The organism is Enterococcus sp. AZ177, from assembly GCF_050544585.1.
Classification (GTDB): Bacteria; Bacillota; Bacilli; order Lactobacillales; family Enterococcaceae; genus Enterococcus_L; species Enterococcus_L plantarum.
The window spans coordinates 2,363,331-2,416,225 of the sequence record NZ_CP172944.1 but is presented as its reverse complement, the minus strand read 5'-3'; the positions used below and the strand labels follow the sequence as shown (position 1 = coordinate 2,416,225).

Below are 52,895 nucleotides of genomic sequence, written 5' to 3'. Positions count from 1 at the left end.
AACAATTAAACAACTTTGAATATGTGAAGGAATTTTCCAAAAATAGCCGGGCTCGTATCAAAGTGGAAAAACTTGTTGAGAATACATCTTACCATTTTCGCACCTCTACAACAAAAAACGACTTTTTAGTGCAGTATGATATCAAGCCGTTGGATGAAAAGTCTTGTGAGATTCGTTATAATGAGAAGATGGAATCATATGGATTTTTACAGAAAATGAATGATGCAGTACTTGGGACTATTCTTATGTTTTTCAAAAAGCGTCAATTTACTAAAATGTTAAAAATGATGGAAGAGTCATTTTGAGGAGAGTGTCATAGAGGCACTCTTTTTTTCATGCGTTTTTACACACAAAACGCACAGTGCAACCACTGTGTATTCATCTGTGTAAAGAAAGCGCTTCATAACTCTTGGTTTTGGTCTAGATCAATTTGGCATAGTTTTTGCTTATTATAAGAATGTAAGATTATATTGATGCTATGTTTAGAGAGGCTATTTATTGTATTTAGATATATAAATCTGTTTTAGAAAGTAAAAACTTTTTAAATAAATAAATTATTAGGAGGATAAAAAATGAATGGATTAACAGCTTGGATGGAAAGGTACATCTTGCCTGTAGCTGCGAAGATCGGAGCACAAAAACATTTAGTTGCACTTAGAGATGCGTTTATCGGCATGATGCCAGTTACGATGGCAGGTGCTATTGCGGTTTTGTTAAATGCGTTTATGCGTGACTTTCCTAACACATATTTAGGCGAAGGTAATGGAATCACCAGTTTCTTTGAACCTGTTATTGCAATCAATGGGTTGGTTTGGACAGGTACCTTAGCGATCATGGCCGTTGTTTTTGCAGCATCGCTAGGATACAATGTTGCAAGAGCATATGATGTCGATACTTTATCTGGTATGTTGGTGTCATTAGCGGCTTTTTTCATTGGATTACCGCAAAGTGCAACAGCAACAGTGACATTGGCTGAAAAGTTACCAAAGAATATCGCTCAACTTTTTACGGATGCCGGTGCGACTGTCAACACAGTTGATGGTGTTTCTGCTGTTGACGCAGGTGCTTGGGGGTTTTTCCCGTTTAGTAAGTACATGGGTGGAACAGGTTTGTTTACAGCAATGATTTTTGGGTTTATTTCTGTTATTATATTTGCTAAATTAATTAAGAAAAATATTGTAATTAAAATGCCTGATTCAGTACCACCAGCAGTTTCAAAAGCATTTGCTGCTATTATTCCCGGTGTAACAGCTTTATATGTTTCAGGATTGATTTATCATGTATTTGAAAAATTAACTGGGAAATTATTGATCGATTGGATTTCTGAATCGATTCAAACGCCATTGCTTGGATTATCTCAGGGCTATGGTGCTGTGCTGTTGATTGTGTTATTAGTGCATGTCTTATGGTTCTTTGGACTTCACGGAACGAATATTATGTCACCAGTTTTACAGTCAATTTATGGAGTAGCAATGGTTGATAATACAAATGCATATCAACAAGGACAAGAAATCCCTTATAAATGGGTTGCTGGTTCCTTTGAAGCATTTGTTTGGCCTGGCGGGGCTGGTGTGACATTAGTCTTGATTATTTCAATCCTACTCTTATCTAAACGTGCAGATTATAAAACCGTCGGAAAATTGGGCATAGGACCAGGTTTATTCAATATCAATGAACCAGTCATGTTTGGGATGCCAGTTGTATTGAATCCTATTATGTTGATTCCATTTATTGTGGCGCCATTAGTAACAGCTACGATCGCTTATTTTGCTACAATGGCTGGATTAGTCAATCCTGTTGTTGTAAATGTCATTTGGGTAATGCCGACGATCATCAGCGGTTTCTTAGCCACAGCAGGTGATTGGCGAGCAATTGTTTTAACAATCGTTAATTTGGCTGTCGCATTTGTAATTTGGGCTCCGTTTGTTATTGCTGCGAATAAAATGGATCCAAATCTTGGTGAGCCAGAAGAATAGAGTGGAATTAATCTTTTGTGAATTAAATAGAAAGGCTGGGATATGATCTTTAAGGTCATGTTTTGGCCTTTTTTTGTGTAGAAAGGTTAGCTATTTTTCTGGACATCATTTTATATTAGCGTAAAATGAACAATAAATAATTTGTTGTAGATGAGGTGGACCACCATGGAAAAAGAAGTGTGTCTTATGGGCGAAGAAAGATTGGATGAAATGTTTGATTTAGCTGCCTATACTTTTAATGCTGAGACAACAGATAAACGCAAAGAGCATTTTAAGAAAATTGTTGCACACTCATCGAATTGTGGGTGCTTTTTAGAAGATTCATTAAAGAGTCAAATTATTTATACTCCATGTATATGATGGGTAGAATTATTGATTTAGAGGGGGTTTTTACTTAAGTATCCCTTCTAAGCAGGAAATTGAGAAGTTTATTATCTTAAAGTTGCGGACGAGTAAGCTTCATGGACTGAAGGAATCTGGGAATTAGCAATAGATGAAAAAGGACAGGGAATTGTGAAGAAAATTGATTCCAGTTCACTTACAGTGAGTGAAGAAGAACTTATTGTAAGTACGATTCAAACCACAACGCAACTTTTCATGGAGTATCGAACAGCTAGTGAGTTGAATTTCTATGGAAAAATCGGTGGAAAAGAGAAGTGGATTCAGTTGTTAGATCGACGCTTAGCGAAAGGCAAACCAATTTTAGTAGATTACTTTTAAAAATAGGCTAAGTGAGTTCATTGGTTTAATACTCACTTAGCCTATCAGTGGTTATACGTTTTGTTTGTCATTATCGTTTTTTTCCTCATGTTCTTCTAAAGCTTCTTTGATAATGTCCTCTTTTTTCTGTTGATAATCATCTTGACGCTCTGCAATAACTTTTTCTTTTGAATCGTCTGTCATACATATTACCTCCATACGTTCATTTACCCTTAAAGATTTAAGGTAAGCATAACATCCATACACTGACTTTACGAGCGTTTTGATTTCAAGCAGATGATTCGCAAAACGATCTTTAACTCCTTATAATACAAGTATAGGGAAACAGACAAAAGTTAAAACTGAAAGGTCGTGAGAAGCATGAGCAAAACAAAAGAAGAAAAAGTAGCAAGAAATGGTAAAATTGGTAAAACATTAGCTGTTGTGGTAGGTGGACTTTATTTAGTCAAAATGCTGAAAGGTAAAAAGGCAATCAAAAAATAAAAAAAACAAAGAATGAGGCAGAAGTGTTTATTTCTAAAGGAGTAGCTTTTGCTCACATTGTTTATTCGAATTTTTAAGGCAGGGATATGACTCGCAGAGTGATATGCCTGTCTGTTTTTTTATTTTTATTGACACTGAATGAAAAGACTTCTAAAATAAATAAGGAATGTTCTCGTAGCTCAGTAGGATAGAGCGATCGCCTCCTAAGCGATAGGTCGCTGGTTCGATTCCAGTCGAGAACGTAAAAAACACCTGTCAAACGTTGATTTGATAGGTGTTTCAATTTATTTGTGCCAACTTTGTGCCAAATCGCTTATAAGTATTTCATAATATCGCTAATTTTTTCTAGGTCTTGGTCTTCCAATTCTTTTACTATATGAGCGTATGTTTCTTGAGTTGTAGTTGTATCCCTATGTCCCAACAATTTGGATACTGTGAGGATGTTTATTTGTTTGTACAATAAAACTGATGCATATGTATGCCTTAATCCATGTAAAGTTAAGTTTGTATCAATGTTCAAACGATTAAGCATCTTCTTTAAAAATTTGTTAGCTGCATTATTTGAGACGATTCCGTTTTTTAAATTATAAAAGACTAAGTTATCGGGATTTATGATACCAAATTTCTTAAATATCTCAGACTGATTAATCTTTAATTCAGCCAGCATTTCTGTTGTTCTGTCATCTAGCACTACTTTGCGGATAGATGACTCGTTTTTTGTTGGACCGAATTCTTTGATCTTATAATTCCATGTCTTGTTGACGTCAACGAGTCGCTTATCAAAATCGATATCATCCCAAGTTAAACCTAACAACTCGGAAAATCTCAAACCCGTTTTAGCTGCAGTGATAACTAAATACGGAGAAGCGTATTCAGGATTTAAGTGTTTTTCAGTTTCTTTAAGTAAAAGTTTTAGCTCGGAATAGTCAAGGTACTTGTCTTCTTTTGGTTTAGACGGCTTATTGCCTTTAATTACAGCTTTTCTTGTAGGATCTCTATTGATAACACCATCATCGATAGAATCCTTTAAACAGGCCCTCACATGATTGTTAAACTTGATTACAGTTTCTTTGGCATGATTCTTTGCATACTTATTTAAAAGCTTCTGGTAGCTGTCTCTGTCCATTTCAGAGAGTTTTAAAAATGGAGCCAGTTTCTGCAAGCTCTTTAGTGTGTCTTCGTATTTTTTGTAAGTTACTGGAGAGATACTGTCTTTTTTGTAAAGTATCATCCAGTCTTCAAAATAATCAGCCAGAAACATGTTTTTCTTTTCAGCAGAAAGACCTTTTGAAATTTCGTATTCCAACTCAACAGCTGCAGCTTTCGCTTCACTTTTTGTTTTAAAGCCGGATTTTCTAAGCTTAGTAAATTTACCGTCTTCTTTTCTATATGAGATTTCATACTGCCATGAATTACCTCGTTTAACGAGTCTTGCCATGTTGTATCACTCCTGTGAGCTTGATAAAAATACTTTTAGTATTTAATCCTATTAAATGTTAGTTCTTTGTTTATCTTTCTTGGACAAAAGAATTTATTTAATATCCATTTGCTTTGTCTTGCTCAGCTAAGCGTCTATTTTCGGCTTCCCAATCAGCTTGCAGTTTGGCATTAAATTCGTCAGCTTTTCTTTGATCTTCCTCAAATTGAGCTTGCATGTCAGCTTTACTAGCTTCTTCTTCAGCTTTGAACCTAGCGTTATCAGCATCTGCTTGAGCTTGCAATTGAGCATTAAGTTCGTCAGCTTTTCGTTGTTCTTCTTCAAATTGAGCTTGAATCGCCGCCTCGCTAGCTTCTTCTTCAGCTTTTAATCTGGCATTTTCAGCTTCAACGTTCTGTTGACTTCCAGATTTTGTAGAACCACCAGTTTTAGTATTAGAGCTAGATTTTTTGTCTTTAAATTCGGTGATAATTGGATAGCTTATATTTCCGTCTTGTACCACAAACATATATTTGTGGTCATTTCCTGGACTTGCCAATTTTATCTTATAATCCTTACCAATGTTTTTTGAAATAGAAATAGATAATTCGATAAAATTAGAAGCGATACCTTTTAGAGTTTCCTCATATTTAGGCTCTGTAGGGTTATCAGCTATTTTAATTAGTGTTTTTGTTTCGGATAATCCTTCTTTCGGGCTTAAGATAAAGCTTTTAGTTTTTTTATCAAAAGAAACATCGTGGTATGCTGAGAATCCTTTTTTCAGCGAACTAATTGCATTGTCTATATTCTTTTGTTGCGAGTTCTTTTCAGTAGTTAAAGAGCTTTCAGAGTCTATCTTTTTCTCATTTTTAGATACACATCCAACTAAAATTATCCCACATAACAAGCTTAGAACAAAAAACTTTTTCATTTTAAATCCCCACTTTACAATTTATATTAGTTATATGATTATATCATGAACAGGTTTGTTAAAGCGACGGAAACATTAATCTTGTTTGAACAAACCAACTTCGTAACTTTCGAGCATCTTTTTACTATCTTTATCATGGGTGAGTATTTTAACTTCTTTTTTAACTTGATCAGCGTGTAAATCATCACCTATATCCTCCAGAATATGGATAAAATCATGAACTCTCTCTATATAGACCATTTCACCTGTCATCAAGTATTGAAGTAAGTTATTCAAATACTGCAAGTTTAGTTTGAAATTGTAGTCCGTCTCCAGTTTATTTTGTTTTTTAGCTAATTTTATATATTTTTCTGCGCCTGAGTGATCCATCGCATAAAGTTTGAGCGATATTATATTAATCAAAGTATTATGCGCAAACTTTTTTGTCTCAATATTTCTATTTTTATCAAACGGGATCGGGATAATTCTAGGAACGATTAAGTCAGTTTGCTTTGCGGAAAATAATCTGACTATATTCGAAATTAGTACATAGTCGTGATGTAAATAGAATTTTTTATTTATTAGAATGCTGAAGATATGATCTACTTCTTGTTGAGTTATTTCTTCAACTTCATCCCAATGAGGACCGAAAAAATTCTTTATCGCTATATAATTTGAAAGTTCTGTTGAGTTTTTATGATTATTTGATTTTAGTTTATAATAATAATCTATTAATTTATTCTTCTTACTCTTATTTTCTAAATGGGTAGCGCAATAAATATATAGCTCTTTAAATTTTGTTTGTCTGTAATCTAAATCATAAAAACGAAAAAACTCACTTGAGTGTATGCCAGTTTTTTCAAAAATATTTTGAAGTTCATCTAGTTTTATGCTCCTAACATTACCTTCTATTCTAGAATAAGCTGATGCATCCATATATTCTGGAGTCATGTCCTTTTGAGATATTTTTAACTTAGTTCTAAAAAAACGTAAAGTATCCCCAATATTCATAAGCTTCACCCTCTCTTAATGTGATTTTAGCATGAGAAAAACATAAAAAAACTAAAATAAGACAAAATTAATAAAAAACTGTTGTTTTTGATGTTAAATTCACAATTCGTCAAATTGTTCTTTATTTAACGGATGTTGTTTGCTAAACTTTACCTACAGAGACATATTAGTTTGCAAGCGTACGTTTCTTAATAAATGTAAAGGGGTGGATACAATGATTACTTTGATAGCTGCGGTTAGTGGATTTATTTCAGTCTACGTTATTACATCAGGAGTTTAAAATAAAAAACAGTCATAATTGTTATTAAATAAAAAGCGCGTAATAAAAAAAGAGCTGATCCTAACATCCACGGGCTACCAACCTGTGTCAATTGTCAGGACCAGACACTAAAGGTACGAACTTTAGTGTGCTACTCTCATCTTGTAGCTATCGCTACAACATATTAAGTATAACAAACTATTGTCCTAATATCATCATTTTTTTCAATTAGTGGTGATTTATAGTCTATTTGTTGTATAGTGTTGTTGATTGCTGCGAGTAAAGAGCTAATGCATACTACAAATGCATTGGCTCTTTTTGTACATAAGGATAGTAGAGTACTCTAAACAAAATGACGAGGTGAAAAGTATGGAAAACAGAAAACGTATTAAACAAATTGAACTCAATTCAATTAAACAAAAAATTATTTTTGACTTGGATGAGATTACTAACTTGAAATTTCTAAAAAAATTGTATGTAGTTTTGGAAATAATTAAAAACAAGCAGATTAACCCCTAATCTGCTTGTTTATTTTACAAAAGAATCTAGTAGATATTCTACTGCTTTTAATTGTTCAGGAGATAGTTTAGTTATTTTGTTTATAACGGAAGTATATTTGTTTTCATCATCTAGCAAAAGATTTGCTAATACCACATTATCGATATTCGATATCTCTTCTTGAAAGGCTTTGATCTTTTCTTCTCGATCTTTTGAAGTGTCATACCCCATTAGCCATGCTTCGTTTACCCCTAAAGTTTCAGCAAGTAGATACAACTTGTACTGGTCAGGTGATGACTTTCCATTTACATATTGAGACAAATGGCTTTTAGATAGTTTAATACCTAGTTTTTCTTGATAAGGTTTAGACATATTTAAAATATCCACTTGCTTTAAATTGCGTTCCGACATAATTTGTTTTAATCTTGCTGCTGTGTTTGTTTTCATAGTCACGCTCCTTGATAATATTAGTATAAAGCACGATGAACCTAAATTCAATATAAAAGTTCAAATTTTTTAACCATTTCTGTTGACAGTGTTTATTCACTTTGCTATTATCTAGTTATAAAGTTCAAATATTTGAACTAAGAAAGGAGGCGCAAGCAATGACATTCGATTATTCTAGACTGTCAGGTAAGATCGTAGAGAAGTACGGAACTCAATATAACTTTGCTATCGCTATAGGTTTATCAGAAAGAAGTTTATCTTTAAAACTAAATAACAAGACGAGCTGGAAAGATACTGAAATAATGAAAGCAGTTAGATTATTAAAGATTGCCGAAAAGGATATTCCCAAGTTTTTTTTTAATACAAAAGTTCAAAAATTTGAACATTTGAATAGTAAACAACAAACAGCATAGAAAGGAGATAAACAATGAATAATTCGGTTACTCAAAAAATTAAGGTCGAAACCGTAATCGAAGTACCTCAAGAATATGTAATGATCCTTCAGACTGATTACGAAGAGCTGCAGAAAGCGGATGATCGAGGTAGGTGGATGTCTTTAAAAGAAGTAGTCTCTAGAATCAATCGATCAAGTAAATGGTTTTGTGAGCAGGTATTGGAAAAGCCACAATATCGAAAAAAGTTGGATGTATTAAATGATGGTGGATTTGTTCATTATCCAAGAGGTGGTGGGGACGCATACTCATTTTTGAGGTCAGAGATGATTAATTTTTTGGAAACAAATTTCAAGGAGATTATGAAATGATCACCACAGCCAACCTAATCCTACTAACAGTATCGATCATCTGTTTTGCCACAGGCGAGACGGTGCAAGGCTATGCGTTATTAGCGGTGATGTATACATGTTGTGTAGTAGATAGAATACAGAAAACAGGAGGAGAAGAATGAAAAGGATTGTCTATAAAATTTTACCAGTATTTGTAATTGATTTGTACATTAAAAAAATAAAACGCCCACCTTGTATCAAGTGCGAAGGAATAGGCGTTTTAAATATCAATGATAAAGAATATATTTGTGAAAATTGCGCTCTGATTATGAGTGAGCTAAGTTGCAAAAGTAATACCTAGACTTGATTCCATATGTTCAAAATGAATTCTGCATCCATTTCTAATTCAAGAATACTCTCTGATCGTAACGGACTAGATTCAATTACTTTTCCATTCTGAAAATTGAATACACAGTATTTTTGATTATCAGGGACAGAGAAATTTTTTTCGGCGAGTTGCATCAAAGTTAATGTTGCGTTGATATTTCGTTTATCAATTTTGTTCGATGTAGATCTTTTCTTATAGTTGTTCTTTACTAGCATTGGTTCACCGTTAATGGACAATCCAAATTCGGGGGAAGCATTAACATATAGATCGTCTCTAAGTTTCCAAAATGACTGACCTGTCTGGAAATATTCAACTTCGTTTGAATTGATAAATCGCTTGTAAGTTTTTACAGCTGCGATATAATTCTTTAGTTTTTTCTCGTCAGTAGTTCGTTCAATTAAATCGTCTAAAGTTTCGATGGGTAATCCATTCTCGTGGATACGTTTAATCTCGTCTCGCAACGGTTTCCAGTAATCTTTAGCAGGATGATAGTCTGAATCGTTTTTGACTTCTTTGATGTAATTTATTTTAGCACTTGTACTGACTTTAGTAGAAAATGTTAAGAATTGTGTTAGCGACATATTTATGGACATATATTTTCACCACCTTTCTATATAAAGTATACCAAGGTGAATGATTTCTAACAATACAGAAAGGAGCAACCGAAATGAAAATTGACAAGGAACGATATGAAGAGTTATTGCAAACAGAAAAATTTTTGAAAATTCTATATGAATTAGGGTTTCAAGATACATTATTACACCGTATCGCTTTTGATATTAGTGTAGGCAAAGAAATTACAAATTGGACAATAGAAGAATTTCAAATTGATAGAAAGGTAGGTAGAAACTAAATGAAACTAATATCAAAAAATCTAAACAAAATTACCTATATTGTTTATGTAATCGGCATGATTCTACTCTTAACGTTAGATGTTAATAGTAAAGTTTGCCTAGGCTATTCTTTGTTATTGATGACCTATAGCTTAGTAGCTGAGTATTTATCATTTAACGTTTGGATTGCAGAGGATGCGCTTAGAACATATAAAAAAGACTAGGAGGAACCGATCATGTTTAAAAAGAAAGAACCAGTATATGTAAGTCACCTTAACGAGATCAGACGTGCTAAAGGATTGTCAGTTGAAACATTAGCCGAAAAAGTCGGTGTGTCCAAACAAACAATTGACAGTATTGAGTTAGGGAAACACAAATTATCACTGGAATTAGCTTATGAGATTTCAGGCGCTTTGGATTGCCGTGTCGAAGAAGTGTTTCCGAGAGTAGGAGGGAAATAGAATGTCAGCGCCAGCGAGATTGAGAGTAGCATCAGCAAACGTGATTACACTTCCTAAGAATCACAAGATGTACAAGGCTAGAAAGAAAATTGCAACAGATTTAGAAATAGGCGATCAAGCATTGATTGATTGCGATGTAGTCGTAAGGATTGTAAATAAGGGTAACTGCTCTGCGGTAGTGGAAGATGCATATCATAACCGTACAAATATTAGTTTTGATCGGTTGAGTAAATTGGAAGGGGAAATATAAATGCAAGAACTAGTAATAATGAAAAATAAAGAAGCTGTAACTACTAGTTTGCAAGTAGCTGATAGCTTCAACAAGAAACATCAACATGTATTAAGAGACATTGATACATTGCAAGAAGATGTGTCCAATTTTGGACAGATGTTTATAGAAGGGACTGAACCTGATTTATATGGGAGACCAAGACGAATCTATTTTATCAGTCGTGATGGCTTCTTCCTTTTAGCGATGGGATTTACTGGAAAAAAAGCAATTGGATTTAAGCAAAAATATATACAAGCGTTTAACGATATGGAAGACACAATTAGAAAAAATACAGTTCCTCAAACAATTGAAGATATGATGATTTATCAATTAGAAGACATGAAAGAAGTAAAGAAAGACGTAACTGTTTTAAAAGACACGATGCGGATCACTGGGCAACAAGAATTCGAAATTAAGCAGCAGTCCAATAAGAAAGTAGTAGAGTGTCTTGGTGGGAAAGATAGTCCAGCTTATAAACGACATGCTAAAAAAGTATTCTCAAACTACTGGAAAGATTTTAAACAGTATTTCCACCTACCAAGATATGGAGAACTACCAAGAATCAAGTTTGATGATGCTTTAGCATACATTGACGAATGGTTACCAGATACAGATTTACGCTTGTTGATCAAAGAAGCGAATAGACAACGTGAATTATTTGAATAAAAAAAGACCGATAGGAGCAAATGGTAATGAATGAAGAGATGTTATATCTAGTTAATTTTTTAGCAAGCATTAAAAATAGCAAAAGTTATGTGGTTAATTTTGAATTCAATAATTATATCTATCTCACATTTAGTTTACAGTTGGAATTTGTTAGAGAAGGATTTAGAGATAACGCAGTGTGCATTGAGCGTGATGCTTGGAAAGGACTTTTTGTAAATGTCGGAAGTAGCTATAAACCGATTAAAACAATAAAGATTGATTCGGATTGGGTCGGAGAGGCATTAGTAGTAGCGCAACACGAATTAGCAAAAATGAATTGGGTTCCAATTGAAATTGAAAAAGACCGATAGGATGGCAGTCCTGTCAGTCGATAACGAAAATATATTAACAAAATTATACCACGGAAAGGTGGATTTTGACAATGACACCAAAAGAAGCAGAAGCATTGGACCATTACTTGACTACTCCGCCAGAAGATTTTTACCAGGAGTATGGAGACGAAATAGATGATACAGCGAATTGGAACATAGATGATTTCGGAAATGTCGTATACGAGAGTGATTGGGTATTCGTTATGTATTTTAAGCATATGGATATCGAAAAGAAACTAGTAGGTAGCCAAGAAGGATTCATGACCGCATTAGACGAATATGATCCATCAAATCTAATTGCTGAAAAATTAGAAATTATCAGTGGGAAAGAGTGGTTGAACAAACAATGAAATTTAGTGAAACGAGACAAGAAATATTCAAAGCATTAGCTCTATTTAGAAAAAACCTAAAACAACCAAAAAAAGATGCTGACAATCCTTTCTTTAAAAGTAAATACGTTCCTTTAGAGAACGTGACAGAAGCTATTGACTTAGCGATAGAAGGTACAGGAATGAGTTACACACAAGAAGTAACAAGTGCTTCCAACAACCAAGTTTCAGTTGCCACATTAGTAACTCACGAAAGCGGAGAGTATATTTTATACGATCCACTAACTGTTAATACATCTAAAATTGATGTCCAAGCTTTTGGGTCTGCCGAAACATACGCACGAAGATATACACTAGGTGCAGTATTCGGCGTTACTAGTGAGCTGGATGATGACGGAAATGAAGCAGTTAAAAATGCGCCTAAGATGATATCAGACTTAGAAATACAAAAGTTAAACAAACAAATCGAAACATTCTCTTTAGAACACGAAACTAGCGAGGAAAAGACTTATAAAGCAGCACAGAAAAAAACGAATATCCACAAAAGTGTTGAACAACTCACAAATGAAGAATACGGCATTATATCAAATTGCCTAATTCAAATTAGCAAAAATCTAAAAAAAGAAGCTAAAGAGAAGTGATTTAAATGATTGGAAAAATCATATCTCACGACAAAAACAAACTGACAATTGAGTTTGACGAAGATATCAATCCTGAGTACCTAAAACTTTTGAGCAGAGGAAAATCAAACTATGTACTAGCTAAACTACTAGACAATGAAAAAATGTCCTCTGCTCAAAATGCAGTGTCTCATACATTGATTAGGGATATAGCGAATCATTATTTTGTAGATGCTCAAGAGATGGAGATCAGTCTGAAATATCAATACAGCTATAGAGAAATCAATGGATTTTCTCATTCAGATGCAACTATGGATGATGCAGCTAAATGGATTGAGTTTTTAATTGAATTCATATTGATGAACGGCGTTGATTTGCCAAAAAGGTATACCTATTTACTAGACTACGACAAGTTTTTTTACTTCGCTTGTAAGCACAGGAAATGCTGTGTATGTGCGAAAGAAAATGGTCAAATACACCATGTCACTGCAGTTGGTAACAGAAAGAGAAAGAACGTTGATCACAGGCTTTTCCCATTCGCTTGTGTCTGCTTAGAGCATCATAACATAGCACATGCGCTAGGAGAAAAAGAATTTCTGGCACGATATGAAGTTACACCAGTTTATCTGGATAAAGAAACATTAATAAAAATTGGTATAACCTCAAATGCTCAGATTATGAAGTTTGATGAAAAGTACAAAGATGAAGAACTATACAAGAAAGCGATAGGAGGGTGATCAAGTGGCAAGACCCACTAAAGATGGTCTTGATTATTTTCCTTTTGATGTAGATATGTTTGAAGACGAAAAAATAGAAGCTATTGCAGGAGAGTTTGGCATCAAAGGAGAGCTTGCGGTAGTCAAGCTGCTATGTGCGGTATACAAAAAAGGATACTTCATTGTGTGGAATGATTTAACCAAAGCAACTCTTTTGAAACGCCTTCCTGGAATGAGTAAGGAATTATTAGATCAAATTGTCATCCGCTTAGTTACATGGGAATTCTTTCATGAAGACCTGTTTAACTCGGCTAAGGTTCTGACAAGCAAAAATATCCAAGCTATCTATTTTGAAGCAACAAAAAGAAGAAAATCACCAAAACCTACTAAGTACGTAATTAGTGAAAACAATAATTACATTCCAAAGGAAGTTAATGTAGACATTAATGCACAAAGTAAAGTAAAGGAAACTAAAGTAAATAAAAGTAAAGTAAACAATAAAAAACAAGAAAAAGATTTTGTCGATGAGTTGTCCTCTAGTTATCAGTTTATCGAGCAACCTTTTGGAAGCGACAAGCTAGGAGAATTAATTGATTATTACTCTAAAAATGTTAGTCCAGCAACACCAGTCAATATTACTGACCTTGAATATGATTTAAACGATTTTAATGGAGACTTAGAACTGATGAAAGATGCAGTAAATATATGTGCCAGGGAAAATAAGAGAACCTACAACTATTTTTCTGGCATCCTCAAACGATGGAGAGCGGCAGGGGTAAAAACTCATGATGATTACCTCGATTCTGAACGCAAATGGCAAGAAGAAAAACAGGCATCGCCTAAACAATCTTATTACCGCCAACCAATTAGAGAAGAGACTATGCCAGAATCGGTAACCAATCCAACACCAGAAGCTAAGTTATCACCAGAGGAACAAGCCAAGTTGGATGCAGAAATACAAGCGTTCTTGAACGGAGGCGGTAACTGATGTTGATCACAATACCAGTAGCACCTAAGCCACAAGCTAGACCGAGATTTAACAGTTTTAACAAACGAGCATACGAAGATAGTGCTATGACAGCATACAAACGAGCGGTTAAATACCATGTGATGGCTAGTAAGCCTAAATTAATTGAGACAGGACCGATTGGCGTGTCCATTACGTTTTTTGTCTATCAGCCTAAGTATTTGTTAACCAAAAAGAAAATGGACCAAGAGCTGGCGAATGAAACACTGTACGTGGACAAGAAGCCTGATATCGACAATTATTTTAAAGCGGTGACAGATGCCTTAGAAGGTGTCTTATACAAGAATGACGGGCAGATCGCTGCAGTGACTACGCAAAAGTTATACAGCTTAAACCCGAGGACAGAAATTGAAGTGGAGGGAATTAAATGATTAATAATGTTGTCGAAGTTAAACCGATTAAAGGTAAATTAGGCTATTTCGCTGACGTAGATGGAAATATTTATTCTTTATGGATAAATAAAGGACGACATGGCTTGGTAATGGGGAATAGATTCAGAAAGCTCAATTTTTCTAAAAGTAAATCAGGTCACTTTGTTGTTTCGTTCGGCAGAGAAGATAAAGAGTTAGTGCATCGGGTTATATACCAGACGTTTGTTGGAGATATTGAGGAAGGTAAATTTATAAGGCATTTGAATGATATTAAATCAGATAATCGAGTATGCAACTTAAAACAAGGGACACAAAAAGAGAATATGTCTGATGCTATGAAAAACGGTGTTTTAAAAACGAAATTAGACAAAGAAGCTGTTAAAACCATCCGATCATTAAAAGGATATAAAAAGCGAAAAGAAGTAGCTCTTATATATCAAGTAAGTGAAAATACTATAAAACAAATTTGGAATTTCAAGACATGGAAAGAGGTAGTTTGATGAACGCAGATAACCTAGTGGTTTTAAATGGTCGATTAACAAAAGAAGTAGACCTAAGATATTCGCAAAATGGAAATGCTGTAGCAAAGTTTACTGTTGCAGTGAGTAGAAGTCGGAAAGAGCAAGACGGAAGCAGAAAAGCTGACTTTCATAATTGTATAGCATTCCTCAAAACGGCTGAGATCATAGCGGATCATTTTATAAAAGGGTCAATGATTGGCATTGTAGGTGAATTGCAAGATAACAATTATGAGAAAGATGGCGTTAAGCATTACAACAAACAAATCGTAGTTGATACGTTCGGGTTTAGAGAAAGTCGTTCAAGTAGCGATAATTCGCCACAGAATCAAAATACAGACGTTTCAAACCAGTTCGAGGGTAATTCTTCATCGAATCAAAGCAACACGTTTAAATCGCAAGATAATAGCCAAGGATCACAAGACCAATTTTTCAATCCGAATAAGCCGATACAAGACAATCCATTTAGTGGCTCGGGAATTGTCAGTGACGATACAGACGGCTTACCATTTTAAGGAGTGGATGACATGTATAAAGCAATTGGTAAAGATACAGGGGCGGTATACGGATACGCAGATACAAAATGTGACTTGTTGAGGAATTTAGATAAAAGTTTCCGCTACGACAAAAATAAGACTGGCATTTATCCAGAAGCGTTGATAATAGGGAGGACTGAACCAAATGAATAAACCGAAGTTTAGAGCGTGGAAGAAAATACGTATCCAAGAAATGTTTGACGAAGTAGTCGCAATTGATTGGTTGAACAATAAAATAAAAATCAAATATCCGAATCCTGGAGGAAATACTTTTAGGATTGATGAGGAAAGCTTAGATAACGTCATCCTCATGCAATACACAGGACTAAAAGATAAGAATGGTGTGGAGATATTTGGTAAAGATTTTGTAGAAGGTTTTTACGGTGGAACTTATGTAAAAGGGGTCATCCAATTCATAGATGGATGTCATTGCCTCCAGAGGATAGGAGATTTTCATGCAATCTGTTTGTTTGAAGTTGATAATAGAAATATTCTAGGATCAATCCACGCCAACCCAGAATTACTAAACGAGGTGGAGTAGATGCATGAAGATTGCTGTATACCAGTATGCCCGAATTGCGATGAAGAATTAGAACGTCTTTACTATTGCGTGGATTGCGATAAAGAGTGGACGCAAAAAGAACTTGATGAACATCAAGAAAGAGAAAACGAATCTTACGTGAAATGGTGTAAAGAACAACATTCAGAATGGTTTGAATAAGGAGGACACAACACATGGGAAAGATTGAGGAATTGATAGAGGAACTAGAAAACGTAAGCAGTAAATCGATAAATAAGGATTTTGAGGATGGGTATAACGGAGGAATAAGGCATGCTTTAGAGTTAGCCAAAGAGTACAAATCATCACTACCAACCCAACAAGACAAGGTTGTGGTGCCAGAGTTTGTGGCGGAATATTTGGAAATGAGAAAAGATCAATTTCAAATTGGTGGTTTAGGAGTTGCTATTATGCATGTGTTCGATGCCAAGGAGTCCCCTAAATTATTTAATTGGATGAACAACAACGTAGAGATATTCGCCCGTGCATGGCTAGACGGCTACACCGTGGAAAAAGAGCAGTTGTATTGGATTTATGATCCGATCGCAGATCAATATTTAGGTTATGACAGAGCGGAAGGGAAAGTCTGGTGGTTATTGAAGCAAAATGACGGCGCCAGAGCTGAATTGACTGATGAAGAAATCACTAAGGTTGGCGAACAATATAGGGCGTTTGCTGTACCAGTAGAGGAGGAAGCAGAATGAGCAAAAGAAAAAAATATATTCCTGCTCGAAACGTCATATTGATTACGGAATTTGACGGAGAAACTGATAAATTTGAACGCTCTTATTTACTAAACAACTTTGAAAAAGGCGGCTTTGTTTTTGGCACAAGAGAGACTGACTTGGCTCTAGCTAGGATCGGGCAAGTTACTACTGGTAAAAAGTATCATGTCGATGTTCATGACCTTAGTGTTACATCAGTTAATTTACAAAATGTGATTTGAGGAGTGTAAAAAAATGAATTACGAAGAAAAATACAAAGAACTAGTCGAAAAGATAAAAGTAACCTATTGGGCAACATAAACTACTATCCAAAATATGGAAAAATCAAAAGCTACAGACACGTCAGCTCTTAAAGCGTACAAAGATCAACAGTTTGCGATGCGGTATCAATTTGGAGATATATTGGAGGGAACACAATGACAGAGAAAACAATAGAATGGTATCAAAAAGAACTCGGAGATAGATTTCAACATTTTTATATGCAACTTGATGGATCATACAATTTTCCGAATAGCTTGGAAGGTGACTTACTGAGAATGACCCATAACATGTTGACATTAATGGAAAAAGAAAAAAGCACCCCATCCTTTGCGGTCGGGGAGTATTACAGTGATGGAAAAGTAATTTATAAAGTTCTTGAAATAGAGGAATATCCTGATACGAAAGAAGTTGGGTTGGCTGTATTAGCTTTATACAGCGGTGATCTATATGAAGACACTTACGAGATTGATTTTCCGTGCGAAGACAAACCAGCCACCGCAGAACAGATAGTAACGTTTCATCGTGCCGAGCAGTTTGCAAAACACGGGCGTAAGTTGGATGAGTTTCGTGATCGAGACATAGTGAAGTATGAGGGAGAGCTATTTTTCGCAAAGACAACTAGCGAATCGAACTTAATTAGTGTGAGTGGATTTGACGGTTATGGCTGGGAGGATATGAACGCCGATGAATTTGAACTCATCCAAACAGCCGAAGAACTGCAGGAGGTAGAGAACAATGATTAAACACTTAGCAAGTTTTACCATGGATAGTGAGTATATGGAGATTTTAGAAAAAAACGGAAATATTTATGTAGTTAATTTTGATAGTTACGATATAGAGTTTTTTGAACTAGAAGAATTATGCAGAGACTTTTATGAAGAGGCTGAGGAAGACTTTGAAATAACTTATCACGACGAAGAGTTTAAAAAAGAATGTGAAAATATGAGGCAACTTTGCCGAGAAAAGTATTAACGAAAGGAATGAGTAGGGATGGAAAACGAAACTCCGTATCTAGTCTGCACTACCTTAGGTGGGCAGGAATGTTATTTTGTAGAGTTGGATGGAGTAAAACCGCACTTTTCAGATGATTTAAAAGAAGCTTGTTTTATGTCAGAAGAAGATGCAGTTAGATTAAGAGATATTTTGAATGAAAAAACAGATGCTTATTTTGAAGTTTTAGAAGTAAATATTGTTGATTAACTAAACAGAAAGGAGTGGAGGTTTGTCGGCCGACACTAAAAAGCTTTTTACTCCTTTGTGATTATGATACAAACTTTAGAATTATTTGGCGGTATTGGATCGCCTAGAATCGCTTTGCGAAATTTAAACATACCAATCAAAGCTATTGATTATGTGGAAATTGACCAGAAGGCAGTTGATAGTTATAACGCCATGTTTGCGGATGAACTGGATTACAAAACGCAATCTGTTGTTGGTTGGAATTTAAAGCCTGACATTGCCATCCACGGTAGCCCTTGCCAAGACAATACAGTTTTAGGCGGTGCCGCAGGAATGGAAATAAAATCAGGCACTAGATCAAGCTTGTTGTGGGAATCAGTTGAATCTTTTGAACAAATGGGATCATGGAGACCTAAAACAGTCATATGGGAAAACGTACCAGGTGTTTTAAAGCTAAAAAAATCAAAAGGGGCTTTCAAGAAGTACCTCGAAAAAATGGAATCACTAGGCTATACGAATAGTTTTGAAATACTTGATGCTCGTGATTTTGGGATTCCGCAAGCGAGAAAAAGACTGTTTACGATTTCGACGTTAAAAAATGAGCCTTTTAATTTCGAGAGATTGGCTAAACGTCCAACTAGGAATATAAACGAGTATCTGGAAACTAATGTTGATGATAGTTATACGATCACCTCGCCATCGATGCTTAAAGTTATCGGTAAACCTTTAAAAGGTTTCGGAGGTTACTTACCAATTATTGAGGATTATTGCTGGACCATTACCACCAAACAAAATAGAAATCCTAACAGCGGTATAATCCCAATTGGCAATGATCAGTTTAGGCTACTAACAGAAAAAGAGTGTTGGTTGCTTCAAGGTTATTCGGATTTAGATTTTATGAACGCTGCTAGTGTAAATAAAAAGACAGCTTTATATCATCAAGCTGGTAATAGTATACCAGTAACAATCTTTGAGAGTATTTTCGAGGTGATCTTATGAAAACTATAAATTACGCAGCACACAAAGGCAAGAGGGCGGTTGCTGTTAGATTGGTTGGTGGTAGCTGATGCTTGAACTAAACAAAATTTACAACATGGACTGCCTTGTAGGTATGCAGCAGATACCAGATAAAAGCATTGATATGATTTTGTGTGATTTGCCGTATGGGACTACTCAAAATAAATGGGATACCATTATTCCGCTTAATCCACTTTGGAGACAGTACGAAAGAATCGTTAAAGATAACGGAGCTATAGTTTTAACAGGTTGCCAACCATTTACCAGTCAATTGATCATGAGTAACCCTAAGTTATATAGATATGAGCTTATCTGGCAAAAGACTACAGCAACTGGACACCTTAATGCAAAAAAAATGCCAATGAGAGCGCACGAAAATATACTAGTCTTTTACAAAAAGTTGCCAACGTATAATCCACAAATGACGACAGGACACAAACGCAAGATATCTACAGCACGTCATAAACGCAACAGTAAAAAATCAACAAATTATAATGATTATGAGTTATCTAGTTATGATAGTGCGGAGCGTTACCCACGCAGTGTGATGACCTACGCAACAGACAAACAAAAAAGCGTTATACATCCAACTCAAAAACCAGTAGCGCTATTTGAGTACCTTATCAAGACATATACAAATGAGGGTGAGGTGGTATTTGACGGATGTAGCGGATCAGGCACAACTGCAGTAGCTGCTATCAATACCAATCGTAAATTTCTGTGCATGGAAAAAGAAAAGGAATACTTTGACAAGTCAGTCGAGAGGATTATGAAAGCAGGTGATAGCTTATGATTAAAAAAGGCGAAAAAGTAAAATATATCGGTACTGGTGTACCAAAGTATACAGGGCAATTGCTGGAAGTAAAGTTTGTCAATGATAAGTGCGTAAGCCTACTTTTCCCGAAAGCTGACAGACATCAAGTGGCGATCGAGAATGGCGGGATTTGGAAACAAGAATCTTTGCTGTGTGGACATAGCGAGGTTGAGGAGGTAAACAATGATACCTGATTGGAGATACCCAAAAGTGATGATTAACTTGTCGAAACAGCGACAACAGAATAAATCCAAAGGCGACAAACGCAACGGCACCATGAGCAGGCAACAAGCGTTTAGTGGACTATTTAAATAATGCAGGAGGGGAAGATATTGGATATTCAAATTTATAGCGCAAAGCAATACAATGGTCCAAAGCGTAAAATATTAACTGTCGACGGAATACCGGTAGTGATTGCCAGAAGCCGCAAACGTTTAGAAAGCTTCTCAGCTTATCTGCAAGGTTATCCTGTTGAAATATCAGATAAACAAGTTAAAAAGAAATTGGATCAGATTAGAAAGGGGTAGCGAATTGAATCAAATTACAGAATTATCAGAAGAGCAATTAAAAACACTTGCAAAAGAAATTAATAACCTCGCTAGACAGGATAGGGAAGATGAGAAACGAAGATTAGTGAGTAACGCTTATCACAACACAAGAATGCTTCTTCGGAACTACAATAAATTAAAGAAACACTGTGAAATCGTAGACGAACAAGTTTCATCAGAATTAGGTACTTTATGGAGCGATTGGAGATTTGATCTTGATTCGCTACTAGAACATAAAGCCAAAACTGTAAAATTGATGAATCATGTCGATAGAGCTTTAGAGGCATACAAAATCATAGACACAATAAAATATGATGTACTGGCAAATAAATATTTTAGATTTAACTCAATGTCCGACGAGCTTATAGGCAGTAAATACGATGTAGACCGCCGCACAATAAAAAGATGGGAAGATAAAGGTGTAGAAGACTTATCTATAATGGTGTTTGGGGTCGATGTTATATTTAATAAATTGTAAATGTCCAAATGATGCCCCACAATGGTACATTGATAATGGTATATTGATATTATGAAATACTAAGATAAACCACCTACGGCAAACAATTACACACATCTTTCCCAAATTATGACAAGGCAGATTACTGCTGTAGGTAGTTTATAATCACTCACAGGCTAACAACAAAAAACTAAAAATAAGGATGGTGAATACTCTCCCTCGTAGAGTTTATTTCATTCTTGCCTGTGGGTGTTTTATTGAGGTATAGCTCAGTTGGTAGAGCGTCTGACTGTTAATCAGGTTGTCACAGGTTCGAGTCCTGTTATCTCAGTTGCAACCGAGGAAGCGAAGGGATAGGGATGTGACGGTTTATACCGTAGCACATTGTGTAGGTTGCTTTAATTTAAAATCCGGGTGCTTTGCGCCTATATAGTCATCGCATATGCGGTGGCTTTTTATATTACATAAACCGTCATTCGTGGCGGTTGTTTTAGTTTATTTTTAAAGGGGGTGTTAAATTTGTGGAGAAATGGGAATTAGCTTACGAAGATTATAAACAAGGAATGAAATACAAAGACATAGCCGAGAAATATGAAGTATCTATTAATACAGTTAAGTCCTGGAAGTCTCGCAAATGGAATGCACCCCCTGATAAAGAGGTTGCAACCAAAAAGAAAAAGGTTGCACACAAAAAGAAGTTGCAACCAGTAATAGAGAATGACAATTTAACGGAACAGCAAAAGATGTTCTGCTTATTTTATTTGCAACACTTTAATGCGACCAAGGCATATCAACAAGCTTATCAGTGCGATTACCAATCGGCTAAAACAGCTGGTAACCGGTTGTTGACAAATGTTCACATAAAAAAAGAGTTGCATAGACTTAAAGCAGAGTTGCAACAAGATACCTTTGTTGATGTTAAAGACTTGATCCAAGAATATGCCAAACAAGCCTTTGCTGATATATCTGATTTTACAGAGTTTGGGCAAGAATTAGTTGAGTTTGAGGATGGCGAAGAACGTCCTATATCGTTTGTGAGACTCAAAAACTCTGATGAAGTGGATGGCTCTTTAATACAAGAAGTTAAAAAGGGCAAGGACGGTGTATCGGTTAAGCTCTACGATAAGCAGAAGGCTATGAGCGAGCTTATGAAGTACTTGGGCGGCGATGCTTTGAGGCAAGCACAAATTACAAAAATGCAGTCAGCAAACGAAACAACTGAAACAACTGAAGATAAACTTGATGAGTTACTTAATAAGATTAGCGGTGAATTAAATGGCACTAACTGATGTATATAACGCAAAACAGATTGAGGTACTGACAGAAACAATAAAACAAGATTGGTTTATAACGTTGCTGCATGGAGCGAAGCGGTCAGGTAAAACGAAAATAAATAATGACTTATTTCTATTCGAGTTACGACGTGTTAGAAAAATAGCCGATGACGAAGGCGTAAAAGAGCCGATGTACATATTAGCAGGTGTTTCCAGTTCGACGATTCAAAAGAACATATTGCAAGAGCTATATAATATGTACAACATCGAACCCAAGTATGACAAACACGGAAATTTTAAGTTGTTTGGAGTGAAGGTGGTACAAGCCTATACGGGAAATATTGGAGGCGTTGGAGCTATTAGAGGTATGACAGCTTTCGGTGCTTATGTAAACGAAGCGTCGCTAGCCAAGCGAGAAGTGTTTGCTGAAATTGTTTCGCGTTGTTCTGGAACTGGTGCAAGGATATTAGGCGATACAAACCCAGATAACCCAGAACATTGGTTAAAAAAAGAATACATTGATAATCCTAGTAAAAATATTAAATCGTTTCATTTTGAATTGGATGATAACACATTTTTGGCTGAACGTTATCGAGAAAACATAAAAGAAGCTACCCCAAGCGGGATGTTTTACGATCGAGACATAAAAGGCCTGTGGGTATCTGCCGAAGGTGTGGTTTATCGAGATTTTGATGCAAGTGTACATTATGTGCAATCTGAATCATTGCCGAAATTAACAACATATTATTGTGGTGTTGACTGGGGATATGAACACTGGGGGTCTATAATCGTTATTGGCGAAACAGATGACGGGGTATCATATTTAATAGAAGAACATGCCTCACAGTATGAAGAAATAGATTATTGGGTAGATGTAGCGAAAGGGATCCAATCCCGTTACGGGGCTAGGGTGCCTTTTTGGTGTGATAGCGCAAGACCTGAACACGTCGCTAGATTCCAACGAGAAGGCATAAAGGCTCATAATGCAGATAAGGCAAGATTATCTGGAGTTGAATCCGTGGCAAAACATTTCAAAACAAACAAACTTTTTATCTGTAGAGACAAAGTAGAAAAGTTTAAAGACGAAATATACCAGTACGTATGGGACAAAAAGAAAGGCGAACCTATCAAAGAATTTGATGATGTACTCGATTCGCTTAGATATGCGATTTATAACCAACACAAACCAAAACCAGAACCGATCAACGTTAAGAAAACAATAGATACATTCAAGAAACTAGGATTAGGTAGGTGATTAAATGGAAAAGAAACTTTTGAACGGTTCAAGATTTGATGAAGAAGCAAATAAAGTCTATCGCTTACCAGTGAATAAATTGCCTAAAAGAATAATGGCAACGACTGACGGATATACAGAAGAAGTGATCGACTTCGAAAACGAAGATATGCTGAAGATGATCGTTAAATTTATCCGTCATCACAAAGAAAAGCAAGTTCCAAGGTTACAGGAGTTAAAGCGGTATTCGTTAGCACAAAATAATATTAAATTTACTGAGGATAAAAGTGCAGATCGAGCAGACAATAAGATTGCTAACGATTGGGCAAGTTTTATTGTAAATTTTAAAAAAGGTGTACTACTGGGAAATCCGTTAAAGTACAGCGGAGAAAAAACAATTGCTAATAAAATTAATGAGTTTGCTAGTCAATCAAATGAAGACTACCACAACCAACTAATGGCAGACGATTTACTCGCTTTAGGAAGAGCCTACGAGTATGTAGGTCGTGATGAATATGGAAAAGAAACATTAATTAAGTTCAATTCGGAATGTACGTTTGTTATCTATGATACAACTAAAAATGCTAATTCTATTTGTGGTGTAAATTATTACGATGTTGAGTTTAATGATGAGACAACAAGTTACATCGATATTTATACCAACGATGGATTTCTTTATCAGTTTGAGACTAAAGATCAAGATTATGATGACTTAACTCTTTATGATCACGACCAAACCTATTTTAATACCGTCCAAATTAACGAATGGGTAAATAATGAGGAACGATTGGGAGACTTTGAAAAAGTTTTGGATAATATTGATGCTTATGATTTGTCTCAATCATCTATGGCCAACTTTCAACAGGATTCGTCAGAGGCTTATTTGGTAATTAAAGGTAATCCAGAAACGGCAGCAGATGAAGAGGGAGAAAATACTAAGCTAGAAGTCCTTAATGCGATGATAAAGGCAAGAGTATTAGTTTTGGGAGATAAAAAGCATTACGGTGAGGGACAAACAGGAAGTGAACCAGATGCTTACTATCTCAAAAAAGAATACGATACAGCTGGAACAGAAGCGTATAATGACAGATTAGTATCTGACATGTTGCGCTTTACATCATTAATTGACTTCACAGACGAAAATATGGGGGGCAATCAATCTGGTATTGGGTTTAGGTTTAAAGGCTGGGGAAATGATAACGATCGCAAGAACAAAGAACGCATGATTAAAAAAGCTATTATGCGACGTCTGAGATTGCTTACCCACTCCTGGTCACTAAAAGACAATTTGAATAAACCGCAAGGCTTTGCTGACAAAGTAAAGTCTATTTTTATGTCTGCAGATAAGAAACAAGAGTCACTGTATGACAAAGTTAATGAAATTGAAATCCTATTTACTCCTAATGTTCCACAATCTGATGAGGAGATCATGAAAGTTATTGCTGGCATGGTCGGGATTGTATCAGATGAAACATTGTGTGAAATGGCTGCTAAATTGACTGGAGTTCCAGCAGAAACAGAAATTAAACGAATCAAGAAAGAAACTGATGATAGTGTTAATCGGGTCTATGATGAAGAACCTGAAAAAGAGGTTGATGTGAACGATGGCGAAGAACAACCAGATTAATTATTGGAAAGATCGAGAAGAAAAAAATATTAATGCTCGTAAAAAAACTGATAAACAAATTGCGAAAGAGATTGAAAACCTATATGTTGATACACTTACAGAAATCCAAAAGGAAATCGATGGTTTTTTAGGAAGGTATGCGAGCAAAGAAGGCATATCAATGCAAGATGCTAGAAAAAGAGTTTCTGAAATGGATGTCAAAGCATTTGAAACAAAGGCTAAGAAGTATGTTAAAGAAAAAGACTTCTCGCCTAAAGCGAATCGAGAATTGAAAATCTATAACCTTAAAATGAAACTGAATCGCTTAGAGCTCTTGCGCTCTAACTTATTACTGGAACTAACAGCCTCTAGTGATACGTTGCAGAAAATATTTGAAGAATACCTATCATCGGAAGCAAGAAGCGAATTTGACAGACAATCAGGGATTCTGGGAAATGTCACTGGAGACTACAAAAGCAAAATTGATTCCATAGTCAATGGGTCATACAAAAACGCATACTTTAGTGATCGTATTTGGGGAATTATTCAAGTAGATTTAAGGACAGCTTTAGAGAAACTTTTGTTAAAAGCAATTGTTCAAGGTTTAAACCCTCGTGAAATCGCTAGGCAACTAAAAAAGTACTTTGATGTAGCCAAAAATCAAGCAGAGCGTTTGGCTCGAACTGAATTAGCAAGAGTCCAATCCGAAGTGCAGAAACAATCCTATACGTCTAACAAGATAGATAAGTTTGTTTTTATTCGAGAAGCAACAGCTTGTCCGATTTGCAAAGCTGTATCAACTGAACCGATATCTATTGATAAGTTTGAAGTTGGAGTGAACGCAGCACCAATACATCCTAATTGCCGATGTAGCACAGCACCGTATTTTGACCGTGAAGAATTTCAGAAGTATTTGGAGGGGAAAGGACTATGAAAGAAGAAAAGACATATTCACAAGCTTATTCGGATTTAAAAGGATCTATTAGAGATTTTAAGTTAGCGATAGGTAGGTTGTTTGAGCTTGAAAAAATCATTAATTGGATGAAGAAAAAAATATGAAAAGTATGTTAGCGAAAAGACAAGAAAAGGAAAGTGGAGTATCTGTTTAAACGATTATAGATGAAATGAATTACACAGAAGATTAAGTCTAGCAGATTACTAGGCTTTTTTTATTATAGGGAAAGAAGGGAATTTAAATGAAATTCGAGCAGATTTTACCATTACTAAAAGAAGGAAAGAAAGTATTTCGAACTGGTTGGAATGGAAGAGGAATGTTTATAGTTCGCCAAAAAGGGTATCCAGAAGGTATCTCTTGTAACAAGCAGACTGCTGAAGCTTGGGATTTATCAGAAGGTGATTTATTTAAAGTCAATCCGTATTTACAAATCAAAAATGCCGATGGAACTCATGCGATGTGGGTGCCAAGTATTGGAGATATATTTGCAGAAGATTGGGAAATCAAATCTTAGCAATTTAACTTTTTATTATGTCCAAGCATTGATGACATTAAAAGCTATGGAAGTGCAAGCATTTATCCACGTTAAAAGATATGGGAAAGGAACGATTATCATGAAAAGAAAGAAATTAGGAATGAACTTGCAGTTTTTTGCGGAAGATACAGGATCTAACGGTGGTGGTGATAATCCGGATAACACCACTAACGGTGAAATTGTAGAAAAAGCAAAAGATGAGCAAGAGACGAACGAATCTGATAAAAAATATTCGGATGAGGACGTCAACAAAATCATTGATGCTAAATTTGCTAAATGGAAGGCAGAACAGCAAAAAGAACAGGATGAGGCAAAGAAATTAGCTGAAATGGACGACAAAGAAAAAACGGATTACGAGAAACAGAAATTGCAAGAAGAAATCGATAATCTAAGAAGAGAGAAGACTCTAGCAGAAATGACTGAAACAGCTAGCGAAATGCTTTCTGATAAGGGGTCTAAGCCAACTAAGGAAATGCTGCGATTAATTGTTTCTGAAGATGCTGAAACAACCTCAACCAATGTCAAAACGTACCTAGAGTCGATTGAAGCAGAGCGCGAAGTGATGAAACTAGACTTTGAAAAACGTTTAGGGTCTAAATTGCCGATGGATGGCACAGGTAATATGTCTGATGTTGGCGGATATGGGAAAAAGTTAGCTCAAAAAACAAATAATGACACAACAAAGCAAACTTATTTTAAAAATTAGGAGGCAGAATAATGGAAAAAAGAATATTTGGAACAAAAAGACAGATTTTGGCAGATGTAAACAATACAAAAAGTTTATCTGTCGTAGTGGGCTCTAAAGGTGTTACAGAATTGAACGCCGCAGGGAAAAAATATATCCCCGCAGGTACTCCAGTAGGTGGTGGTGATCCTTTCGGGGACGAGCAAGCACTAGTTACAGTTACTAATACAGCTGAAAGTGCAGCGAATGCAAAAGGGGTATTGTTGCACGATGTAGTTTTTGATAATGATTCCTCTACAGCAAACGGTACTTTACTTTACTTCGGAACTGTAAATGAATATCGCTTAGAAGACGGGTTAACAGTAGTAGAAGAAGCAAAAGCGGCGTTAAATGGCAAAGTATACTTTGTTAAACGTAATAAATAAGGGGGAATTATAAAATGAAAGTAAAAATCCATAAAGAGACACTAATGAAAATGAATTTGCAAATGTTTGCTACTTTTAATATTTTTGATCTTGTGCAAGCGCCGAATGTAGCAACATATTGGGCTGAAAAAGTTAATGCAGCTCAACCGTATTTAGGAGAAGAACTTTTCCCAGCAGATAAACAACTTGGTATGAAGCTAGCTTGGTTGAAAGGTAAAACAGGTTCACCAGTAGCATTGAGACCATCAGCGTTTGATGCGGATGTTATTCCGCGGGGTCGTGAAGGATTCCAAGAATTAATCGAAAAAATGATTTTCTTTAAAGAATCGTATTATATCGATGAAGAGTTACGTCAAGAATTAAATATGGTGAACCAAACAAATAATGCTGCTTATCGTGATGTATTGTTAAACCGAGTATTCGATGATATAGCTGACTTGTTACGAGGTGCAGCTGTACGTCGAGAAATTATGCGTATGCAGATGTTGACAACTGGGTCTATCAAAATTGATGAGAATGGGCAATCTTATGACATTGATTACGAAATTCCAGATGAACACAAAGGGAATGCCGCGGTAGCTTGGTCTGATTCTGAAAAATCTGATCCAGTAGAAGATATCGAGAAAGCTATCGCAGTAATGCAAGAAGATGGAGTTAGCCCTGCAAGAGCGATTATGAATAGCAAAACTTTCCGCAGTTTACGTCAGAATGCTTCTATCAAGGCTACTATTTTAGGTAACAATGCTAATGCTCAAGCAGCTAAACTATCCAAACAATCTCTATTAGATTATATCTCGGAAGAACTGAACCTTGAAATTGTTATTTACGATAAAGTTTACACTACAGAATCAGGAACACATAAGTTTGTACCTGATGAAACATTTGTTCTATTACCTGCTCAAACTCTAGGGAAAACTTGGTTCGGTACCACGCCTGAAGAATCTGATTTAATGGCAGGAACTAGCTCGACAGTATCAATTGTAGATACAGGAGTTGCGATTACAACGATGAAGAAATCAGATCCTGTTAATGTAGAAACTAAAGTGTCTATGATTTCTTTACCATCATTCGAGCAAGCTTCATCAGTTTTCATTTTGAATACTAATATCGCTGGAAATGACATAAAAAAGAACGCTAGAACAAAAGGTTAGTCAATGACTAGCCTTTTTATTTTTGAAAGGAGGCAGTCATGAGTGATCAAAATATTTTAGAAGAAGTCAAACGAACTCTTGAAATTGAAGATACTGATTTAGATAGTCAGCTGACGGATTTTATAAAGCGAACAACTCAGCAATTGAATGTCCGTTTAGGCTTCTTAGAAGCTGTTCCTGACGTTTTATCTTATATCGTAGTTGAATGTACTATTAAACGATTCAACCGCAAAGGGAATGAAGGAATGAACTCTTACGGCCAAGAAGGAGAAACGATTAACTACGGAAAACTTTTGGATGAATTTCAAGACGACATCGATGCTTGGAAAGCTAAAGAAGAAGCAGAGCAGAATGTTTCTCCCCGAAAGGGAGTGGCACGATTTATATGAAATATGATGAAAAAGTTGAGTTCCGCATAGAGAAAAAAGAGTATGATTCGAAGCAAGGTAAAGAAATTACAAGAGTTACTGAGTTTAAAGAGAGACGAGCCAATGTTACTGATGCGTCACAAGAGGTTATGCAGGTTGCTTTTGGGGATTGGAGAAAAGGTACTAAGGTCATTCGGCTACTAAGTCAAATACCTTTTAATCCTACACATGTGATCTATCAGAACAAAAAGTATAAAGTAGCCATGAAGAGACAACCTAGTCGCAAATCTGCTTTTGTTGTGGAAGAGGTGAGTAGCTAGTGGGCAAATCAAAGACTATCATCGGAGCCGCAGAGTTCAAAAAAGCTCTTAAAAGAAATGCAACGTTAGATGATTTGAAAAATGTTGTGAGAATGAATGGTACTGAATTGACTCGTGAAGCCGAGGTGAACGCTCCAGTCGATACTTCAACGCTTGAAAGGTCGATAACTCAAACCATCAAGGACAATGGTCTAACTAGCGTTACCGAGCCGCATACTGAATACGATGGATACGTTGAGTGGGGAACTCGTTACATGAAAGCTCAACCATACATTGGACCAGCTTTTAAACAGCAAATTAAGAAATACAAAAGCGATATGCAGAGGTTAGTCAAATGAATGATCAATATATTTTTGATAAGGCATATACACTAATTCAACAACTTGGGATTGACATATACACAAACAAACAGATGAATGATGTAGACTATCCATTTATAGAGATGAGTAATATTGACACTGACCGTTTAATCACGAAGAGTGGGAGTATTCAAACGATTAGTTTATTCTTAGATATTTGGGGGCTAGCCTCTGAAAGAAAAGATGTAACGACAATAAAATCTATGATTATTGATATATTGATTCGTAATTTTCAAGTTAAAGAATCAGAAATAGAAGATCGAATACTAACAGATACAAGCACAACTGATACCCTGTTGCATGGGGTTTTAGTTGTGCCTATTTATTTAAATTAGGGGGAATTTTAATGGCAACAGCAATCAAAGGTATTAATGTATTTTTACTATTTAGAAAATTAGTAGAAGCTGAAACGGTCGAAGCAAAACGTTTAGCTTTTCAAACGGAACATAGTCGTACCATCGAAGGTGATTCCAGTAATACAATCACCAAAGACGGTAATGTGAACGTCCCAGGAGTTGCGACAGTCGAAATGGATGTTACTTCGGTTTTGGCGGAAGGAGACACCTTGCAAGACGAATTAGAAAAGGCTGTAATCGATGGAAGTCTATACGAAATTTGGGAAATCACTAAAACGGAGACAACTGACGAGGACCTGACGAAAGCGGCCGAAACAAAAAAATATCCAGCGACATATTACCAAGGATACATTACTTCGACTGAATCGACATTCGGCGCTGAAGATTTAACAGAACTATCTATTGGATTAGCAATCAATGGTACTGGAGCAAAAGGAATGGCTACCGTTACTGATGAACAATCACAAGTTATTCAATACTCATTCCGTGATACAGGTAAATATGTTCCTGAAACTGGCGGAGAAGCTAAAACGGAAAAAAAATAAATTAAGGAATGGGGCAGAAATTATCTGCTCCATTTTATTTAGGAGGAATACACATGGAATTAAAAATCAATGGACAAGACACTGAGATTGTTTTCGGGTTAGCGTTTAATCGTGAGATAGACATGATTTACAGAATTGAGGGACAAGGTTTAACCTTCGGGGCTGGACTAGATACGTTATTACCTCAATTGTATTCTGAAAGTGCTACAGCACTTCAAGAAGTAATTTATCACGGAACAGCACACATCAAAAAAGGACGTCCTAGTGGCCATCAGGTCGATAAATTCATCGAAGAATCAGAGAATATGGATGAACTATTCAAGCAAGTTTTAACAGAGCTAGGGGAATCTAATGTAGCAAAAAAGAAACTAGCGATGTGGAAGAAACAACTTCAAATAAACGACTAACACATGACGAAATTGTTTTAAATATTATCAGATACTTAAACATTCTTGATTTCGACAGAATCAACAGAATGACTGTATGGGAATATTCAATCCTCATGGAAGGCAAGAAATTACAGAAAATGGACGAAATGGAAAATCTCCATCTATTAGCCTATAAGATTCAAGTGGCTAAAAACACTAAAAAGCAAGGGGATAAATTAGTTCCAGCTTATCCTACATTTTACGACTTTTATGATAAGAAGCTAATAGAAACTGGCGTATCTAGTAAATCTTTAGATGTTGATGAATCTGAAATAGAAATGTACAAGCTCCTATCTAAAATGTGAGGAAGGAGGTAAATAATGTCTCAATCATACAGTATACAAGCTGTTTTATCTGCGGTAGATAAAGATTTCACTAGTAAAATGAACAACGCTGTTGGTACAACAGACAAACTAGACGATGGAATGAAAAAAACAAACACTAGCATCTTGGATATTGCCAAAGGTGTTGGTGTTTTTAAATTGGTAGATATTGGTGTATCTGCTATCACCAACTCTTTAGGTGGTGCCATAAAAAGATTTGACACGTTGAATCAATATCCAACTGTTCTACAATCCTTGGGAGCAAGCGCAGAAGAAGCAGATAGTGGGATGCAGATTCTTTCAGATGGCATAGATGGCTTACCATCGACTTTAGATGAAGTAACAGGAACAGCTCAACAAATGTTTTTGGTTTTTCGTGATGCGGACAAGGCTTCTGAAAGTACAATCGCATTGAATAATGCGTTACTGGCTAGCGGATCTAGTGGAGATAAGGCAGCTCGAGGAACAGAGCAATACTTAAAAATGTTGCGTTCAGGGAAAGTTGACATGGATGTTTGGGGTACACTCCAGGACACTATGGGAATTGGACTAGATAAGACAGCTAAATCTATGCTCGGAGCTGGAGCTTCTACTCAGGACCTTTATAAAGCATTACAAAGTGGAGAAAAAAGTGTTACTCAATTTAACGATGAAATAATTAAATTGAATGGTGGTGTTGGCGGATTTGCTGAGCTGGCTAGAGCTAACTCAAAAGGTATTGGAACATCTTTTAAAAACATGGGAAATGCTGTTACAAAAGGTGTAGCTAATGTTATCAAAGCGCTCGATCAATTTGTAAAAGATGCTGGTATTAACGCAGACGGTATTATGGGTATTTTTGACAAAATGAAAGAGGGTATAAATACCTCGTTTAAATTCGTTATTAACTCGATTGAAGTTGTAACTCCCTATTTTGCGCAATTTATTAAAGTTATAGGTAGTTTAAAACCTTTGTTACCACCACTGACAGTAGCAGTAACTGGCGTAGGAACGGCTATCGGTACGATGAAAGTGATCAACACTATTACACCGATGATAACAAAAATGAGCGAATCCGTAAAAATTGCTTCGAATGTATTTCAAACGTACACCGTTGCAACAAAAGCAGGGATGGCATCGACTAAAGCATACCAAGCTGCAACAGTCGGTGGTAACTTAGCGATAAAAACTAGCACAGTATTATTCGGGGCTCTTACAGGTAAAATAAGTCTTGCTACTGGGGCTCAAATGTTGGCAACTAAAGCAACCATCGGTTTCAAAGCGGCTGCTAGCGGATTGTACGCCGCTTTAGGACCAGTTGGAATTGCAATGGGAATTGTTGCTGCTGCAGGAGCTGCACTAGTCTGGATGAATAACGAAAATACTAAAGCATCAAAAGAATTAAAGCAAGCGCAAGTTGACATGAAAGAATCTTTAGAAGAGTCCGTTACTTCTTACGACAAAGGCATAGAGAAAACCAAAGCCCAAAGCGAAATGAATCGTCAGTTGAAAGACGAAGTTGTGGATTTAGCTGTACAAGAAAACAAATCTGCTGAAACAAAAGAACTCTTGAAAACAAAAGTTGACGAATTAAACAGCAAGGTTCAAGGGCTTGGCTTAGCCTACAATGAAGAAGCTGACGGCATTACAATGAGCAATGAACAACTGGAAAAGCGTCTTGAACTGCAAGAAAAGCAAGAAATGGGTAATGCTGCGGAAGAACGTTTGATAGAGTTACAGCAAAAAAGAGTTGAAGCTACAGAAAACTTGAAAAAAGCTGAGGAAGCGAAACAGGAAGTAGACAATAAGTTCATTACTTGGGGCAATGAAATTAAAAACACGGAAGAAGCTTTGACAACTGCCAAAGAGAACCGGAATAATATTGAAGAACAAATTGCACAAGCGACTATCACAAGAGACAATGGACTTAAGGCAAGCGCTGAAGAATTAAGCTATGTGCAAGCTCAAATGGTTGAACAACAAAAGGTGAGTTATACCGACCTAACAGAATCTCAAAAGACTGCATTTGATGCGATGCAAACACAATATGATGCATTGAGGGAAAAGACTACTAGTGCATTTGATGCCATTGAGCAAAAGCAAGCTATAAGCTTAGAGCAGATGATAGAAAATTTGAATAAAAATGCCGAAGCTGTGCAACAGTGGTCGTCCAACGTTGCAATTTTAGCTGAACGAGGTGTTGATCAAGGGTTGATTGCTCAATTGGAGAAAATGGGTCCTGCAGGAGCTCAACAGGCAGCAGAGTTGGTTAATCGTAGTGATGAGGAATTAAAAACACTTAGCGATACTTATTCTAATAGTGTCAAAGCTGCTAATGATGCGATGGTAAGAACTGCTGGAGAAGGATCGCAACCCTTTGTAGATGAGATGAGTAAAACAGTTGATAAAGCATCAATTGGAGCTAAACAAAAGTTTGAAACAAGTGATTTATTCACATTAGGTGGAAGGATTACAGGAACTCTAAAAGATGACATTGAAAAAAATTCTACCCAAGTCGAGGAAGCTTCGAAAGGCCTAGTTAATAAAGCTGTAAGCCCATTAAAAGACTTGCAACCAAAACTTTATCAATCTGGAAAAGAAGCCCCTAATGGGTTAGCACAAGGAATAAGCGAAAATACTGATGTTGCCGGCAAAGCTTCCGAGAAAATGGGGAACACAGTAGATGAGCAATTAAGAAGTTCGCTTGGAATCCATTCCCCTTCACGGGTGATGGCAGATAACGGAAAATTTATTACAACAGGTTTAGCACAGGGGATTGAAAACGGTCAAAATGAGCCAATTCGCAATATTAGGACTATTGCGGATCGCCTTAAAAATGAATTAAACGGATTACCTAATGAAATGAATACGATTGGTAATTATGCGATGGCAGGTTTTGCAGATGGAATAAATCAAGGTGGAGAACACGCAATAGAGAATGCGAATAGAATTGCAAATGATGTTGCAAACACAATGAGATCAGCATTAGATATCCATTCCCCTTCTCGAGTAATGATGAAAATCGGAGGTTTTGTTGGAGAAGGTTTAGCTATTGGAATGGAAAAGAGCGCTAAGTTAGTAGGAAAAGCAAGTACCTTACTTTCGGATGCATCTATGAATATTTCATCTGGAGCTATCGGACAACAAACTAGCCAACTTACCGGAGAAAGTAGTCAGAGTTTAAGTATAACAGTCGAATCGATTTTAGATGGAAAAATTTTAGCAAGAGAAACTGCATATTTTATGGCAGCAGAATTACAGGGTATTAGCAATAAAAAGAACGCAGCGTTAGGGAGGAGGATTTGATGTATAACTTTGTTGATACTACCGAAATCCCTAATATGAATGATATTCCAAAGGAAGCGATGAATTTTAATGGGAAATTTTTAGAAGAGATAATCCCTGGTTATCGCACATTATCAGTTTCTGGGCGAGAGCTCGCTACTACAGAAATCCAAAGCTATCAGCTAGGAATAAGAGACGGGAAAAGACAGGTTTACTCTCGCATACCAGAGAGAGAGCTTACAATTAAATATGCTCTGATTGCTAATACTGAATCTGACTTTCGTGACTTATTCAATCGACTGAACATCACATTATTTAGTGAAAAAGATGTTGAAATTTGGTTTAACGATGAGCCTGAAATGTTATGGAGTGGTAGTAAATCTAAAGTATCAAGTGTACCAGATGGTACTAATAAAATCATAAGCACGTTTTCTATCACTCTTAATGACCCGTATAAATATACTAGGTCAGATGCAACAAGTGTCACATGGGGCTCTGAAACCATAACGTTTAAAGCTAACTATTTAATGGGGAACACTGGGTCTGGTGCTGTCGACATGCCTATTGTTATTGAAGGCGGGGCTTATTGGGGATCAACTATGATAACATTCCAAAATAGTTCTTATCTGATGGGGGATGACGGAACAGAATCTAAACCTATTGAAATTTATCCAACGGTTGAGGGACTAAAAGTTAAACCCGAAATACTATTAAAAGGTACTGGACGTGACGTGTGGATCAAAACTCGCAACGACACCATAAATTTAGGTGATTTCGATGATGCTGATATTTTTATTGATACGAAAAAATTTAATATTACAAAAAATGGTAACCCGATGATTAGACCAATGAATGATTTTTATATTTACCCGAACGAACCTTTGTTTATCCAAGCGAAGGATAGTGACTTTACTCTTACTATAAGGTATTCAAATAGATTTTTATAAGGAGGTTATCACCTTGCTAATGTCAATGGACTTAAATCGGGAGTACACAGCTATTTTAGATAATGCTTACAATGTCAGCTACGATAAAATTGAAAATCAGATAGGTAATATTGAATTCACGATGCCATTAGATGATCCAAAGAATGATTCGTTGCAAGAATTATTATGGGTAGAACTAACCGATAATGAAGATGAATACATTGGTCTATATCGAGTGATGCCGTCAACAATTCAAAAAGATGCCAGTAACAATAAAATAATCTATACTGCAACTCACGCCCTAGGGACACTACTCGACAGTGTCCTTTTTGGCTACCATGAATTAGTGAATCGCAAAACTGTTGATGTGATTAATTATGTTTTAGGGAAGCAAACAACAAAGCATTGGGTGCTGAAGAATTGTGAGTTTACACGGTATTTCAGCTATGCGTGGGAGAATGAAAATGGATTAGCGGATGCTTTGTTTTCTATTCCTGCTGCATTTGACGAAGACTATGTTTGGGAATGGGACACACAAGTTTATCCATTTGAACTATCACTTGTTAGACCACAAACAGAAGTAGTTGCTCGAATTCAAGAAGGGTACAATATGCAAGGTTTTGAGATCGAAAAAGATCCGAATAATCTTGTCAACCGGGTTTATCCTTTAGGATCGGGCGAAGGAATTAACCAAATAAATATAAAATCAGTCAATAATGGTATTTCATATGTTGAAGACAAGGATTCCATAGAAAAATATGGCTTAGTCGAATATGTTTGGGTGGACCAACGATTTACTATTCCACAGGCTTTGAAAGATAATGCTCTCAACATGTTGGAAAAATGGTCGATTCCTAAAGTCAGTTGGTCCGTAAACGCTGCTGACTTAACAAAACTAACAGATGACCCACTAATCGTAGACAAACTTCGTAAGGGTGGAGTTGCAATGATTAATACAAATGATTTTGGCTCCGTTAACTTAAGAATTAAGAAAGAAGCTAAAAGTGATGTGTTCGGCGCCCCGCAAAATTTGCAATTAGATTTGGGCAATCTTAAAGATGATATCACGACTACGATGTCGGATTTAGGGCGTAAACAACAGATCAATGAGACATACTCACAAGGTGCTACAAACATTTTAAATTATAGCTATCAAGATAATTGCGAGTCAGCATATCCAGCGATTATAGAGTTTTACTTGGATGACGATGTATTTCATGTGAACACGGTTGAATTGACGTTTAAAACGAAAAGATATCGAGGATACACTAAAGCAGTCAAAGGCGGAGGGGCAAGAGTACAGTCTACTTCTGCTGGTGGTGCTAGCACTCAAACGAGTACTGCTGGTGGCGGGAGCATAGCCACAAGTGGAGCTGGCGGCGGTAGCGTGGCGACTAGCTCTGTAAATGGCCAGAGCACTCAGACAAGCAGCGCTGGAGGTAACCATAGGCATTTGATGTTTGCAAGAAGTTCCACGGCTGGACCAATCTCAGAAAATACATTGAGGTATGAGGCAGCAAGAGGTCAAATAGTAGAATTCAGGGGTATCAACGGTAATTTGTATACAAGAGAAGAGAGCGGTAATCATTCGCATAACGTAACTACTCCAGCCCACTCGCATAACGTAAGTATTCCAGCACATACTCACAATGTAAGCATTCCAAGCCATACTCACAATGTAACTATTCCAGCACATACGCATCAAGTCACGTTACCAGACCATACACATCCTCTCGAATGGGGGATATACGAAGCTCCGAATAGTGCAAGCAGTGTTGATATCATTGTAGATGGGAAAACACTTACGCAACATGAGACAAGCCAACAACGACTTAATTTAGTGGACCATCTACGAAAAACAACCTCTGGGAAAATATCCAGAGGTAATCATACAATACAGATTAAACCAAACAGACTTGCGAGAATCGAAGCGCAAGTTATTTGTCGTGTATTTATTCAATCACAACTAGGAGGTCAATTTTAATGAAAGCTTTAGTAGTTACTTTGAAGAATGGTGTTCATGTACAGATGTATTTTGAAAAAGAATCAGAAGCAAAGGAAATCCGGAACAAAATATTGAAAAGTAAAAGCGAGTTTTGTGAAATGATCGATACTGCAACTGTAAGAGTGAGTGAGGTTGCTCTGATCGAAATCGTTAATGCTGAATTGGAGGGAATAGAATGAAAATTAAAGTGAAAAAAATAGATGGAGAAGCATTTACTGCAGAAACAAATAAAACTTTAGATGAGATTTTTGAAGAACTGTCTAACACTTCCGAAAATAGCTTTATCTTACTTGGGGAACACATCGAACAAAAAATGACAATCCAATCAATTGAAAAAGAATAGAGGTGATTTAAATGGCAGTTGAACAAATCAAAGAAACAGACACACTAAACCAAGGACGCGTAAAAATTAATGCTGTTTTAGATCAATCAAACGCATCATCAGAAAAGGTAGATGCTTACAAGACTGAACTGACAGAAGGTGTAAAACAAGCAAAAGAGATAGCTGAGAATGCTGGTAATCAAGCTAAGGAAATAGCCGAAGAAGCTGGAGAAAACGCCAATAAAAAAGCGGACCAAGCAATTGCTGATTCAAAAACAGCCGTTGATACGTCAAATCGGGCAATTGGTACTGCCAACCAAAACAAACAAGATTTCGATGCGCTAAGAAATGAATTTGAGGACGTAGTTGCTGAATCTGGGGATAGCACTCCAGAAATTGTACAGGCAAGAACTGATACACAAGGAATCAAACAAACCACGTTACAAGCTCGATTAATCAAAGATTTTGGGGATCGATTGACTTCAGCTGATGCTGTACAAATGTTTAGCGGTCCAATAAATACTTCTAAAACTATGGATTTTTCTGGTAAAACGGCTGGCAATAAATCTAGCAATCCCCATGTTGCTTACGCAGATAACTCTTCAACGAGTTTAAAAACACCTACTGCTAGTTGGACAGAAATGAATCAAGAAGAATACAACAAAGTAGCTGGTCGTGATGATACGGGTGTTTCTACTGAATCGATGAGAAATGGTATTGTTCCGCAACAGAGATACGAGTTTGACATATTAGAAACGGTTAAGCAATTGGCACCAAATATATTTGATGGTTTAGACATTGGCGAATCAGTTAAATTCGTGAAAGATAATTTCATCTCCTTTAGCTTAAATACAAGAAGCAAAGCCAGCTCCTCAGGTAACAAAGTTTTAAAAGTAGCTACCTATTTAGAATCAGCGAATACTTATACTACACAAATCCAACAAAACGCAGCTGATTATACTGATTTTAAGATTGACATCAATGATAGTAACTTTATCAGTAGTGAGGGGAAATTGAATGTCCTGGTTTACACAGATAGTGCCAATGGTGTTACTGCATCTTTAGTTGATACGGATTATATAGGTACACAATTAACGATTTCTTTGAATCCTTTGACTGTACTAGAGACGTCAGGATTCGTGAAAAAAAGTTATGTTGAATCAGAGGTATCGAATCTGGCTACTAAAACCGAATTAGATGAACATACAGATAACGATGATAATCCGCATAATGTGTCAAAATCTCAAATAGGATTAGGCCTAGTGGAAAATTACAGTGTAGCTACACAGGAAGAAGCTGAAATTGGGGAAGTATCCAACAAATATATGACGCCAGTTCGCGTTTTCCAAGCAATTTCAGAGTGGGTCAAAGGAAAATTTGTTGGAAAAGTAGGAGATGAAGATGTTGGCGGTGTTAAAAACTTTACTAGCATTCCTCAAATTAACAATATTCCAATTGCAGTCGATAGAGGGGTAGCCTATAAAGAAATAAAACTCAATACTTCAACAAATGCAAATATAAAAAGTGGCTTTATCAGACTTTGGCGTGTAGGTAACCTAGTAACTGTTGGTATCTATCTAAGTTTATCTGGTCCAGTCAGATGGGCAAATCTTGCGCCTTTCCCAAAAGGGTTTGTTCCGCAAAGTCCTGGAAGTTTTGGTGTTCCGTTAGGATCAAACGGCGGAGAACAACTTGCTGCTACACTTTATGGTGGATCTGGAAACTTCAGACTTTTAACTGCCGGTTCGTTACCTTCTTCTGGATATGATTTCCAAGGTACGGGAATTTATTATACAGAATCAAACTTTCCCAGTTAAGCCTCTGGATGTACCAGAGGTCTTTTATAAGTCTGCACTTGATGAATTAAAAAATAAAATTAATCCCAATTTAATTTCCATCGGTTATCAGACGGACAATCACTATGATTTGTGGTATTGGGTGCAACATGTAGCAGACGGAATATCCAAGGTAAATAATTTAGTTTATTTACAAGATTCTGTCGATGTACTGATTGCTGGAGGCGATAATGTTCAAAGTGGACGGATAGGGAAACAACTTAACGTAACTATAATGAATCAATGGCTGTCGTTTTTCTTCGCCGGCAATAAAGCTGACCGCTTTGCGTTACGAGGGAATCATGATGACGGATCGCAAAAGCCGAGTGATTTTAACAAAGTAAAACCAGCTTTAAGTGATGTTATCACTGCGGATGAGTTTAAATCCATGTATAGAACAAAAGCATGTAATTACGGTGAAGTGAGAGATGGAGATAGTCTTTATGGCTACAAAGATTATACAAAATACAAAATCAGAATTATATTTTTAGACTCGATTGATAATCCAACAATAGTTGATTCTGCAGGCAAGCTGAAGTATTACGGTATGGGCACCATGGGATTTAGAGAAAGGCAGCTAAAATGGATAGCACAAGAAGCGCTAGGTAATTGCCCAGATGATTATCATGTAGTGATGTTTAGTCACGTCCCAATTGATGGTTCTCAAAATGAGGCGAACTCAATAAATCATAAGAGTTTGATAAAAATGATCAAGGCGTTTAATGATCGAACATCAGTAAAACTTGTAAGTGATAGTACTAGTGTTTACCAAGAAGATTTCGGCGTAAATTTTGCGGTAGACTTTTCGAATCGCAAAACGAGTAATTTTGTAGGATACATTGCCGGGCACAATCATACAGAAAAAATGACTTTAGTTGAGGGGTTTAATGTAATCATTTGTCGCCAAGCTGTTTTCGAAGATTGGCAACCAGAAACGTCATTGGGCACAGCCAAAGAAGATGCTTTACAAGTGATACAGATTGATACAAATAATCGAAAAATTACTATTTTAGGATGCGGAAGAGCGACAAATAGAGAATTTAGTTACTAAGAGAGTAGGTGGACAAATGAATGATGTGAAACTCGAAGAATTACAGGACATTTTCGATGATCGCTATATAAAAAAAGAAGATTTAGAAAAGCAGGTAAATGAAGTTGCCAGTAAAAAGTACGCAAGTAAACAAGATTTATTAGAAGCAATTGGAAAAATTGAAGCAATGCAAGTTGAACAGACACGGAACACTGAAATGCTAAACAAAATCTATGAGATTGTTATCTCGATACAAGAAGACCAAAGCCAACAAAAAGCAAAGCTTGCTCTTTTAGCAACTGACGTAGAGATTGCAAAGAAGGTTTTGTTTAGACAAGTTTGGGAATCGTTACCTCGTATTGTGAGGGTCTTTGTGATAACGATTAGCATATTCCTACTGTTGATTATCTTTTCGGCGCTAATAGGCGAGACTGCTAATCAATTTATGCAAACGAACGGTTTGTATGTGGCGGTAGCTACTGCAACAATAAGTTATCTATTTTCTAGAAAGGAGTGAACAATATGAGCTATTGTCAATGGTGGAATCCCTGGTGTAAAGGGAAACGAGCAGTAAAAAATGTTTTAAACGATCAAGTATTAAGAATTCTCGAAGAACAGAAAAAAGAAGAACAGAATATCAAAAAAACAAAAGAGTAAGCTTAGTGGCTTTCTCTTTTTTAGGAGGTACGGATAATATGAATATGAACAACAAAACTTATAATCTGTTGAAATGGATTGTAATCACAGTATTGCCTGCTGGAGCCGTCCTTATTTCTACAGTCGGTAACAGTTTAGATTGGCAATATACAGAACCTACCGTGACAATTTTGAATGCTTTAACTGTGTTCTTAGGCACTAGTTTAGGCGTATCAAGTATTAATTATCATAAGAGCGGAGATGGGGACTAAAATGAGCAACATTAACGCAATGATTAAATGGATGTCAGAACGGCTAGGAAAAGTTACTTACAGCATGACAGCACGTCTAGGACCTAGTAGTTATGATTGTTCTAGCGCCGTTTACAATGCTCTAATAGCTGGTGGATTTTTGAAAGCTGGATCAATGGGCAACACGGAGACATTATTTATCGATTTAGAACGTAACGGCTGGCAACAAGTGCAACCTATCAACGGGAACTATCCAGCTAAAAGAGGGGATATTTTTATCTGGGGAACTCGTGGTTTTACGTTAGGTGAGGCAGGGCACACTGGTATCTTTGTAGATGATAACGACAATATTATTCATTGTAACTACGGCTATAATGGCATTACAATCAACGATCATGATATTATCTGGGGATATAACGGACAACCAGATATTACTATTTATCGTTTTATAGGTAATACGGGCGGTAGCCCTGATCCTAAACCAAGCACACCAAAGCCAATTGATCCAGTTCCGCAAGATCCAGGTAAAAGAATTACTATGAGCGGTACATTTTATCCTGATAGACAGCTGGCAGTAAGCGCAGATACAAATCCAGACGATACAGCAAGCCCAGCTCTAGACTATTACAATGCAGGTATGGCGATTCCGTATGATAGCTATATTATGGCCAACGGTTATGCATGGATTAGTTATATTGCTTGTAGCGGTAAACGTCGGTATGTTGCTGTTGGTCCCGATGATGGGCAGGTCGATACGACTTGGGGCAAAGGCTTTTTTAATTAAATTAAATAGCCCTAGAAAAGTCTAGGGCTATTTTTAACTAATTATTCTTCTATAGAATTAATCTCTTTTATTAATTTAGAGTAGATATATATTCCTATTAAACTAATTATAATACCAAAAACTCCGAAAAAGTATTTCGATTCAATGATTGCCCAGAAGGACGCAATAAATACTATAACAGAAGCAATCAATATCAATGAAGCTCTTTTCTTCATTTTGTTCTTAAACGCCATATAAAAGCCCCTTTTCTTAAGCTAAAATATAACCATCATATCTACGATCTGCTTTATCTAAACCACACGCAATAAGATACCCAACGCTGAAATAACCACTAATAGTTCCTACGAAATCAAATGCGCTACTAAGGATGCCACTAACACTAATACCAATTCTATTTGCTATTTGTTTTTCTATAACTCTTGTGATATTACGTCTGTTTGCTCTAATGAGTTTCATTGCAGCTTGCCCGCTTTTTGCTGCAGAACCAATTCCAACAACAATTAAAGCAGCATCAATAACATTACCAACAAATGATCTGGAGTTCCACCATTTTTTTCCGAAACCTCGAGCTTGCATCAGAGGGTTAAATCCTGACGCTGCTAGATAATTATCAACCGCTTGACTAATTTTAGCCTCATCCTCTGCTGTTAGTGTGTAAACATCTGCATCCTCTTCTGACGTATTTAAAGAGCTGTCTCCGTCAAGACCTAACTCTTCCTTCTCCGCCGATTCAATATTTTCTACTTCGTTTGCGAAAACAGCATAAGGTGCTGTCGCTGAACAAAATATTACTCCCGCAAATACCGATACAGCCAATTTAAAAAATTTTTTCCTCATTTTTATCCCAACTTTCATTTTTTACTCATCGCGATTGAGTTAAATTTATATTACATAAAGGTATTTATTTTGTCAATAATTTTCTAACAATTAAAATAAATATTTTTGCTTAAAGATATAAAACTAAAGGGTGGAGAGTTCTTTGGTTAATAAAATAGCCCTCCTTGATTGGAGGGCTTTTACATAAAAAAATTATAAGGGCCTAAAGTTTATTAGTATATTGAAAAAACATCCCAAAAGAAATATAATTATTTACGAAATGTAAAAATTCAAATTGGATGGGAGATTATTAACTTGAAAGTTACAAGGCTCCATGCAGAGAAATTTAGGAAGTTACAAGATGTAGATATTAAATTCGGTACTCAACTGACATGCTTGGCTGGACAAAATGGTGTAGGAAAGTCAACTGTTTTAGGAATTCTCGGTAATTGTGGGGAACTTGATTCCGACATAGGAAAACATATTAATGGGAATAGATTTAGATCTGAATGGGCAGATATAATAAAAGGCGAGAAACCTTATGATGATTCTGGAACAAATCTATATACTTTATATTTTGATGATGTTAGAAATGACGGGGATATCTATAACTACCAATTTGTTGATAGTCTACCATTTAGAGCAACATGGCAATCAGGAAACAGATTTCGCTTATTACCAAAAGAGTTGTCAAATATAAGGGAGACTAGCGCAAAATTGGAGTGGCCAACATATTATTTGGGCTTAGGAAGACTTTATCCAATAGGAGAAGCTGCTGAGGTCGACATAACTGATATGGAGTTTAGTGATTATGAAAAGAATTACTATTTGGAAAATCATAAATCTATACTAAGTTCTATGGATGAGTACAAAGCTTCTAGCTCATTGTCAATTAAAGAGGCTAAAGGAAAAAAGAGCTCAGGGATTATAACCCAAGATTACGGCGCACTGTCGAATTCAGCAGGCCAAGATAATTTATCTCAAATTTTACTTTCTTTGTTATCATTTGAAAGATTAAAAGTCAAATTAGATAAAAACTATTTCGGAGGATTACTGTTAATTGATGAAATTGATTCTACCCTCCATCCAGCAGCGCAAAATCACCTCTTGGATTTTTTGTTTAAAGAATCAAATAGACTAGATGTGCAAATTGTATTCACTACACACAGTTTGACTATGCTGGAACATATAAAAAACTTTCAAAATAAATCAAAAAAACATTCTGATAAAGTTACACTGCAATATTTCAGTACTGGAAGAGGAAAATTAGAGATAAAAGAGAATCCTTCGATATCATACATCAGAAATCAATTAATGATATCATACAGTAGACAAACGGTTAAAACACCTATAGTTATCTATACTGAAGACGAGGTGGGTCGCTGGATGTTAAATAATATTCTTTTGCAAGAACCATACAAAAACGTGAATTTTAACATAAATTTGTTGGAGACATTTATTGGCTATAATGAATTGCTTAAACTAATCAGAGAAGATTATAACTATTTTAATTTAAACGTTATTACTGTTTTGGATCCTGATGTAAAATCAAATGATATTCATCAAGGATTGAAAGGTTCAATGTATAGTTATAATGAAAAAATTGATAATCCGAAAGAAAGTTTACTTGTATTACCTGGAAAGCAATATATAGAGAAAGAAATGTGGGAATATATCTCAAATTTAGATGAAAATAATAGGTTTTATTATGAACCAGATCTTGAAAGTATGGGTTTTTACAAGCAAACATTATTAGATGGAGGACCGGACAAAAAATATAGAAGAGGTACAAAAAAAGATAAAATTAAAGCATGGTTTTCTGATAACGAGGATATCTGTACTTTGGTATTTCCATACTGGTTTAATGAAAATCAAGAAATTTGTGAACATTTTATGAAGAGGTTTATTAGTGTTTATAATAATATCGCGGTTAATTCTGGTCGAACAATAATAAACATTTCATAACTGGCCAAAATGAATTAATTCTGATAGAATAGAAGGCGAGGTGATGAAGATGCCTGTTACAAAATCTCCTTTGAGATACCCAGGTGGTAAGACGCAACTTTCTAAATATGTAAAAAATTTGATTGATCTCAATAAATTGAATAATGTGACGTATATAGAACCTTTTGCAGGAGGAGCAGGAGTAGCTATCGAATTGTTACTTAATCGTGATGTCTCTAAGATAGTGATTAATGATTATGATAAATCCATTTATTCATTTTGGAATGCAATATTAAATCAGACGGATAAATTTATTAAAATGATTGAAGATACACCGATTACAATTGAAGAATGGAATAATCAAAGGGAAATTTACCTACAAAATAAGTCAAAAATGAATTCTTTAGAGGGTGGATTTGCAACATTCTATCTTAATCGTACTAATGTCAGTGGAATAATAAATGGTGGACCAATAGGAGGGCGAAGACAAGAAGGTGCTTATAAGTTAGATTGTCGATTTAATAAAGTGGCATTGATAAGCAAGATAATTGCAATTGCCGAAAGAAAATCAGATATCAAAATCTTTCGAAAAGAGGCTAACTCTTTAATAGGCATTATCAAAGAAAATTATTCTCCAAATTCAACTTTCATTTTTTTTGATCCGCCGTACTATGTTCAGGGAAAGAACCTTTATCTGTCATTTATTAATCAAAAGGACCATAAAAGGCTTGCAAGGAATATTCTTTCATTAATTGACTACCATTGGATTACAACCTATGATAAAAATATTCAAATAATTAATTATTATAATTCAGCTAAAAGCAAGTATGAATATCAATTGAACTATTCTGCCAATACAAAAAAAATCGCAACAGAGGTTCTTTTCGCAAGTCCAATTACTAAAGTAAATTCTTTTGCCAATGTTTCTTTGCAAGAAATAGAATAATATTTTTGAAAAAGCGACTAGCTAAGATCGGTTTTTTTATGCAAATAAATAGCCCTCACGATTGTGGGGGCTTATTTAAGTCGAAAAAACTATCTTAATTTACCTAGCGCCTTAATTATATCTGCGTTCTGGCTTTGGCTTTCTAAATTTTGTCCTATTATTACAAAATTTTGCTCAATTAATATTTCTTGATACATTCTTGTCGCTTCTGAATCCTTAGCTTTCAAAGCGTCGTTATATTGCTTTATAAGTTCGTCAGACTTGGAGCGACCTACTCTATAACCGTAAATAGAATAGTCAGACGCCTTTACTTTGTCTTTTGCACCTTCAACGGTTTGCGATATTGCGGTAAAAGCTAAACCACCTAAAACAAAAGATATAAAACCTACTAACATGGTCTTTTTCATGTTACGAATCCCCCTTTGTGATACTTTTGATTATAAACTATTCTCGCACAACACTGCAATCCTATCCTCAATATCCATACTCAACACCAGTAACCTATACAACTCTACAGCATCCTCGAAACTCTCAAACTCCCATCGAGCCGCACCATCATCGCTGACCAATCCTACTACATTACCATCTAACATAATTATCCGATCCACATAAAAACCCCCTTACGATAATATACGCAAGGAGGGGAGGAAATTATTTTAATCTCGCCAATCTAATAGAGTCCAACCTTTGTATGACTTTACTGGACGCTTTCTTTTACCTTGTTCTGATGCCTTTATTTTAACGATACCATCAAAAGCTTGTCTTACAGAGCTACCATCGAACAACTCAAGGTTTTGGCGTATAAAGTCTTTAAGATTGACTGTTTCGTAGATTTTACCTATTGGTGATTTTATTTTCCAGTATTTTGCGTTCGGATGTTTATCTCCTTGATGTTCAGCAAAATACTTTTCTTTTTCTAGCAACCACTTTTCATTTGTTTTGTCATAAGTGCCAGTGAGTTGTAGCTGTTGCCGATGTTCTTTACCACAAGAATGAGAGCAGCAAACTTTTTCACTACTAGGCGGCTCCGCAAATGATTTACCGCATACAACACATTGTTTAATATTCTGTTTAGAATCTGCGTAACATTTTCTAGAGCAAAATTTGCTCCCTTTACGCTTAACTTCTTTTCCGCAAAATTCGCATTTAGAGGTCATTATATCTGTTTCTCCTTTTTGTTTCACGCTTAAAATCTATAGTAAAAGGTTGTTAACGCTATCCAAAACAAGTTTTACCAATATCACGAAATATAAAAAACAGGCTATCCAAAATCTTTCTTTGTAAAATTTGGATTTTGTTATAAAAAGAGATAACAACAGAATGATGAAAGCTAAAATTATTATGTGCTTACCCGAAATTACAATGTCATTCATGTTTGTTGCTCTCCGCTGATTTATCTAAAAAGTCATTCATGAAAAATGTGTAAGCAATAAGCATCTTGTTATAATCAGTGATTTTTCTTTTTTCAGTATCCCAATCCTCTAAAGTCCTAACCGGGATATTGTATACTCGAGAAAATGCTGCCCGGCTGATTTTTCGTGACTCTCTAATTTCTTTTAGTGATGTTGTAGCCAACTCGTAGATAGATGTCAAGATGTTTCCGAGCTGTTCACTTGGGTAGTTATCCATCCATTCTTGCCATCCGCGTTCCGCGATGTACATTTCCACATTGCTATACTCTTGAGCCTCCGCATAAAGTGTTGCAAACAAATCGTATTTCATATTATTACCTCTTTCTGGTTTAAGTAAGAGAGGGAAGGAGATTCCCTCCAAATTATTTTATGATATAAGCAACCGTTCCGTCTTCGATGACTAGTTCATCATCATCTAATACATAATCGTCAATACTGTCATGCCAGCTTTTGCCATCGCCTACTACGATGTAACAATGTTTGTGGTAGCCAATCCATTCTTCAACTTGCTCGATAATGCTTGAGTTGTAAGTGCTAACTCCAGGGAACTCAGCCATTTCGTAATACTCTTCAGTCCCGTACTCCGGAAACGCTCTTTCGTCCTCTCTGTCATGATTATGCTTGCTATCAAAGATAACATCTCCAACTTTATATTCTTTTTCCTCGAAACGGATACCAGCAGCTGAATGATCCCACTCAAAGTCTTCCATAAGTTCTTTTAATTCGTCTATTGTTAAGTTCATTTTTGTACGCTCCTTTTGCTCTCTTACTTGATTACATACTTAGTTTACCACGCAAAGCGTGGTTTGGGAAGTGGTTTTTGTAAAATAATTAATCTTTTTTGTAAAATAACTGGTTTATGCGGGAAGAACGTATATATTTAAAGTAAATGCTTATAGGAGGAGTGCGTATGATAACAACAAAGACGAGATTACAAGGTAGTTCTGTTGTGGTGACATTACCAGCTAACAACGGAGAGAAACTGGAATCTAACAAAGAGTATGTTGTTGTTTATTCAGGGGATGGCACAATTACTTTAGTACCAAAAATTGACGATCCATTTACAGGCGGAAGTATAGGCGAGCTTTACGAAGAGGATGAATGGGGAGAATCTAGAATAGAGGGAAGAGAAGAATTTTGAGTCAGTGAAAACAAAAATCCCTACTATAAAAGTAGGGATCAAGCGATATTTGCCATAGGCTTTAAAACAAACTCACGGATAAAACTATCAGGATTGCGAACGAAGAATTTCTCGATAACTAGCTGATTTCTACTATTATAATAACCATGAACAGATACTTCATATTTACCTTCATCTAAAAATAAAATTAAATTTGCTAACTCTTTTTTTCTGACTATACAGTTGATATCTTCAGAGGAGTGAAGTGTAAAACGGATTTTAGTAACTGGAAACATGTTGATTACCCTGATCTTATCTACTACACCAACATAGCTATTCTTGTTCATAAAATTCGCCCTCCTCAGCATTTAAGTAAAATACAAACTTATCTAATCCAACCTCGTTTATCAATCTTTGACCACAACCCCATAAGAAGTGTTGGAACTCTTCATACGATAATAACCCAGCCTCATAGTCATCGATTAAGTTCATATGCTGTTCCATTTCCTAAAATCAAACAACTCTACATTGCGAATCTCATCATAATGTACTTTTGTGTCATTGATGATATAACCTAACTCATCAAATCCTTCGATAAAACCTATAGTATCATCAAAATATTTACCTTCGGTATCCTTAATTTCAAGTTGGACAGTCACTTGCCGATCATTTTTAAAAGCAAATTCACATATTTGTCCAATTTCCCCCTCGGTCATTTTTCTTCTTTGCGGGACTACTTTGCGTAGACGTTTATTTTCTCGCGATACGCTTGCCGTATGTTCGGCCAAAAAGAAACCTTGCCATTTTTTCATCCCTCTATCTTCGTATTTTCGGAAATAAGGATCTGATAAATCAATATGATCTGTCATGATAAACACCATCCTTTTAATGTATGGCTATTATACGAATGTATGTTCTGTTTGTCCAGAATGAGATACTTAACTGATTGTCGGAAATTCTCTTGTGCCAAATTTTGTGCCAAATTATTATAAAACGCAGTCTATTTATATAGAGACAAACTCAATATAAATAAGAAAGTTCTATCAGTTTCTAACTATTTAATAGGTAGGTTTAGTTAGTCGAGAACGTAAATAACACCTGTCAAACGTTGATTTGATAGGTGTTTTTTTGTTTTCACACTATTAGTATAGAAGTTGTTTCACTAGATATGGAAAAACTACCAAAAATTTAAAAATGTTTTTAAATGACTATTGTAATTTAACTAGTATATATTATATAATTATGATGTTACAAAGAAAGGATTGTGAGAAAATGAAAAAGGTTAGTTTAGTATTATTAGGTTTATCATTGTCGTTATCATTATTTGGAGGAGCATCAAATGTTAGGGCGGCAGAAGAAGAGATCACAGTAGCACCTTATGGAGATTTACAAACTGCAGAGATTTTGCCAAGCAATGATTCAGAAACAGCAGAATCATTTGCGCGAAGTGAACGTGCAGCACAATCAGCATCTGTTACTTACCGTACACATGTACAAGATATCGGCTGGCAAGGATGGAAAAGTAATGCTCAAGTATCAGGAACATCAGGTAAGAAAAAACGTTTAGAAGCCATTCAATTGAAAGTTAAAAATTCACCTTATAGTGGAAATATTGAATACCGTACACACGTACAAGATATTGGTTGGCAAGCTTGGAAGAAAAATGGCCAATCATCAGGAACGTCTGGTCAGAAAAAACGTTTAGAAGCCATTCAAATCAAGCTAACAGGTCAATTGGGTCAAGTATATGATGTATTTTATCGTGTTCATGCCCAAGAGTTTGGCTGGATGGGTTGGGAAAAAGGCGGAGTCCCTTCAGGAACATCAAAATATTCTTATCGTTTAGAAGCAATTGAAGTGAAACTAGTTCCTAAGAAAAACTACGCAACAATCAACTACTCTGGAAAAATATCTTATAGAGATAATAAAACATTCGCTGGTGAGATCAACTATAAATCAGTAGGCGTACCAAAATCAATGTTGAGTAATTCTTTGAAATTATTCAAAAATGCTAAATCAATGAACGCTTATGCTGACAAAGAGTTGAAAGATGTTAATCGCAAAGCAATTGCTTATCAAACATATATAATCAGAAGAGGGCTTACAACTATCGGCTACACTGCTGAATTTTATTTCCCTTATTAATAATAAAAAAGCTGAAACCAATCATATTAAAGAGGTTGGTTTCAGCTTTTTTTTATGCTATGCCCAATCCCCACTACGGAAAATCGGAACTCGTGTGCCATCTTCTCTAATGCCGTCTATATCCATTTGATCTGATCCCACCATGAAATCAACATGAGTATGACTGCGGTTTAGACCTGCTGCTATTAATTCTTCCTCAGTCATTTCAGTTCCGCCTTTTAAGTTAAAAGCATAGGCGGAGCCAAACGCTAAATGATTTGAAGCATTTTCGTCAAATAGAGTATTGTAGAAAATAATACCTGATTGAGAAATAGGAGACGGGTCTGGAACCAACGCTACTTCGCCTAAATGGCGTGCGCCTTCGTCTGTTTCAAGTAATTTCGCTAATACATCTTCTCCTTGTTCGGCAGAAAAATCAATGACTTTACCGTCTTTAAATGTAAATTTCATACCAGAGATAGTTGTTCCGGCATAACTTAATGGTTTAGTGCTAGAAACAACACCATCAACATGACGGCTGTCAGGAGCGGTGAAAACTTCTTCTGTTGGCATATTAGCCATAAATTTTTCACCACGAACGTTATCGCTACCGGCACCTTCCCATAAATGATTTTTGGGCAAACCAATCACTAAGTCTGTACCTGGTGCTGTGTAGTGTAATGCTTTAAATTGTTCTTTATTTAACGCGTCTGCTTTTGTAGCTAACTTGTTATCATGGGCTTGCCAAGCGGCAACAGGGTCTGCCTCGTAAACACGAGTTGTTTTAAATATCTGATCCCAGAGTGCATCGACTTGTTGCTCACTGTCTTTCAAGTCTGGGAAGACTTTAGCTGCCCATTCTTTACCTGCGGCGGCAACAACTGTCCAGCTGACTTTATTCGCTTGTGTAGCCTTTCTTAAATTAACTAACGCTTTGCCAGAAGCAGATTGGAAAGCAGCTACACGATCTGGATCTACTCCAGCTAAAGCATCAGGATTAGATGAGACAACACTGATTCGGCTAGCTTCTTTGTTGACCCAGTCATCCGTTTGGTCTATTTTATGTTGAGGAATACTTTCCAAGTACTTTTCGTCTGCATGTAATAAAAATTCACGTTGAATGATATCGTCATTCCATTGAACAATTACTTCACCAGCCCCTAATTTATATGCTTCTTCTGTAATCAATCGAGCCAAAGGTGCTTGATCAACATTAATTTGTAAAACGATACTTTGTCCCTTTTGAACATTTACACCAGTTGCGACAATTAATCTCGCATATTTTTTTAATATCTCATTAAAATTTGGTAATGTCATAGAATAACCTCCTAGTTTTCATTCATGTAACCGTTCATATCATAACACGTAGAGTTCGTGAACTCAAACAAACGAGCAAGTCTAACAGCTTATTTAATTCTGAAAAAAAGCTCTTGAAAGTCCCGTCTAATCAAATTAATAAAATAATATAAATTGAAGTACTAGAATTTTGCAGATTAAACAAATCGTGTTACAATAACTGTAGTATTGATATGGAAGCGTTGTAAAGGATAGGTAGAGGGGATTGAAAGATTATGGCAAGAAAAAAAACAATTACTAAAGATCAGATTTTAAATGCTGCATACGAAGTAGTGGCCACTGAAGGCTTTTCGAAATTCACCGCACGAAACATTGCAACCAAAATGAAATGCTCAACACAACCTATTTATTTAGAATTTAAAAATATGGATGATTTAAAAGAAGAATTATTTGAAAAGATTCACGAATATTTAGCAAAAGAAGTATTTCCTGTCACTCATACAGACAA

81 protein-coding genes and 2 tRNA genes (2 of these 83 cut by a window edge) are annotated in these 52,895 nt (G+C 36.0%); 68 read left to right on the top strand and 15 right to left on the bottom strand.

Annotated features, from left to right (window positions below):
* The 4 genes from IGJ34_RS11885 to IGJ34_RS11870 form a co-directional block, all read left to right on the top strand.
* Positions 1-305 carry the 3' portion of a DUF3284 domain-containing protein gene (locus IGJ34_RS11885; protein ID WP_069655328.1) on the top strand. Its footprint begins 109 nt before the window's first position, so the window shows 305 of its 414 coding nt (coding positions 110-414); its start codon lies off the left edge, out of view; the stop codon is at positions 303-305.
* 267 nt (positions 306-572) lie between these two features.
* The gene (locus IGJ34_RS11880) at positions 573-1,976 is read left to right on the top strand and encodes a PTS sugar transporter subunit IIC (protein ID WP_430597545.1); all 1,404 of its coding nucleotides are present in this window, start codon (positions 573-575) and stop codon (positions 1,974-1,976) included.
* Positions 1,977-2,141: 165 nt separating this feature from the next.
* Positions 2,142-2,336, top strand: a complete 195-nt coding sequence (locus tag IGJ34_RS11875; RefSeq protein WP_430597544.1) for a GNAT family N-acetyltransferase — start codon at positions 2,142-2,144, stop codon at positions 2,334-2,336.
* A gap of 153 nt (positions 2,337-2,489) precedes the next feature.
* Positions 2,490-2,696 carry a sterol carrier protein domain-containing protein gene (locus tag IGJ34_RS11870; protein WP_069655331.1) on the top strand — a complete coding sequence of 69 codons (207 nt, stop codon included), beginning with the start codon at positions 2,490-2,492 and terminating at the stop codon, positions 2,694-2,696.
* A 51-nt stretch (positions 2,697-2,747) separates the two neighbouring features.
* Here IGJ34_RS11870 and IGJ34_RS11865 read toward each other — a convergent pair whose 3' ends face one another.
* The gene (locus IGJ34_RS11865; protein ID WP_258379364.1) at positions 2,748-2,879 is read right to left on the bottom strand and encodes a hypothetical protein; all 132 of its coding nucleotides are present in this window, start codon (positions 2,877-2,879) and stop codon (positions 2,748-2,750) included.
* Between the two features lie 177 nt (positions 2,880-3,056).
* On the opposite strand from IGJ34_RS11865, the gene IGJ34_RS11860 reads away from it, so the two are divergent.
* Positions 3,057-3,179 (top strand): hypothetical protein, encoded by a 123-nt coding sequence (locus tag IGJ34_RS11860; RefSeq protein WP_276205066.1) that lies wholly within the window; start codon positions 3,057-3,059, stop codon positions 3,177-3,179.
* A 168-nt stretch (positions 3,180-3,347) separates the two neighbouring features.
* Positions 3,348-3,421: transfer RNA gene (locus IGJ34_RS11855), tRNA-Arg, on the top strand.
* 71 nt (positions 3,422-3,492) lie between these two features.
* Here the strand turns inward: IGJ34_RS11855 and IGJ34_RS11850 are convergent.
* From IGJ34_RS11850 to IGJ34_RS11835, 4 genes are all read right to left on the bottom strand, one after another.
* On the bottom strand, positions 3,493-4,617 hold the full coding sequence (locus IGJ34_RS11850) for a tyrosine-type recombinase/integrase (RefSeq protein WP_430597543.1): 1,125 nt from the start codon (positions 4,615-4,617) through the stop codon (positions 3,493-3,495).
* Positions 4,618-4,714: 97 nt separating this feature from the next.
* Complete coding sequence (locus IGJ34_RS11845) at positions 4,715-5,527, bottom strand: hypothetical protein (protein WP_430597542.1); 813 nt, start codon at positions 5,525-5,527, stop codon at positions 4,715-4,717.
* 75 nt (positions 5,528-5,602) lie between these two features.
* Positions 5,603-6,517: a helix-turn-helix domain-containing protein gene (locus IGJ34_RS11840; RefSeq protein ID WP_430597541.1), complete on the bottom strand. Its 915-nt coding sequence runs from the start codon at positions 6,515-6,517 to the stop codon at positions 5,603-5,605.
* Positions 6,518-7,304: 787 nt separating this feature from the next.
* Positions 7,305-7,721, bottom strand: coding sequence for a helix-turn-helix domain-containing protein (locus IGJ34_RS11835; protein WP_430597540.1), 417 nt, complete (start codon positions 7,719-7,721; stop codon positions 7,305-7,307).
* A 158-nt stretch (positions 7,722-7,879) separates the two neighbouring features.
* Here IGJ34_RS11835 and IGJ34_RS11830 point away from each other — a divergent pair, with 158 nt between their 5' ends.
* Genes IGJ34_RS11830 through IGJ34_RS11820 form a run of 3 tightly spaced genes read left to right on the top strand, consistent with a single transcriptional unit; the run spans position 7,880 to position 8,627 of the window.
* Positions 7,880-8,134, top strand: a complete 255-nt coding sequence (locus tag IGJ34_RS11830; protein ID WP_069655336.1) for a DUF739 family protein — start codon at positions 7,880-7,882, stop codon at positions 8,132-8,134.
* Positions 8,135-8,148: 14 nt separating this feature from the next.
* Positions 8,149-8,484, top strand: a complete 336-nt coding sequence (locus IGJ34_RS11825; protein WP_430597539.1) for a DUF771 domain-containing protein — start codon at positions 8,149-8,151, stop codon at positions 8,482-8,484.
* A complete protein-coding gene (locus tag IGJ34_RS11820) occupies positions 8,481-8,627 on the top strand; it encodes a hypothetical protein (protein ID WP_430597538.1) in 147 nt (48 codons plus the stop codon). Before IGJ34_RS11825 ends, IGJ34_RS11820 begins: the two co-directional genes overlap by 4 nt.
* A 175-nt stretch (positions 8,628-8,802) precedes the next feature.
* Here the strand turns inward: IGJ34_RS11820 and IGJ34_RS11815 are convergent, their stop codons facing one another.
* Positions 8,803-9,426, bottom strand: a complete 624-nt coding sequence (locus IGJ34_RS11815; protein WP_430597345.1) for a hypothetical protein — start codon at positions 9,424-9,426, stop codon at positions 8,803-8,805.
* A 74-nt stretch (positions 9,427-9,500) separates the two neighbouring features.
* Here IGJ34_RS11815 and IGJ34_RS11810 point away from each other — a divergent pair, with 74 nt between their 5' ends.
* The 54 genes from IGJ34_RS11810 to IGJ34_RS11545 all read left to right on the top strand — a co-directional run bounded on the left by IGJ34_RS11810 (position 9,501) and on the right by IGJ34_RS11545 (position 42,729).
* Positions 9,501-9,686 carry a hypothetical protein gene (locus IGJ34_RS11810; protein WP_430597344.1) on the top strand — a complete coding sequence of 62 codons (186 nt, stop codon included), beginning with the start codon at positions 9,501-9,503 and terminating at the stop codon, positions 9,684-9,686.
* A complete protein-coding gene (locus IGJ34_RS11805) occupies positions 9,687-9,890 on the top strand; it encodes a hypothetical protein (RefSeq protein WP_430597343.1) in 204 nt (67 codons plus the stop codon).
* Between the two features lie 12 nt (positions 9,891-9,902).
* Complete coding sequence (locus tag IGJ34_RS11800) at positions 9,903-10,127, top strand: helix-turn-helix transcriptional regulator (RefSeq protein ID WP_430597342.1); 225 nt, start codon at positions 9,903-9,905, stop codon at positions 10,125-10,127.
* A 1-nt stretch (position 10,128) separates the two neighbouring features.
* Positions 10,129-10,377, top strand: a complete 249-nt coding sequence (locus IGJ34_RS11795) for a hypothetical protein (RefSeq protein WP_430597341.1) — start codon at positions 10,129-10,131, stop codon at positions 10,375-10,377.
* A complete protein-coding gene (locus IGJ34_RS11790) occupies positions 10,378-11,064 on the top strand; it encodes a Rha family transcriptional regulator (protein WP_430597340.1) in 687 nt (228 codons plus the stop codon).
* Between the two features lie 26 nt (positions 11,065-11,090).
* Positions 11,091-11,414: a hypothetical protein gene (locus IGJ34_RS11785; RefSeq protein ID WP_430597339.1), complete on the top strand. Its 324-nt coding sequence runs from the start codon at positions 11,091-11,093 to the stop codon at positions 11,412-11,414.
* Between the two features lie 71 nt (positions 11,415-11,485).
* Complete coding sequence (locus IGJ34_RS11780; RefSeq protein WP_430597337.1) at positions 11,486-11,785, top strand: hypothetical protein; 300 nt, start codon at positions 11,486-11,488, stop codon at positions 11,783-11,785.
* Positions 11,782-12,405 (top strand): ERF family protein, encoded by a 624-nt coding sequence (locus IGJ34_RS11775; protein ID WP_430597336.1) that lies wholly within the window; start codon positions 11,782-11,784, stop codon positions 12,403-12,405. Before IGJ34_RS11780 ends, IGJ34_RS11775 begins: the two co-directional genes overlap by 4 nt.
* A 5-nt stretch (positions 12,406-12,410) precedes the next feature.
* Positions 12,411-13,121, top strand: a complete 711-nt coding sequence (locus IGJ34_RS11770; protein ID WP_430597335.1) for a putative HNHc nuclease — start codon at positions 12,411-12,413, stop codon at positions 13,119-13,121.
* Between the two features lie 4 nt (positions 13,122-13,125).
* On the top strand, positions 13,126-14,088 hold the full coding sequence (locus tag IGJ34_RS11765; RefSeq protein WP_430597334.1) for a Lin1244/Lin1753 domain-containing protein: 963 nt from the start codon (positions 13,126-13,128) through the stop codon (positions 14,086-14,088).
* Positions 14,088-14,498, top strand: a complete 411-nt coding sequence (locus IGJ34_RS11760) for a RusA family crossover junction endodeoxyribonuclease (protein ID WP_430597333.1) — start codon at positions 14,088-14,090, stop codon at positions 14,496-14,498. Before IGJ34_RS11765 ends, IGJ34_RS11760 begins: the two co-directional genes overlap by 1 nt.
* A complete protein-coding gene (locus IGJ34_RS11755) occupies positions 14,495-14,998 on the top strand; it encodes an HNH endonuclease signature motif containing protein (RefSeq protein ID WP_111248853.1) in 504 nt (167 codons plus the stop codon). Before IGJ34_RS11760 ends, IGJ34_RS11755 begins: the two co-directional genes overlap by 4 nt.
* Positions 14,998-15,531 (top strand): single-stranded DNA-binding protein, encoded by a 534-nt coding sequence (locus IGJ34_RS11750; protein WP_430597332.1) that lies wholly within the window; start codon positions 14,998-15,000, stop codon positions 15,529-15,531. Before IGJ34_RS11755 ends, IGJ34_RS11750 begins: the two co-directional genes overlap by 1 nt.
* A gap of 12 nt (positions 15,532-15,543) precedes the next feature.
* Positions 15,544-15,705 carry a hypothetical protein gene (locus IGJ34_RS11745; RefSeq protein WP_430597331.1) on the top strand — a complete coding sequence of 54 codons (162 nt, stop codon included), beginning with the start codon at positions 15,544-15,546 and terminating at the stop codon, positions 15,703-15,705.
* The gene (locus tag IGJ34_RS11740) at positions 15,698-16,093 is read left to right on the top strand and encodes a YopX family protein (RefSeq protein WP_430597330.1); all 396 of its coding nucleotides are present in this window, start codon (positions 15,698-15,700) and stop codon (positions 16,091-16,093) included. Before IGJ34_RS11745 ends, IGJ34_RS11740 begins: the two co-directional genes overlap by 8 nt.
* On the top strand, positions 16,094-16,273 hold the full coding sequence (locus tag IGJ34_RS11735; RefSeq protein WP_430597329.1) for a hypothetical protein: 180 nt from the start codon (positions 16,094-16,096) through the stop codon (positions 16,271-16,273).
* A 14-nt stretch (positions 16,274-16,287) separates the two neighbouring features.
* On the top strand, positions 16,288-16,815 hold the full coding sequence (locus IGJ34_RS11730; RefSeq protein WP_430597328.1) for a DUF1642 domain-containing protein: 528 nt from the start codon (positions 16,288-16,290) through the stop codon (positions 16,813-16,815).
* Positions 16,812-17,057: a hypothetical protein gene (locus tag IGJ34_RS11725; protein WP_430597327.1), complete on the top strand. Its 246-nt coding sequence runs from the start codon at positions 16,812-16,814 to the stop codon at positions 17,055-17,057. The genes IGJ34_RS11730 and IGJ34_RS11725 overlap by 4 nt, the downstream gene beginning before the upstream one ends.
* Positions 17,058-17,252: 195 nt before the next feature.
* Positions 17,253-17,840 carry a hypothetical protein gene (locus tag IGJ34_RS11720; protein ID WP_430597326.1) on the top strand — a complete coding sequence of 196 codons (588 nt, stop codon included), beginning with the start codon at positions 17,253-17,255 and terminating at the stop codon, positions 17,838-17,840.
* Positions 17,833-18,069, top strand: coding sequence for a hypothetical protein (locus IGJ34_RS11715; RefSeq protein WP_430597325.1), 237 nt, complete (start codon positions 17,833-17,835; stop codon positions 18,067-18,069). The genes IGJ34_RS11720 and IGJ34_RS11715 overlap by 8 nt, the downstream gene beginning before the upstream one ends.
* An 18-nt stretch (positions 18,070-18,087) precedes the next feature.
* On the top strand, positions 18,088-18,297 hold the full coding sequence (locus IGJ34_RS11710) for a hypothetical protein (RefSeq protein WP_430597537.1): 210 nt from the start codon (positions 18,088-18,090) through the stop codon (positions 18,295-18,297).
* 63 nt (positions 18,298-18,360) lie between these two features.
* A complete protein-coding gene (locus IGJ34_RS11705; RefSeq protein ID WP_430597536.1) occupies positions 18,361-19,275 on the top strand; it encodes a DNA cytosine methyltransferase in 915 nt (304 codons plus the stop codon).
* Between the two features lie 112 nt (positions 19,276-19,387).
* Positions 19,388-20,086, top strand: a complete 699-nt coding sequence (locus IGJ34_RS11700; RefSeq protein ID WP_430597535.1) for a DNA-methyltransferase — start codon at positions 19,388-19,390, stop codon at positions 20,084-20,086.
* Positions 20,083-20,301, top strand: coding sequence for a hypothetical protein (locus IGJ34_RS11695; RefSeq protein ID WP_430597534.1), 219 nt, complete (start codon positions 20,083-20,085; stop codon positions 20,299-20,301). Before IGJ34_RS11700 ends, IGJ34_RS11695 begins: the two co-directional genes overlap by 4 nt.
* 138 nt (positions 20,302-20,439) lie before the next feature.
* A complete protein-coding gene (locus IGJ34_RS11690) occupies positions 20,440-20,634 on the top strand; it encodes a hypothetical protein (RefSeq protein ID WP_430597533.1) in 195 nt (64 codons plus the stop codon).
* 4 nt (positions 20,635-20,638) lie between these two features.
* Positions 20,639-21,133: a hypothetical protein gene (locus IGJ34_RS11685; RefSeq protein WP_430597532.1), complete on the top strand. Its 495-nt coding sequence runs from the start codon at positions 20,639-20,641 to the stop codon at positions 21,131-21,133.
* A gap of 237 nt (positions 21,134-21,370) precedes the next feature.
* Positions 21,371-21,443, top strand: a tRNA-Asn gene (locus IGJ34_RS11680).
* Positions 21,444-21,633: 190 nt separating this feature from the next.
* The gene (locus tag IGJ34_RS11675; protein WP_430597531.1) at positions 21,634-22,401 is read left to right on the top strand and encodes a terminase small subunit; all 768 of its coding nucleotides are present in this window, start codon (positions 21,634-21,636) and stop codon (positions 22,399-22,401) included.
* A complete protein-coding gene (locus IGJ34_RS11670; RefSeq protein ID WP_430597530.1) occupies positions 22,388-23,641 on the top strand; it encodes a PBSX family phage terminase large subunit in 1,254 nt (417 codons plus the stop codon). Before IGJ34_RS11675 ends, IGJ34_RS11670 begins: the two co-directional genes overlap by 14 nt.
* 4 nt (positions 23,642-23,645) lie before the next feature.
* Positions 23,646-25,247, top strand: a complete 1,602-nt coding sequence (locus IGJ34_RS11665) for a phage portal protein (RefSeq protein ID WP_430597529.1) — start codon at positions 23,646-23,648, stop codon at positions 25,245-25,247.
* Positions 25,225-26,160, top strand: a complete 936-nt coding sequence (locus IGJ34_RS11660; protein ID WP_430597528.1) for a minor capsid protein — start codon at positions 25,225-25,227, stop codon at positions 26,158-26,160. Before IGJ34_RS11665 ends, IGJ34_RS11660 begins: the two co-directional genes overlap by 23 nt.
* Positions 26,157-26,285, top strand: coding sequence for a hypothetical protein (locus tag IGJ34_RS11655; protein ID WP_277991758.1), 129 nt, complete (start codon positions 26,157-26,159; stop codon positions 26,283-26,285). The genes IGJ34_RS11660 and IGJ34_RS11655 overlap by 4 nt, the downstream gene beginning before the upstream one ends.
* Positions 26,286-26,422: 137 nt before the next feature.
* Positions 26,423-26,695 (top strand): DUF2829 domain-containing protein, encoded by a 273-nt coding sequence (locus IGJ34_RS11650; RefSeq protein ID WP_206843075.1) that lies wholly within the window; start codon positions 26,423-26,425, stop codon positions 26,693-26,695.
* Positions 26,667-27,422, top strand: coding sequence for a DUF4355 domain-containing protein (locus IGJ34_RS11645; RefSeq protein WP_430597527.1), 756 nt, complete (start codon positions 26,667-26,669; stop codon positions 27,420-27,422). Before IGJ34_RS11650 ends, IGJ34_RS11645 begins: the two co-directional genes overlap by 29 nt.
* A gap of 11 nt (positions 27,423-27,433) precedes the next feature.
* Entirely contained in the window at positions 27,434-27,826 is a 393-nt protein-coding gene (locus IGJ34_RS11640) for a hypothetical protein (protein WP_430597526.1), read from the top strand.
* Between the two features lie 14 nt (positions 27,827-27,840).
* Positions 27,841-28,977, top strand: a complete 1,137-nt coding sequence (locus tag IGJ34_RS11635; protein ID WP_430597525.1) for a major capsid protein — start codon at positions 27,841-27,843, stop codon at positions 28,975-28,977.
* 38 nt (positions 28,978-29,015) lie between these two features.
* A complete protein-coding gene (locus IGJ34_RS11630; protein WP_430597524.1) occupies positions 29,016-29,366 on the top strand; it encodes a phage head-tail connector protein in 351 nt (116 codons plus the stop codon).
* Entirely contained in the window at positions 29,363-29,665 is a 303-nt protein-coding gene (locus tag IGJ34_RS11625; RefSeq protein WP_430597523.1) for a hypothetical protein, read from the top strand. Before IGJ34_RS11630 ends, IGJ34_RS11625 begins: the two co-directional genes overlap by 4 nt.
* Positions 29,665-30,003: an HK97-gp10 family putative phage morphogenesis protein gene (locus tag IGJ34_RS11620; RefSeq protein ID WP_111248364.1), complete on the top strand. Its 339-nt coding sequence runs from the start codon at positions 29,665-29,667 to the stop codon at positions 30,001-30,003. Before IGJ34_RS11625 ends, IGJ34_RS11620 begins: the two co-directional genes overlap by 1 nt.
* Positions 30,000-30,359 (top strand): hypothetical protein, encoded by a 360-nt coding sequence (locus IGJ34_RS11615; protein ID WP_430597522.1) that lies wholly within the window; start codon positions 30,000-30,002, stop codon positions 30,357-30,359. Before IGJ34_RS11620 ends, IGJ34_RS11615 begins: the two co-directional genes overlap by 4 nt.
* An 11-nt stretch (positions 30,360-30,370) precedes the next feature.
* On the top strand, positions 30,371-30,925 hold the full coding sequence (locus tag IGJ34_RS11610) for a phage major tail protein, TP901-1 family (RefSeq protein WP_111248362.1): 555 nt from the start codon (positions 30,371-30,373) through the stop codon (positions 30,923-30,925).
* A 53-nt stretch (positions 30,926-30,978) separates the two neighbouring features.
* Entirely contained in the window at positions 30,979-31,332 is a 354-nt protein-coding gene (locus IGJ34_RS11605) for a tail assembly chaperone (protein WP_181429524.1), read from the top strand.
* Between the two features lie 95 nt (positions 31,333-31,427).
* Positions 31,428-31,658 carry a hypothetical protein gene (locus IGJ34_RS11600; RefSeq protein WP_430597521.1) on the top strand — a complete coding sequence of 77 codons (231 nt, stop codon included), beginning with the start codon at positions 31,428-31,430 and terminating at the stop codon, positions 31,656-31,658.
* A 15-nt stretch (positions 31,659-31,673) separates the two neighbouring features.
* A complete protein-coding gene (locus IGJ34_RS11595; protein WP_430597520.1) occupies positions 31,674-34,961 on the top strand; it encodes a tape measure protein in 3,288 nt (1,095 codons plus the stop codon).
* On the top strand, positions 34,961-35,887 hold the full coding sequence (locus tag IGJ34_RS11590; protein WP_430597519.1) for a distal tail protein Dit: 927 nt from the start codon (positions 34,961-34,963) through the stop codon (positions 35,885-35,887). The genes IGJ34_RS11595 and IGJ34_RS11590 overlap by 1 nt, the downstream gene beginning before the upstream one ends.
* Before the next feature lie 13 nt (positions 35,888-35,900).
* Complete coding sequence (locus IGJ34_RS11585) at positions 35,901-37,850, top strand: phage tail spike protein (protein WP_430597518.1); 1,950 nt, start codon at positions 35,901-35,903, stop codon at positions 37,848-37,850.
* Entirely contained in the window at positions 37,850-38,050 is a 201-nt protein-coding gene (locus IGJ34_RS11580; protein ID WP_430597298.1) for a hypothetical protein, read from the top strand. Before IGJ34_RS11585 ends, IGJ34_RS11580 begins: the two co-directional genes overlap by 1 nt.
* Positions 38,047-38,214, top strand: coding sequence for a phosphoribosyl-ATP diphosphatase (locus tag IGJ34_RS11575; protein ID WP_430597517.1), 168 nt, complete (start codon positions 38,047-38,049; stop codon positions 38,212-38,214). Before IGJ34_RS11580 ends, IGJ34_RS11575 begins: the two co-directional genes overlap by 4 nt.
* An 11-nt stretch (positions 38,215-38,225) precedes the next feature.
* Entirely contained in the window at positions 38,226-40,010 is a 1,785-nt protein-coding gene (locus tag IGJ34_RS11570) for a hypothetical protein (protein WP_430597516.1), read from the top strand.
* On the top strand, positions 39,958-41,079 hold the full coding sequence (locus tag IGJ34_RS11565) for a metallophosphoesterase family protein (RefSeq protein WP_430597515.1): 1,122 nt from the start codon (positions 39,958-39,960) through the stop codon (positions 41,077-41,079). The genes IGJ34_RS11570 and IGJ34_RS11565 overlap by 53 nt, the downstream gene beginning before the upstream one ends.
* Before the next feature lie 16 nt (positions 41,080-41,095).
* Positions 41,096-41,575, top strand: a complete 480-nt coding sequence (locus IGJ34_RS11560; protein WP_069655388.1) for a hypothetical protein — start codon at positions 41,096-41,098, stop codon at positions 41,573-41,575.
* Between the two features lie 5 nt (positions 41,576-41,580).
* Positions 41,581-41,715, top strand: coding sequence for a hypothetical protein (locus IGJ34_RS11555; RefSeq protein WP_430597514.1), 135 nt, complete (start codon positions 41,581-41,583; stop codon positions 41,713-41,715).
* 38 nt (positions 41,716-41,753) lie between these two features.
* Complete coding sequence (locus IGJ34_RS11550) at positions 41,754-41,966, top strand: phage holin (protein ID WP_430597513.1); 213 nt, start codon at positions 41,754-41,756, stop codon at positions 41,964-41,966.
* A 1-nt stretch (position 41,967) separates the two neighbouring features.
* Positions 41,968-42,729 carry a peptidoglycan amidohydrolase family protein gene (locus IGJ34_RS11545; protein WP_430597512.1) on the top strand — a complete coding sequence of 254 codons (762 nt, stop codon included), beginning with the start codon at positions 41,968-41,970 and terminating at the stop codon, positions 42,727-42,729.
* A 249-nt stretch (positions 42,730-42,978) separates the two neighbouring features.
* Here the strand turns inward: IGJ34_RS11545 and IGJ34_RS11540 are convergent, their stop codons facing one another.
* Positions 42,979-43,584 carry a hypothetical protein gene (locus IGJ34_RS11540; protein ID WP_430597511.1) on the bottom strand — a complete coding sequence of 202 codons (606 nt, stop codon included), beginning with the start codon at positions 43,582-43,584 and terminating at the stop codon, positions 42,979-42,981.
* 276 nt (positions 43,585-43,860) lie between these two features.
* Between IGJ34_RS11540 and IGJ34_RS11535 the strand changes: the two genes are divergently transcribed.
* Complete coding sequence (locus IGJ34_RS11535) at positions 43,861-45,510, top strand: AAA family ATPase (protein ID WP_430597510.1); 1,650 nt, start codon at positions 43,861-43,863, stop codon at positions 45,508-45,510.
* Between the two features lie 49 nt (positions 45,511-45,559).
* Positions 45,560-46,435, top strand: coding sequence for a DNA adenine methylase (locus IGJ34_RS11530; protein ID WP_430597509.1), 876 nt, complete (start codon positions 45,560-45,562; stop codon positions 46,433-46,435).
* Positions 46,436-46,524: 89 nt separating this feature from the next.
* Here IGJ34_RS11530 and IGJ34_RS11525 read toward each other — a convergent pair whose 3' ends face one another.
* The 4 genes from IGJ34_RS11525 to IGJ34_RS11510 form a co-directional block, all read right to left on the bottom strand.
* Positions 46,525-46,842 carry a hypothetical protein gene (locus IGJ34_RS11525; RefSeq protein WP_430597508.1) on the bottom strand — a complete coding sequence of 106 codons (318 nt, stop codon included), beginning with the start codon at positions 46,840-46,842 and terminating at the stop codon, positions 46,525-46,527.
* A gap of 249 nt (positions 46,843-47,091) precedes the next feature.
* Complete coding sequence (locus IGJ34_RS11520; RefSeq protein WP_430597507.1) at positions 47,092-47,619, bottom strand: hypothetical protein; 528 nt, start codon at positions 47,617-47,619, stop codon at positions 47,092-47,094.
* A 181-nt stretch (positions 47,620-47,800) separates the two neighbouring features.
* Positions 47,801-48,157 carry a helix-turn-helix domain-containing protein gene (locus IGJ34_RS11515; protein WP_206838094.1) on the bottom strand — a complete coding sequence of 119 codons (357 nt, stop codon included), beginning with the start codon at positions 48,155-48,157 and terminating at the stop codon, positions 47,801-47,803.
* Positions 48,158-48,209: 52 nt separating this feature from the next.
* A complete protein-coding gene (locus IGJ34_RS11510; RefSeq protein ID WP_430597506.1) occupies positions 48,210-48,590 on the bottom strand; it encodes a hypothetical protein in 381 nt (126 codons plus the stop codon).
* A 167-nt stretch (positions 48,591-48,757) separates the two neighbouring features.
* Between IGJ34_RS11510 and mazE the strand changes: the two genes are divergently transcribed.
* Positions 48,758-48,988 carry a type II toxin-antitoxin system PemI/MazE family antitoxin gene (gene mazE, locus IGJ34_RS11505; RefSeq protein ID WP_430597505.1) on the top strand — a complete coding sequence of 77 codons (231 nt, stop codon included), beginning with the start codon at positions 48,758-48,760 and terminating at the stop codon, positions 48,986-48,988.
* Between the two features lie 38 nt (positions 48,989-49,026).
* Here mazE and IGJ34_RS11500 read toward each other — a convergent pair whose 3' ends face one another.
* The 3 genes from IGJ34_RS11500 to IGJ34_RS11490 are packed head-to-tail and all read right to left on the bottom strand — an operon-like array spanning position 49,027 to position 49,836.
* On the bottom strand, positions 49,027-49,314 hold the full coding sequence (locus IGJ34_RS11500; RefSeq protein WP_430597504.1) for a hypothetical protein: 288 nt from the start codon (positions 49,312-49,314) through the stop codon (positions 49,027-49,029).
* Positions 49,301-49,459: a hypothetical protein gene (locus IGJ34_RS11495; RefSeq protein ID WP_430597503.1), complete on the bottom strand. Its 159-nt coding sequence runs from the start codon at positions 49,457-49,459 to the stop codon at positions 49,301-49,303. Before IGJ34_RS11495 ends, IGJ34_RS11500 begins: the two co-directional genes overlap by 14 nt.
* Positions 49,456-49,836 carry a hypothetical protein gene (locus IGJ34_RS11490; protein WP_206838106.1) on the bottom strand — a complete coding sequence of 127 codons (381 nt, stop codon included), beginning with the start codon at positions 49,834-49,836 and terminating at the stop codon, positions 49,456-49,458. Before IGJ34_RS11490 ends, IGJ34_RS11495 begins: the two co-directional genes overlap by 4 nt.
* 403 nt (positions 49,837-50,239) lie before the next feature.
* Here IGJ34_RS11490 and IGJ34_RS11485 point away from each other — a divergent pair, with 403 nt between their 5' ends.
* Positions 50,240-51,112 (top strand): hypothetical protein, encoded by an 873-nt coding sequence (locus tag IGJ34_RS11485; RefSeq protein ID WP_430597502.1) that lies wholly within the window; start codon positions 50,240-50,242, stop codon positions 51,110-51,112.
* Between the two features lie 57 nt (positions 51,113-51,169).
* Here the strand turns inward: IGJ34_RS11485 and IGJ34_RS11480 are convergent, their stop codons facing one another.
* Entirely contained in the window at positions 51,170-52,408 is a 1,239-nt protein-coding gene (locus tag IGJ34_RS11480; RefSeq protein WP_206838110.1) for an aminopeptidase, read from the bottom strand.
* A gap of 254 nt (positions 52,409-52,662) precedes the next feature.
* Between IGJ34_RS11480 and IGJ34_RS11475 the strand changes: the two genes are divergently transcribed.
* Positions 52,663-52,895: the 5' end (the start) of a TetR/AcrR family transcriptional regulator gene (locus tag IGJ34_RS11475; protein WP_069655400.1), read on the top strand. The gene runs 340 nt beyond the window's last position; the window shows 233 of its 573 coding nt (coding positions 1-233); the start codon lies at positions 52,663-52,665; the stop codon falls past the right edge of the window.

Coding starts and splice junctions, on each gene's coding strand:
- IGJ34_RS11880 (WP_430597545.1), top strand. CDS start 573: ATGAATGGATTAACAGCTTGGATGGAAAGGTACATCTTGCCTGTAGCT.
- IGJ34_RS11875 (WP_430597544.1), top strand. CDS start 2,142: ATGGAAAAAGAAGTGTGTCTTATGGGCGAAGAAAGATTGGATGAAATG.
- IGJ34_RS11865 (WP_258379364.1), bottom strand. CDS start 2,879: ATGACAGACGATTCAAAAGAAAAAGTTATTGCAGAGCGTCAAGATGAT.
- IGJ34_RS11860 (WP_276205066.1), top strand. CDS start 3,057: ATGAGCAAAACAAAAGAAGAAAAAGTAGCAAGAAATGGTAAAATTGGT.
- IGJ34_RS11850 (WP_430597543.1), bottom strand. CDS start 4,617: ATGGCAAGACTCGTTAAACGAGGTAATTCATGGCAGTATGAAATCTCA.
- IGJ34_RS11845 (WP_430597542.1), bottom strand. CDS start 5,527: ATGAAAAAGTTTTTTGTTCTAAGCTTGTTATGTGGGATAATTTTAGTT.
- IGJ34_RS11840 (WP_430597541.1), bottom strand. CDS start 6,517: ATGAATATTGGGGATACTTTACGTTTTTTTAGAACTAAGTTAAAAATA.
- IGJ34_RS11835 (WP_430597540.1), bottom strand. CDS start 7,721: ATGAAAACAAACACAGCAGCAAGATTAAAACAAATTATGTCGGAACGC.
- IGJ34_RS11830 (WP_069655336.1), top strand. CDS start 7,880: ATGACATTCGATTATTCTAGACTGTCAGGTAAGATCGTAGAGAAGTAC.
- IGJ34_RS11825 (WP_430597539.1), top strand. CDS start 8,149: ATGAATAATTCGGTTACTCAAAAAATTAAGGTCGAAACCGTAATCGAA.
- IGJ34_RS11820 (WP_430597538.1), top strand. CDS start 8,481: ATGATCACCACAGCCAACCTAATCCTACTAACAGTATCGATCATCTGT.
- IGJ34_RS11815 (WP_430597345.1), bottom strand. CDS start 9,426: ATGTCCATAAATATGTCGCTAACACAATTCTTAACATTTTCTACTAAA.
- IGJ34_RS11810 (WP_430597344.1), top strand. CDS start 9,501: ATGAAAATTGACAAGGAACGATATGAAGAGTTATTGCAAACAGAAAAA.
- IGJ34_RS11805 (WP_430597343.1), top strand. CDS start 9,687: ATGAAACTAATATCAAAAAATCTAAACAAAATTACCTATATTGTTTAT.
- IGJ34_RS11800 (WP_430597342.1), top strand. CDS start 9,903: ATGTTTAAAAAGAAAGAACCAGTATATGTAAGTCACCTTAACGAGATC.
- IGJ34_RS11795 (WP_430597341.1), top strand. CDS start 10,129: ATGTCAGCGCCAGCGAGATTGAGAGTAGCATCAGCAAACGTGATTACA.
- IGJ34_RS11790 (WP_430597340.1), top strand. CDS start 10,378: ATGCAAGAACTAGTAATAATGAAAAATAAAGAAGCTGTAACTACTAGT.
- IGJ34_RS11785 (WP_430597339.1), top strand. CDS start 11,091: ATGAATGAAGAGATGTTATATCTAGTTAATTTTTTAGCAAGCATTAAA.
- IGJ34_RS11780 (WP_430597337.1), top strand. CDS start 11,486: ATGACACCAAAAGAAGCAGAAGCATTGGACCATTACTTGACTACTCCG.
- IGJ34_RS11775 (WP_430597336.1), top strand. CDS start 11,782: ATGAAATTTAGTGAAACGAGACAAGAAATATTCAAAGCATTAGCTCTA.
- IGJ34_RS11770 (WP_430597335.1), top strand. CDS start 12,411: ATGATTGGAAAAATCATATCTCACGACAAAAACAAACTGACAATTGAG.
- IGJ34_RS11760 (WP_430597333.1), top strand. CDS start 14,088: ATGTTGATCACAATACCAGTAGCACCTAAGCCACAAGCTAGACCGAGA.
- IGJ34_RS11755 (WP_111248853.1), top strand. CDS start 14,495: ATGATTAATAATGTTGTCGAAGTTAAACCGATTAAAGGTAAATTAGGC.
- IGJ34_RS11750 (WP_430597332.1), top strand. CDS start 14,998: ATGAACGCAGATAACCTAGTGGTTTTAAATGGTCGATTAACAAAAGAA.
- IGJ34_RS11745 (WP_430597331.1), top strand. CDS start 15,544: ATGTATAAAGCAATTGGTAAAGATACAGGGGCGGTATACGGATACGCA.
- IGJ34_RS11740 (WP_430597330.1), top strand. CDS start 15,698: ATGAATAAACCGAAGTTTAGAGCGTGGAAGAAAATACGTATCCAAGAA.
- IGJ34_RS11735 (WP_430597329.1), top strand. CDS start 16,094: ATGCATGAAGATTGCTGTATACCAGTATGCCCGAATTGCGATGAAGAA.
- IGJ34_RS11730 (WP_430597328.1), top strand. CDS start 16,288: ATGGGAAAGATTGAGGAATTGATAGAGGAACTAGAAAACGTAAGCAGT.
- IGJ34_RS11725 (WP_430597327.1), top strand. CDS start 16,812: ATGAGCAAAAGAAAAAAATATATTCCTGCTCGAAACGTCATATTGATT.
- IGJ34_RS11720 (WP_430597326.1), top strand. CDS start 17,253: ATGACAGAGAAAACAATAGAATGGTATCAAAAAGAACTCGGAGATAGA.
- IGJ34_RS11715 (WP_430597325.1), top strand. CDS start 17,833: ATGATTAAACACTTAGCAAGTTTTACCATGGATAGTGAGTATATGGAG.
- IGJ34_RS11710 (WP_430597537.1), top strand. CDS start 18,088: ATGGAAAACGAAACTCCGTATCTAGTCTGCACTACCTTAGGTGGGCAG.
- IGJ34_RS11705 (WP_430597536.1), top strand. CDS start 18,361: ATGATACAAACTTTAGAATTATTTGGCGGTATTGGATCGCCTAGAATC.
- IGJ34_RS11700 (WP_430597535.1), top strand. CDS start 19,388: ATGCAGCAGATACCAGATAAAAGCATTGATATGATTTTGTGTGATTTG.
- IGJ34_RS11695 (WP_430597534.1), top strand. CDS start 20,083: ATGATTAAAAAAGGCGAAAAAGTAAAATATATCGGTACTGGTGTACCA.
- IGJ34_RS11670 (WP_430597530.1), top strand. CDS start 22,388: ATGGCACTAACTGATGTATATAACGCAAAACAGATTGAGGTACTGACA.
- IGJ34_RS11665 (WP_430597529.1), top strand. CDS start 23,646: ATGGAAAAGAAACTTTTGAACGGTTCAAGATTTGATGAAGAAGCAAAT.
- IGJ34_RS11660 (WP_430597528.1), top strand. CDS start 25,225: ATGGCGAAGAACAACCAGATTAATTATTGGAAAGATCGAGAAGAAAAA.
- IGJ34_RS11655 (WP_277991758.1), top strand. CDS start 26,157: ATGAAAGAAGAAAAGACATATTCACAAGCTTATTCGGATTTAAAAGGA.
- IGJ34_RS11650 (WP_206843075.1), top strand. CDS start 26,423: ATGAAATTCGAGCAGATTTTACCATTACTAAAAGAAGGAAAGAAAGTA.
- IGJ34_RS11640 (WP_430597526.1), top strand. CDS start 27,434: ATGGAAAAAAGAATATTTGGAACAAAAAGACAGATTTTGGCAGATGTA.
- IGJ34_RS11635 (WP_430597525.1), top strand. CDS start 27,841: ATGAAAGTAAAAATCCATAAAGAGACACTAATGAAAATGAATTTGCAA.
- IGJ34_RS11630 (WP_430597524.1), top strand. CDS start 29,016: ATGAGTGATCAAAATATTTTAGAAGAAGTCAAACGAACTCTTGAAATT.
- IGJ34_RS11625 (WP_430597523.1), top strand. CDS start 29,363: ATGAAATATGATGAAAAAGTTGAGTTCCGCATAGAGAAAAAAGAGTAT.
- IGJ34_RS11615 (WP_430597522.1), top strand. CDS start 30,000: ATGAATGATCAATATATTTTTGATAAGGCATATACACTAATTCAACAA.
- IGJ34_RS11610 (WP_111248362.1), top strand. CDS start 30,371: ATGGCAACAGCAATCAAAGGTATTAATGTATTTTTACTATTTAGAAAA.
- IGJ34_RS11605 (WP_181429524.1), top strand. CDS start 30,979: ATGGAATTAAAAATCAATGGACAAGACACTGAGATTGTTTTCGGGTTA.
- IGJ34_RS11600 (WP_430597521.1), top strand. CDS start 31,428: ATGGAAGGCAAGAAATTACAGAAAATGGACGAAATGGAAAATCTCCAT.
- IGJ34_RS11595 (WP_430597520.1), top strand. CDS start 31,674: ATGTCTCAATCATACAGTATACAAGCTGTTTTATCTGCGGTAGATAAA.
- IGJ34_RS11590 (WP_430597519.1), top strand. CDS start 34,961: ATGTATAACTTTGTTGATACTACCGAAATCCCTAATATGAATGATATT.
- IGJ34_RS11580 (WP_430597298.1), top strand. CDS start 37,850: ATGAAAGCTTTAGTAGTTACTTTGAAGAATGGTGTTCATGTACAGATG.
- IGJ34_RS11575 (WP_430597517.1), top strand. CDS start 38,047: ATGAAAATTAAAGTGAAAAAAATAGATGGAGAAGCATTTACTGCAGAA.
- IGJ34_RS11570 (WP_430597516.1), top strand. CDS start 38,226: ATGGCAGTTGAACAAATCAAAGAAACAGACACACTAAACCAAGGACGC.
- IGJ34_RS11565 (WP_430597515.1), top strand. CDS start 39,958: ATGATTTCCAAGGTACGGGAATTTATTATACAGAATCAAACTTTCCCA.
- IGJ34_RS11560 (WP_069655388.1), top strand. CDS start 41,096: ATGAATGATGTGAAACTCGAAGAATTACAGGACATTTTCGATGATCGC.
- IGJ34_RS11555 (WP_430597514.1), top strand. CDS start 41,581: ATGAGCTATTGTCAATGGTGGAATCCCTGGTGTAAAGGGAAACGAGCA.
- IGJ34_RS11550 (WP_430597513.1), top strand. CDS start 41,754: ATGAATATGAACAACAAAACTTATAATCTGTTGAAATGGATTGTAATC.
- IGJ34_RS11545 (WP_430597512.1), top strand. CDS start 41,968: ATGAGCAACATTAACGCAATGATTAAATGGATGTCAGAACGGCTAGGA.
- IGJ34_RS11540 (WP_430597511.1), bottom strand. CDS start 43,584: ATGAAAGTTGGGATAAAAATGAGGAAAAAATTTTTTAAATTGGCTGTA.
- IGJ34_RS11530 (WP_430597509.1), top strand. CDS start 45,560: ATGCCTGTTACAAAATCTCCTTTGAGATACCCAGGTGGTAAGACGCAA.
- IGJ34_RS11525 (WP_430597508.1), bottom strand. CDS start 46,842: ATGAAAAAGACCATGTTAGTAGGTTTTATATCTTTTGTTTTAGGTGGT.
- IGJ34_RS11515 (WP_206838094.1), bottom strand. CDS start 48,157: ATGAAATACGATTTGTTTGCAACACTTTATGCGGAGGCTCAAGAGTAT.
- IGJ34_RS11510 (WP_430597506.1), bottom strand. CDS start 48,590: ATGAACTTAACAATAGACGAATTAAAAGAACTTATGGAAGACTTTGAG.
- mazE (WP_430597505.1), top strand. CDS start 48,758: ATGATAACAACAAAGACGAGATTACAAGGTAGTTCTGTTGTGGTGACA.
- IGJ34_RS11500 (WP_430597504.1), bottom strand. CDS start 49,314: ATGAACAAGAATAGCTATGTTGGTGTAGTAGATAAGATCAGGGTAATC.
- IGJ34_RS11495 (WP_430597503.1), bottom strand. CDS start 49,459: ATGAACTTAATCGATGACTATGAGGCTGGGTTATTATCGTATGAAGAG.
- IGJ34_RS11490 (WP_206838106.1), bottom strand. CDS start 49,836: ATGACAGATCATATTGATTTATCAGATCCTTATTTCCGAAAATACGAA.
- IGJ34_RS11485 (WP_430597502.1), top strand. CDS start 50,240: ATGAAAAAGGTTAGTTTAGTATTATTAGGTTTATCATTGTCGTTATCA.
- IGJ34_RS11480 (WP_206838110.1), bottom strand. CDS start 52,408: ATGACATTACCAAATTTTAATGAGATATTAAAAAAATATGCGAGATTA.